The sequence below is a fragment of the Bacillus sp. EB600 genome, from assembly GCF_024494385.1.
Classification (GTDB): domain Bacteria; phylum Bacillota; class Bacilli; order Bacillales; family Cytobacillaceae; genus JAEVLT01.
In genome coordinates this window covers 1-57671 of record NZ_JAEVLT010000020.1, presented here as the reverse complement: position 1 = coordinate 57671, position 57671 = coordinate 1, and the positions used below count along the sequence as shown (strand labels likewise).

Below are 57671 nucleotides of genomic sequence, written 5' to 3'. Positions count from 1 at the left end.
AAATATAATCCTTTGCAAGCATTTCTTTTGCATCTATCATATATGCTTTAATTGCTCCAACATTTAAAGCTTTATTTTTGATTGCTTCAAGATCTTTTCCTTCACCAACATCCAATCCTAAAGCAATGACATCATAACCGTATTTTTCCTGAATCCATTTAACTGAAACAGATGTATCCAAACCACCTGAATATGCTAAGACTATTTTTTCTTTCGCCACTTGTATTCTCCTCACATTCCATTGCATTAAAATTCATTCGATAGAATTATTATACATTAACTCAGAAAAAATGCCACTGTTTTTTTAAAAAAATTCTTATTGATTATTGTATTTTATGAAAGCAATGCCTTTAAAACAGCTTTTTGGGCATGCAAACGATTCTCCGCTTCATCAAATACAACTGAATGAGGTCCATCAATGATCTCAGCTGTCACCTCTTCACCACGGTGTGCCGGCAGGCAATGCATAAAAATATAATCACTTTTTGCATAACTACAAAGCGCCTCATTCACTTGGTACGATTGAAATGCATTAATTCTTTCTTGTGCTTCTTCCTCGAAGCCCATGCTGGTCCAAACATCTGTTACAACCACGTCAGCATCCTTCATTGCTTCAATTGGATCTTCTAAAATTGATATCTTACTTCCCGTTACTTTTGCATCCTCGATTGCTTTAGCGACGATTTCTTGATTTGGTTGATATTTTTTTGGACTGGCTACACTAATATGCATACCAACTTTAGCTGCACCTTCGATTAGTGAGTGTGTTACATTATTATTTCCATCGCCAACATAGCAAAGCTTCAGGCCTTCTAACTTCCCTTTATGTTCCAATATCGTTAATAAATCAGCCATCACCTGTACAGGGTGATGAGGGTCAGTTAAACCGTTAATAATTGGTGCATCGGAATGGTAAGCAAATTCTTCGATTGACTCATGTGAAAAGGTTCTAATCATAAGTGCATCGAGATACCTTGATAAAACCTTAGCGGTATCAGAAATACTTTCCCCTCTTCCTAGTTGAATATCCCTAGGACTTAAAAATATTGCATGCCCTCCTAATTGGAGCATTCCGACTTCAAAAGAAACACGTGTACGAGTAGACGATTTTTCAAACAACATCCCTAATACTTTCCCGCTCAGAAATGGATGGGGTATGCCTTGTTTTTGTAATTTTTTTAATTCCTGTGCTTCTTCAAGCAAATATAATATCTCTCCTGGTTGAAAATCAGCAATTTTCAAAAAGTCCTTTCCTTTTAAACTTTCCTGTATTACTTCAATGTTATCAATCGTTTTTATTGTATTTACCATTTTATAGTGCCCCTCCTATAGGACTTCCTTCAATTTTGTGATATTCCCCTAAGGTAAAAACACTTGAGTCAAAAGAATTTTGATTTCTTAACCCAATGATGGTTTTTACGGTATCAAAATGGGTATAACATGGTACATTAAATTTCACTGATTGCTCGCGGATATAAAATCCAAACTTACTATCGTTGCGCCCTTCGCTTGGAATATTGATGACCGCTCTGACTTTTTGAGTTCGAAAAAAGTTATTTAATTGATCTGAATCCTTAATAATTTCTTCTACCATGATCCCATTCTCTTGAAGGAATTGGGCTGTACCTTCTGTTGCGGCAAGCTTGAATTTATTAAAAGCCAAGTCTTTAATAATAGGCAGGCTCTCTTCTTTAGCTCGGTCAGAGATGGAGCACAAAAGATAATCTTCATCATCTAGTTGTTCCTCCATTAACGGAAGGGCCTTTTTCAGTGCCTCATCAAGTGTGATACCTAATCCGAGAATTTCACCAGTTGATTTCATCTCTGGTCCAAGAACAGGGTCTACACCTTTTAATTTTCTTGAAGAAAATACAGGTGTTTTTACTGAGTAATAATGTGGTTCTGGCATTAATCCTTGGATCGAACAAATATCCTTTAACTTCTCCCCTAATTGAACTCTTATTGCCCATTCAATCATTGGAGTACCTGTCACTTTGCTAATAATTGGAACAGTTCTTGAAGAGCGAGGATTCACCTCTAGAACATAAACTGTATTTTCATAAATGACAAACTGTATATTCATTATGCCAACAATCGGCAATGATTTAGCAATTCTACCAGCGTAGTCAATTAATATTTCTTTCATTTCAATGGATAAAGATACAGGAGGAAACACAGTAATGCTATCCCCGGAGTGTACGCCGGCTCTTTCGATATGCTCAAATATACCTGGGACGACAATTTCATGGCCATCACTGATTACATCAATTTCACATTCAAGTCCAGGCATATAACGGTCTACAAGCAACGGCCACATTTGATCCTGGGAATTTTCAATTAATTGATGAATATATCGTTTTAATTCTTCCTCCGTATAAATCGTAAACATTGATTGACCGCCGATCACATAGGACGGGCGAACTAAAACCGGGTAACCAAGTTTAGCAGCTGCTGCTAACACTTCCTCCGAATGGTTCGCAATCTCACCATTAATATGAGGAATATCTAATTCTTCCAGCAACTGATAAAATTCTTTTCGATCTTCTAATTTATCAACATCAGCGACTGTTGTTCCTAAAATCTTGACTCCTTCTTCTTCCAATGCGCTCGCAATATTTATGGCTGTTTGTCCCCCAAATTGAATTAGGACTCCTTCAACCTTTTCTTTTTCGATTACATTCATAACATCTTCAACAGCTAACGGCTCAAAATAAAGTCGATCTGCCACTGAATAGTCTGTGCTCACCGTTTCTGGATTATTGTTAATAACGACTGCTTCATACCCTTTTTTCTTAATTGCTTTCGCTGCATGGACAGAACAGTAATCAAATTCAACCCCCTGACCAATTCGGATCGGCCCAGAGCCAATAACTAAGATTTTTCTTCCGTCTGTCGCTTCCACCTCATCAAACCCCAGCCAAGTGGAGTAATAGTAAGGAGTAATCGCATCAAATTCTGCGGAACATGTATCGACCATTTTATAACCAGGCTGCCAATTTAATTGCTTCCATTTACTCCTGATTTGTTTCTCAGGTACTAAATAAATTTTGGCTAACAGTTTATCAGAAATGTTGTGACGCTTTGCTATTTTAAGCAATGAAGTCGGTACATCATCCCATGTATAAGTGGATAATTCCTTTTCCAACTCGACGATTGAGCTAATTTTGTGTAAAAACCATGGATCGATCTGGGTTAGTTGCTGAATTTTTTCAAGCGGCACATCCCGCTTCATCGCCTCAGCAATAACGAATAAACGCTGATCATTCGCCTTTTCCAGCATTTCAAACAAAGTATCCGTATCCCATGATTGATGTACAGCATTTGTTAAGCTGTATACATTCAACTCCAGCGAACGAATGGCTTTATTTAGCGCACCTTCAAATGTCCGATCAATCGCCATTACTTCACCTGTTGCTTTCATCTGTGTTCCAAGAGATCGATCTGCCTCAGGAAACTTATCAAACGGAAAACGCGGCAGTTTTACCACAATATAATCAATCGCCGGCTCAAATGAAGCAAACGTATTGCCGGTAATCGGATTTACTATTTCATCTAAATGGTAGCCAATCGAACATTTTGCAGCCATCCGGGCAATTGGATATCCGGTAGCTTTAGAGGCTAATGCGGAGGAACGACTTACCCTTGGGTTTACTTCAATGATACAATACTCGTTTGAATAGGGGTTAAGTGCAAATTGGATGTTACAGCCTCCGATAATTTTTAATTCTCGAATGACTTTGATTGATGCATCACGAAGCATCTGATATTGAACATCTGTTAAGGTTTGTGATGGAGCAACAACAATGGAATCTCCGGTATGAACGCCTACGGGATCCATGTTCTCCATATTACAAACGATAATACATGTATCATTTGCATCTCGCATAACTTCATACTCAATTTCTTTCCAGCCTTTAATGCTTCTTTCCACCAGCACCTGGTGAATAGGGCTTGCAGATAAGCCTTTTTTTAGAACAGCCTCAAGCTCGGCATCGTTATGTGCAAAGCCTCCTCCGTCTCCTCCAAGCGTATAAGCAGGGCGAATGATGACGGGATAACCTATTTCCTTAACAAATTGTACACCTTTTTCATAGCTATGAATGATGCTCGAATCTGGTATAGGCTCACCAATTTTAAGCATTAAGTTGCGGAATCTTTCACGATCCTCACCGTTTTTAATAGATTCAACAGAAGTCCCTAATAACTCGACATTATATTTTTCCAAAATGTTCTGTTCATAAAGCTCAACAGCAAGATTCAAGCCTGTTTGCCCGCCAAGGGTTCCGATAATCCCATCGGGTTTTTCTTTCTTAATAATTTTCTCGATCGTATTTATAGTAAGCGGCTCCATATATACTTTATCTGCCACTGTTTCATCAGTCATAATAGTAGCCGGATTATTATTGATCAAAACAACCTCAATGCCTTCTTCCTTCAAGGCAATGCATGCCTGAGTTCCAGCATAATCAAATTCAGCTGCCTGCCCAATCACAATGGGACCTGATCCGATCACTAGTACTTTTTTTAAATTTTTACGTAATGGCATAACGTGTCTCTCCCAATGAAGTAATTTGGCTGACAAACTCTTTTAAGATATAAGCGGTATCGCTTGGTCCCGGATGTGCCTCTGGATGGAATTGCACAGTTTGAATCGGATACTTTATGTGTTTTAGCCCTTCAATCGAATGATCATTTACATTTCGGTAGGTTATCTCAAATTCGCTTGTATCAATACTATCGTCAACGACAACATACCCATGATTTTGGGCGGTAATTTTCACTTTACCGGTCATCAGTTCCTTAACCGGATGATTTGCGCCTCGATGTCCGTAAGCTAATTTTGTTGTTTTCGCACCAAATGCCAGCGCAATTAATTGGTGGCCCAGGCAAATTCCTAGTGTTGGATAATGTTTACTAATCTTTTTAATCTCAGGAAACCATTGTTTCAGCTCCATCGGATCACTAGGTCCGTTGGAAAGCAATACTCCGTCTGGTGATAAAGATTTTACTTTTTCAAATGGGGTATTATATGGCACAACCGTTACGGAGCAATTCTCCTCTAAAAGTGCATTCAAAATGGACTTTTTATAGCCAAAGTCCATTAATACCACGTGAGGGCCTGGATTAGTATAAGTAGTGACTTTTTTCGTTGATACCTTATTAACCCAAAACGGACTTTCTGGAAAAGCAGCAAAAGCTGTTTGTTCCATCGTTTGCTCGCTGATAATCCCCTTTACTGTACCTCGGTTGCGAATCGTTTTTACAAGTAACCGTGTATCTACTCCAGCCAGACCTGAAACGCCAGCTTGTGTTAGTTTTTCAGAAAACCTTTGAATGGATTGATAATGGCTTGGGGTTTCACATAAATCCCCGATAATGACTCCTGACAAAGCAGGATCAATACTCTCATCATCTTTTGTATTAATACCGTAACTGCCAATAATCGGATAACAAAAAGTGATAATTTGCCCAGCATATGAGGGATCTGTAATGATTTCTTGGTACCCGGTCATACTTGTATTAAAGACAACTTCTCCGAAAGAATCCTTACTAGCACCAATTAAAACCCCTTCAAATATTTCCCCGGTTTCCAAAGTAAGATATCCGTGTTTCACAATTTCACTGCCTTTCTCTATATACTTTGGAAAACATTTTCCAATATATCTGCAAACTCATCAATTTCTTCTTTTGTAGCTGTCAGCGGCGGCAAAATACGGACAACACTAGGCCCTGCAGTTAAAATAAGCAGTTGATTTGTGATTGCCTTTTGAACAATGTCTGCTGCGTTCACTTCAACAACCATTCCTTTTAAGAGTCCTTTACCGCGAACTTCTTTAATAAAGTCAAACTTTGTTTTCAAATTTTCCAACTTAGCATCTAAGTAAGCTGCGATCTCATTTACGTGGTTTAATAAATTGCTCGAAACAATATGAGTAACTGTCGCCACTCCTGCTGCAGTTACAAACGGATTTCCCCCAAATGTGCTTCCATGGCTTCCCGGATCAAATGCTTTAGCGACCCTTTCCTTCGCAATGATTGCCCCAATTGGCAAGCCTGAGCCGAGACCTTTGGCTAGACTTATAACATCTGGGTCAATGTCATATTGCTCATAGGAAAACAGTGTTCCTGTTCTTCCCATTCCCGTTTGAATTTCATCTACCATCAAGAGGATATCATTCTCTTTGCAAATAGTTTCAAGCTTTTTCACCCATTCTGGATCGGCTGGAATTACTCCACCCTCCCCTTGAATCAGTTCAAGCAGAACCGCTGCCGGTTTAAGTTCAGCAAGAAGATCTAAAGATGCAAAATCATTATAAGCAAGGTATTGAAATCCTGACACTAATGGATAAAAACCTTTTTGAATTTTTTCTTGACCCGTTGCCGACAATGTTGCCATTGTTCGTCCATGAAATGATTGCTTGAAGGTAACAACCAAGTATTGATCTGTACCCTTAACCTTTTGGGCATACCTTCTTGCAATTTTAATTGCCGCCTCATTGGCTTCCGCACCGCTGTTACAAAAAAACACTTGGTCACCACAGCTATTTGCAACCAGCAGTCCTGCTAGTTCTTCCTGATTTTGTATATGATAAAGGTTTGAACAATGCCACAAACTTTGCAGTTGCTCTTCAAGCTTTACTTTTACGACATCCGGTACATGCCCTAAATTACAGGTGGCGATTCCTGAGGTAAAATCTAAATATTTTTTCCCTTGATCATCCCACACATAGCTTCCTTTTCCTTTTACCAAAGTAATTGGGAAGCGGGCGTATGTTGCCATAAGTGGTGAAACTGTGGTGACTCCAGGATTATTTGTCATTACTAAACACCTCGTCTAAAACAATTTTTGTTCCCACATCTATACCATTTGTATAATCCAATAAACTATTTTCCTCAAATCCATTAACTATCCCAACCTCGGGTATATTATGAACAAGTCCATCGATTGCCGCTTTTACTTTTGGGATCATTCCGCCCCATATAGTTTGATTGTTAATCAATTCTTCAACCTCTGACTTTGAAACTTTCGCGAGCTTCGTCTTTTTACCGTCCTTTTCTACCATAATTCCCGGTATATCGCTGATAAAACAAAGATTAGCACCTAGTGCTTTTGCGATGGCCGATGCAGCAACATCACCGTTAATGTTATACCGCTGCCCGCCTTCGCCAATCCCTACTGGAGAAATAACCGGTATATAACCTTGATTTATAATTCCTTCAATCAGCAGATGGTTGACTTCGACAACCTCGCCAACATATCCTAATGTTTCGGAAGCCTCTGTCGGCCTTGCTTTTAGCAAACTGCCATCAACACCGCTTACTCCGAAAGCATTTCCACCTGCTTCCATAATCTTTCTGACGACTTGTTTATTGACTGCCCCGCTCAACACCATTTCAACAATATCTAATACTTGTTGACTTGTTACCCGAAGGCCATTTACAAACTTGGTTTCTACATTTAATTTTTGTAATAGTTCAGTAATAAGAGGGCCTCCGCCATGAACGATAATGGGGATCCATTCGCCTGATTGGTGTAGTGTAACAACATCTTTATAAAAAGTTTTCGGTAATTTTTCAAGGACACTGCCGCCCCATTTAATCACAATGTATTTCATCATTTCACCTCATGTACGGTACGATGCGTTAATTTTGATATAATCATAAGTTAAATCGCATCCCCATGCCGTTGCACTATGGTTACCTTGATTTAATTCCACCAAGATTTGAATGGTATCATGTTCTAAATATTCCTTAACTTCTGATTCAATAATTGGACAAGGCAGTCCAGATTCGAATACAAGAAATGATCCGATCGAAACCTTAATTGCATTCGGCTCAACCGGGACACCACTATATCCGATTGCTGAAATGATTCTTCCCCAGTTTGGGTCTGTTCCATAAATCGCTGTTTTCACTAAGTTGGAAGAGATAATTGCTTTACCAACAGCACGTGCATCGGCCAGGCTATTCCCACCGTTTACCTGCACTTCAATTAATTTCGTGGCCCCTTCGCCATCTTTAGCAATCTTTTTGGCAAGTTCCTCACATACCACTTTCAGTCCATTTACAAATACGTTCCAATCCGGATGACCTTTTGTTAACTGTTCATTACCTGCCATCCCATTGGCCATGACTAATACCATATCATTGGTACTTGTATCTCCATCAACGGTGATCATATTAAAGGTCTGGTTGGTAACGTCTTTAAGGGCAGTTACTAAATTTTCATATTCAATACTTGCATCAGTCGTAACAAAGCCCAGCATTGTTGCCATATTGGGATGAATCATCCCCGACCCCTTTGCAGCACCACCAATACTGATTGTTTTACCGTCTATTTTAATTTGCACACCAATATTTTTGGGTGCAGTGTCAGTTGTTAAAATGGCTTGTTTAAATTTGCTTTCAGCTTCATTTTCTTTTCCAAGAATCTGTTTGATTCCTGATTTAATTTTATCCATTGGCATTAGTTCGCCAATAACGCCTGTTGAAGTTACAGCAACATAATGCTCTTTTATACCAAGTTCATTTGCAAATTGCTTTTGCATTTCATAGGCATCTTTTATCCCCTGATCTCCGGTACATGAATTGGCGTTGCCGGAATTTACGATAATAGCCTTGATTTTCTTCTCCTTAGCAATACTCTCTTGCGTAACGAACAATGGAGCTGCTTGAAAGGTATTTGTTGTATATACTCCTGCTGTAGTTGCAGGTACATCAGAAACGATATAGCCAAGGTCAAGGTTGTTGTTCTTTTTTAAACCGCAACTCATTCCCCCTGCTTTAAAACCTTTAGGTAAGGTCACACTTTCTTGTTCAAGAATAACCATTTCGTTATTCGATATTGTCGGTATCAAATTATACAACCCCTTTAAAATTCATGGCAGAGTACTTATCTTCTTACACAGCTTATGGATAAACAGGAATATCTTTTAATCCCGTTTGAACTTCCCAGCCATTAAGTATATTTGCATTTTGAATCGCCTGACCGGCAGCACCCTTTACTAGGTTATCTATTACTGAAACAATTGTGAGTCGTCCTGTTCTTTTATCAACATACAAACCAATATCACAATAATTGCTGCCAAGTACCTCTTTTGTTGAAGGCTGGTTACCCTCAGGCCTGATTCGAACAAATGGATTATTTTGATAAAATCGCTTGTACTTTTCGATGATTTCAGCCGTTGAAATCACTTCATTTAAGTTCACGTACATTGTGCACATAATCCCTCTTGTCATCGGAACAAGATGTGTCGTAAAGGATACTGTAACCGGTCTTCCACTTTCATCTTGAAGAACTTGTTCGATTTCAGGAATATGTTGATGGCCACCTAACTTATAAGCTCTGATATTTTCATTTATTTCAGCATAATGGGATGTAATGGAAAGCCCCCGTCCTGCACCAGATACACCTGACTTTGCATCAATAATAATAGACTTGTAATCTGCTATATTCATTTTCACAACAGGTAAAAGTCCGAGTAATGTTGCTGTAGGATAACAACCAGGATTGGCAATTAGTGAAGCTTTTTTTATGTTTTCCTCGTAAATTTCACTTAACCCATAAACTGCCAGATTTAAATATTTCTCTTCAGCAGGTGACTTTTTATACCATTTTTCATATTCACTTGCCGAGCGGATCCGTAGGTCACCGGAAAGATCTATACATGTTAAGCCTGTTTCAAATAATGGAGGAATAAGTTCACTGCTTACTCCTGAAGGCGTAGCAAGAAAAACAATTTCATTATTTTCACTTATTTTATTTGCATCAAATAATTCCATTGGTTGTTCATTTATATTTGTAAGATGAGGATAAACGTCACTAAACCGGGTACCTGCCCGTGAGTTAGAAATAATGGTTCCAACTTCAAGAATTGGATGTTTTTGTATCAAACGAATCAGTTCAGCTGACCCGTATCCTGTGCCGCCAATAATAGCTGCTTTCATTTTTTTCATCTCCCTGTAGCCCTCTTGATGTATTATTATACTAATTTATCGATAATTATACAATGTTTTTAATACCTAATTTTCAATAAATGTGTAAAATGATTAAACCGCCTGCTTGTAACCATTTTCAAAAATTATCTTAACTTAGAAACATTTATTCAGAAGTCTGTGTTAAAAGTTATTATTGACTTTGTAACTATGTTGATTGGAGCGGAAATCAACATACAAGTTTAACACAGCTATTCAGAAAAAGCATGGACCAATCATAAACAAATCGGCAATCAATTAAAGGAGTAAAAATAATACAAAAAAACCCCCTGGAGTTAGGTACACTCCGGGAGATTTTCGGATCCAAAAAGGTGATTTTTCAATAAATATTATGCTCATCTGTTTGTTCGAATAATCCTCTAGTTTGAAACCAATTTCCGACCTGTGTGAGAATGGCAAACACGAAAAAGAAATTCATTGCCCAAATATTAATAAAAGGAGCCATCCCGCCTATTTCAATCGTTGACGCGCCCTTTAATTGCATAACAATGAGGGATTCTATATAAAAAAGAATAAAACTAACTACACTCGATATACCAATTCTCAGCATGTTAACCTCTCCTCCAGCCTTCAAAATGAATTTTTGACAATTTCATGAACTTCGTATAAATTTATTATAATTCATTTAAAAGCTAGAGAAAACTAAAAAGTCTTTATCTTTATATTAAATTTAGCTGAAAATTGGTATGATTAAATACGACATCTTGTTTCATTGATATATATGCATAGGAGTGAAAATATGAGTGTACATAAAGACATTACAACCCATGTTAATAAACAAAACAAAAGAATAACTGATTTTTTAACTCTCGATCGAAAAAGGGAGTTATATATTGAAGAGGCTGTTGAATTATGTAAGCAAGGGAAAGCTTTTTCAATTGATAAAATAAACGCAGTAACAAACACGATCAATGAATTGGCTAAGCAAGGGATTGTGCCTTCCCGGAAAAGTGTAACATCCGAAATGGTTAGAGAATACGTTAGAAAACTTCAATAAGAGAAATTTCCAGCTCCTCCTTTTAGGGGCTATTTTTTTTATTCATTTCCAGTTCCGGGCAGGATGTTCATTAATCAGGTTTAAAATCAAACATAAGTTTTGTCTTTAGTGAAATTTTGAATGAAGCACAAAAGTGGCACCTTATTGAGGCATAGTTAGAAAAGCACGTTCAGCACTAGAACGTCGCTGGACGCTTGTGCTTTTCAGTAATTAACCACATCCAAAGTAATCAACAGTTTATGATTTTATACCTAGATAGAAAAAATGTCACATATAAAGAAACAAATAAACGAATTTTTGCCATTTTCAAAAATAATGAGCAAATTCGTATAAAATTATGCTAGAATTAAATATAATAAACATTTTTTTAGTAGAAAAGGATTGGATACTACTGTGTACAGGATTGTTATTGAACGGGAAGATGATGTATACATGGCAAGTACGCTCGGGAAAAGAGTTGCTGATGATTTCGGCTTAAATAAAAGTCAGCAAACAAAATTAGTTGTATCCATAATGGAATTAACTCGTAACATTGTCTTTTACGCGAAAAAAGGGGAGCTTTTTATAAAACCTATTCCATCCTATGGAATAGAAATAACCGCAATTGACCAAGGCCCCGGCATCTTGAACCTTGATCAAATTTTAAATAATAGAATTCGTTCAAAAACTGGTTTAGGCTTGGGATTATCAGGAGTAAAACGCTTAATGGATGAGTTTGAAATTACGAGCACGGCCGATCTTGGTACAAGGATCAGGGCAGTTAAATGGTTAAATGAAGGGCAGGCTAGTCGCTTTGGTTAATTTACCTACCACTCAGAGTATCTCTTACGGTTTGATTGAAGTAAATCCTGATGGTTCGATTCAAAAGGTTAATAGTGAAGGGAAAAAGCTGTTACTTTCTGAAGAAAATGATACAAACTATCTTTTTCATCGTATTAAAAATAATGAAATTAAGACAAAACTCCATGAATGCTTTATGGGGAGATCTAATGACTTTATTGTAACCATTGACTCACAACCATACTTTTTCCTATTTCATCGAACATTCAAGGACCAAAAACTAGATAAAGTACATTTATATATGTTCAATATCGCCTATTTACAAAGCTCGCATGATCACAATAATTGGAATAATCACCTATTATCCTCAATTGGTGAAATGGCTGCCGGCATAGCGCACGAGGTTCGAAATCCATTGACCGCCGTAAAAGGATTTCTCCAATTGCTTGAGCAAACGTATAAACAAGAATATACGCAAATTGCCCAAAGTGAACTAGACCGTGCTATTCATATTTTAAATGATTTAATGAGTGTCTCAAAACCTGAATTTGTGCAGGAAAAACAAACAACCTTTAACTTGTGTTCGGAAGTTGAATCCATTTTGCTCTTATTTCAAAACCAACTCTATGATATAAATGTAATTAAAAAATTTATGAGCGAAAATCCGGTCATTTTAGGCAGAAGGGATCAAATAAAGAAAGCACTATTTAATTTAATTAAAAATGCAATCGAAGCGATGTCTCCAGGTGGAACCTTAATGATTGAACAGTTTGAGGATTTACAGGAAATTCGCATCAATATCTCTGATTCCGGCATTGGTATACCAAAAGACAAGCTGCGTTTGCTAGGCACACCATTCTTTACATTGAAACAGGACGGTAAAGGAATGGGTTTAGCACAAGTCTTTAACGCAATCCAGACAAACGACGGCAAAATACGTGTCACAAGTGAGGAAGGACAAGGAACTACCTTTTTTCTATCATTCCCCAAAGCACATTCCAACCAATTTATAGGAGGTCATTCAATGATCCAAGCAGTTGATTCAAAAGTTGAACTGGAAAATTTCTTGACAAATAATATCCATTTTTACACTGAAGAATGGATTGAATATTTGAATAAAAATAAAAGCTACATTACTTCTCTATTGAAAGAAAACGGTGAGATGGATAGCTTTAAAACAGTCGGTAATCCAATAATGAAGCTTGTTGCAGATAACATTAGTCAACTAAAAATGGAAGATATCATGGATTTTGCCCGGGAACGTGGTGTGAGGAGTGCTAAAACAGAGTTTCCTATCCATTTGGCATGGGAGCTGTTCCAATCATCAAGAGGGATCATTTGGAATGCCATAAAAGCGTTTTATATTGAATCTAACAACACTCTCTCGGTGGAGGAGTTCTTTACTTTAGAGCGTACTGTCAACGATATCATTGATTTTTATATTGATTCCTACACTGCTTATTTTGCTAACTACAAAGAGGAATTGTTAAAAAGTCATCGTGAAACGGTAGATGAACTATCCGTTCCGATCATTCCAATTGCCGAAAGGGTTTGTATCCTTCCAGTTGTCGGGAATGTTGATACGTATCGCGCCAAAAAAATCCGTGAAAAAACACTTCAACGCGTTAAAGAACTGAAGGCACAACAATTAATTATTGATATTTCAGGCGTACCTTTCGTTGATACAGCAGTTGTTAACCATTTATTTAAAATTGTTAAAGGGATTAAATTATTAGGCTGCTCGACAATTCTAACAGGAATTAGTCCGGAGATTGCTGACACAATGATTGAACTGGGAATTGAAATCGATAGTGAATTAAAAACACGGTCTGACCTTCAACAGGCATTACAAGATATTCAGCCCTATCTTAAGGAGAAATAGGAAATACATCAAACGTAAATAGGTTCAAAAAGCTCGCCTTCTCACATTAATGGGCGAGTTTTTTTGAGTTCCCACTTAGAAACCCATTTATGTTTTAATCCCATCATCGGAAGTAGCCACCATAATTATTATATAATTCAAATGGAAACACTTACAAAATCCTTATTTTATGGTATTATATTATAAAAATTAAGGTTCTTTTGATTATATAGATATAGTAAAAATCACTATAAAATAAACAAAAAATAAGCGGAGGGGGTGTAATAGTGGATGATGAACAACTAGTAACTTTCATAACCGTTTTTGAACTTAATAATTATTCGCGCACTGCAGAGTATTTGAATTTAACACAACCTGCTGTCACGGCACGAATTCAAAAGTTAGAAATAGAATTAGGTTGTAAATTATTTTATCGGGAAGGAAAAAAAATCCTCCTAACAGAGGAAGGAAAAGCCTTACTTCCATTTGCACGGAAAATACTTAGTTATATAAACGAAGCAAAACAAACGATTGATCTTTTTAAAGCTCCAACCTTAACAATAGGATTATCCCCTGCTATCTCTGTTTCGATTGTCTTACATGTTTTATCATTACTACGAGAAAATGATGAGCTCTCATTTGATTTAGTAGAAGCAGAGGATTCTGTTGAGGTTTCTAAAATGGTCGAAAAAGGAGTAATTGATATAGGACTAGTTAGAGACGTTATCCCGTTCACTAATCTAGAAACTAAATATATTTATCATGAAAATCTTACTTTTATTGTTGGAAAAGAACATCCATTGGCAGGAAAAGTTGAAGTTACAAAAGAGGATTTAATTAATCAAACGATGATTTGTTATCGACGTGAATCAGCTTTATGGAGAAAAATCGATGAAAAATTAGTGGGAGTAAAAAATCTAAAACGCATTGAAGTTGGCGGATTTGAAATGGTACTATCTATGATTAAAAATAACTGGGGTTTCAGTGTTGTTCCAGAACTAATTCTAGCCAATGACACGTCTAAACCGGATAAGGATCTATGTATGATCCCCTTTGCTGATTTTGACGACATCACATATAATGTTGCAGGAGTTTATAAAAAAGAAGCTCCAAAATTAGAAAAACTTCTTCTATTTATACATTACTTTGAAACTACATTAAAGAATTTAAAATCGATTTGAATATGTAAATTAATTACACTTACTACCTTCACTATTTCTACTTTTTTAAATACAAATAGTAACAAAAAAAAGAACCTTCCTTTTACTCATGAAGAGTCAAAAGGAAGGTTCTTTTTTACATATCACACTTTTTACTTAATAGTTTCTTTTATAAAACTTGATTTTGTTAACCCAAGAAACTCGATCGCATTTTCTCCAAGCATTTGTTTAACTTCTTCTTCAGAAAGGTTTTCCAACTGTTCAACTACTCTTCCAGCTGGAACTTCACGAAGCAAGAATGGATAGTCTGAACCAGTAATAATGTGTTCAGCGCCAAATTTTTCAAGCATATATTGGAGATTACGAGGATCGTAAACAAGTGTATCATAATAGAGTTTCTTAGCATAATGACTTGGTGGATTTTCCGTTGTACGTATATGAGGCCATACTTCCCAAGCTTGATCGATCCTTGGTAATAAATATGGAAGTGAACCCCCGCCATGGGAGAAACAGATTTTAAAATTCGGGTATTTATCAAGAATACCGCTGAAGATCAAACTTGCTGCAGCAAGCGCCGTCTCTGATGGCATCCCAATTGAATACATAAAGTTATGTTTCGGCATTCTTTCCACACCAATAGTAGCCCATGGGTGAACAAAAATAGGCACATCCATTTTAGCAGCTGCCTCTAAGAATTTTAAAATGTTGGGATCATCAAGGGTTTTACCGTTTGCATTGCTGCCGATTTCAATCCCTTTCAGCCCTAGTTCTTTCACAGCTCTTTCCATTTCAGCAATAGCTAAATCAGCATCTTGTAATGGCACAGTTCCTAAGCCGACAAAACGATCAGGATATTTTGCAACAACCGAAGCAATAAAATCATTTTGTGCTTTCGACAGTTCTAAACATTTTTCTGGATCAGCCCAATACGTAAACGTAACAGGAATTGGAGATAAGACTTGAACATCTACGCCTTCCTCATCCATTTGTGCAATCCGCTTTTCTGGATCCCAGGCATTATCCTCGACTTGTCGGAATGACTTGCCGTCCTTAAAGATTTCAGCTCCACAGCTGCAAGTATGCTTTAATGTAGGAAAACGATTATCACCATATTTTGCATCTAGATCAGGGAAATTGTCTGGAATAATATGCGCATGAAAGTCTACGCGAAAATGTTTTTCTTTTGACACAATGCCCGCCTCCTTTAAGTATGATTGTTTATTTTGCAGGGATTATTTATTAACTTTTTCGAGATCTTCCGTAATTAATTTACCAATTTTACCCCATCCAGGTTGTGGTCTTCCTCCCCATTCGTCAAGAGTTGCCATAGTTGGTTCTAAGCGGCGAGCTTCTCTTGGATTTTCTTCAGGGAATTCTTCCATGCCTTGGCTGTACTCAAGAGTTAAGCCGTCTGGATCAGCAAAATAAAGGAAAATACTTCCTGACGGGTGGTGTTTTCCTGGTCCAAAAAGAATTGGAACATTATTATCTTTTAATCGATTAACTTGAATACCGACATCATCGACTCTTTCAGCTTGATAAGCAATATGGTTCAATTTATTTTCTTTTCCTCTCGTCAAGGCAAAGTCATGGTGATATGGAGAAGGGAACGCTCTTAACCAAGCCCACCCAGTTTCCCGGCCTTGAATATCGGAAACTTTGAAGTTTAATGTATTAGTAAAGAAGTCGTATAACTCATCAAATTTATTTGTTTCATAAACGATATGCAGTAATCTTGTAATTCTTGCATCCTTCGGAACAAATGGTGTGCCCATTTCCATAATTTCAACATAGAATTCATACGTTACACCTAAATATGGGTCTTTAAATCGTAATGTTCTGCCTTGAGCTAAGCTTTGACACTCTTTTGCACTTAATTCAACAGGATTTAAACCTTGTTCTGTTAAATAATCAAATACGCCTTGGAATTGCTCTGTTTTTTCAAGTTCATAAGCAACTCTTTTCAAACCTGATTCTTCGCCTTGTTCAAGAATTAAATTGTGGTGGTCCCCACTGCAACGAAGGAATGCTATATTATCTTCCCGTTCAACAAATTCCATACCAACAATATTTTCATAAAAATCAACCGATTTATCAAGATCAGTTACACTTAACACAGTATAACCTAATTTCTTATAGCGAATCATTAGATTACCTCCCATTTTCAAAATACTTAAAACAACTCAAATCACTGACAGGTGTAAATTTTCTTATTCACACCTGTCAGTGATTTTGAGCGCTTCAAAAGCATTGTTTAGTTTATAAAATAATACTTACTTTTCCATGTGGACGAAGGCTGTCAAGTTTAAGAACGACCTTCTTATCTTGAATTTTTAATTCGCCATTTTCTTTCACTAATGTGTATTCGTTAACACCAACATAACAGTCAAGCGTTTCCCGTTTTGTACGATACGTTGCAAAATTACATTTGACCTTTACTTCATCCTCTTCATTGCTAACGATTCTTACATTGTTTACATTGTGAAGAGTTGTTGAGTGAGGATATTCAACATGAGCCTCTTTTTTCAATAATCGCAATGCACGCTGCTCTAAACGATCACGATCGTCATGAACCAAAAAGAGTGACTTTTTAAAATCTGCATCAGGATTTCCAATTGGCGGGATCTCATAGGTTCCTTTGCTTGAGAATAATGCTGCCCACTCCTTCATTTTCCAATCGTCTAGAAGTTCAGCCTCATGATATAAAAAATCTTCAATTTCTTGACGTGTTATATTCATGCCTTTACCCTCCCAGCTTCTTCTTGTTTAGCTTCTGCAAATGTAATCCGGTCATTCCATTCACGCCAGAAAGCCCGCATTTGTGCTTCATCAGTTGCTGTAGGAACTTCTCTGTTCATACCTCTTGAAATATCATTCCATCCAACTTCCTGACTATTTTGGAAACCTTCTTGACATAGTTCAAGAGCCTCATTGTCATCAGGAGTAGCAAAACCGCCTGGGCCTAAGAATTCTAGGAAGCTGTCGTTACGAACTTGTCTGAAGTTCTCATTTTCCTCTGCTGCTGCCAAGGCATATCCAGTAACTTCAATGTAGCCAGGTGCAGTTGGATAGAATGTTCTGATTGTAATCGCCATAATGTCATTAATAACAAGGTTAGGGAAGATCCAGATGTTACGGTTCTTTTTAGCAATTCGGTGTGCTCTTTCCTCACCAAACTTTGCTTCTAATCTTTCGATGTTTGCATCGATAATACCTTTTGCTTCTTCTCCATAGCCTTCGATCCATTTTCCTACTGGTCTTGGCCAAGCAGAATAATATTCCATAACAGCATGGCCATTGCCTAAGTCAACACCAACGCCCTTAAGACTATCTTTTTCCATTACGCCTCCGCGAGTAGCAACGATATCAAAATAAGTCTTATGTGTTGGTACACCGTGATAAAGGTCAACACTGTTTTCGCCTAATAGCTTCCAGTTAGCGCGTACACTGTATTCTTGTGGATCCATTAAAACTTCCATACCTGCTTCTGGATTTTCACTTGCAGCTGCTTGGTCAGCAACTAAATCAAGATATTCTTTAGCATTTCCCAGATAATCTTCTAGAGAAATAGCATTATCATCAAAATTAACAAATACGAAACCACGGTAGCTTTCAAGACGCTTTACTGTGGATAGGTTTTTAGAACCATCACAGTTATGGTCTTCAGCGAAACCTGATTTATCAGGCATTCCCACTAGTTCCCCTTGATTATTAAAGCTCCATGCATGATAGAAGCAACGGAATACCTTGGAGTTTCCTCTTCCTTCACGGCAAACTAAAGCACCACGGTGTGGACAGCTGTTATAAAAAGCTCTTATTACGCCATCACTGCCGCGAGTAAATAAAAGGTTACGTCCGCCAACTTTTCTTCTATGAAAATCTCCATTGTTCTTTAGTTCTGATTCATGCCCGATATATAACCAGCATTTGCTAAAAATAGCTTCTCGTTCTAATTCATAAATTTTTGGATCAACAAAAGCTTTGCGATTCACTTTAAATGAACATTTCTCTTGATCTTCTAGAACATATTTGCTCATGATTTTCCTCCTTGGTAGTGTTTTTATTAGCTCACTTAACTATCTGCGTAATCTCTTACTGATAGAAGTAACTTTGATATTGCATCTTGCTTACATCCTCATTTGTGTAACCGTATACAAATCAAAACCAAAAATTAGTTTGTTAAAACATTTTGTTACACGCAAACTCAGACTTATTTTAAGCCTTCATTCTAGGGTGCGAAGTTAACAAGATCATGTAAGCCTATTCATATCTTAGAATATTTAATTATAAAAATATTCCCTTAATTGATTTAATTATAATTCTTATTCCCGGAAAATTCTAATTGAAATAATCTTCCTTTTATCATCTAAATTCAAGATTTTATTTATACTATTAACACTATGGCAAACTGTTAAATAGCCTTACAAGATTTAGTATACATTGTAGAAGTTAATATAAAAACAATTTCATTAATGTAACTGTGTTCCCAATTATTTACAATTAAAATTTTTCTTGTAAAAATATTAAAAAACTTTTAACTGTAAGAATTCCAATTCCCATCGGATTGGGATTCTTTACTTTTGCTTTATCTAAACATACCTTTTAATTTAATTTTCTGAAGTAACCAAAGTATACCTAAGATAATAAATATTCTTTTAAAGCCGCTTCATTAAGTATTTGGATATTTCGGTAGGCTAATGAAATCCATCCTAGTTTTTCAAACCTTTTTAATTCTTTTGTTGTGGTAACCCTGGCAATACCAATCAATTCAGCTAAATCCTGATGTGTATAATCAATAGAATAATCTATATCTGATTCCTTGTTTTTGAAATAGGTTCCAAGTTGGACTAATATATGGGCTACTTTTTTATCTGCTGATAAAAAAGCCATACTATATACCTGAATGGAGAAAAGACGTATTTTTTGGGCCATCAAATCCAGGAGTTCGGCAATTAAGCTTGGATTCTCTGTTAAGAACGGCAGCAGGCTCTGTAAATCGACCGCAAGCAGTTCTACATCTGTAAGCGCGCTTGCAGATGTTACTCTTGGCGTTCGGCTAAAATAAGATGCTTCCCCAAAAATATTATTAACTCCTAAAATCTTTACGGTTAATTCATTCCCATTTACCGAAGTAAAAAACTGACGCACCCTTCCTGATTTAAGCAGGTAAAATGTATGTACACTATCATCCTGTAAATAGATGATTTCGTTTTTTTTGTAATGTTGTAAGGTACCGATTTTTTCGATAACACTATATAAATTCGATTCTTTTGATACGATTTCCCGTATATTAACTTGATTCATTCTCCCCATCTCCTTATTAAAATTGTAACCTAGATTACAATCTTTCCGAAAGATATATGTTATTATAAAAAATAGTAAATACTTAAATAGCAAGTTGTTTCTTTACTTACTGGAGTATGGAGTCAAGTTATGAAAAAATAAATAATACGAATTGGGGTATGGAAATGAAGAATATCACAGTACTTGGAGCAGGTATTATGGGGCATGGTGCCGCTCAATTATTTGCTCAAGCAGGTTACAATGTACGTATTCAAGCCAGACGCGAGTCATCACTGCAAACAGCAAGTGAACTGATTACAAACAGCTTAAAGATTATGGTTGAAAAAGAAATGCTGACTCAAGACAAAATGGATCAGACATTAGCTAATATCAAATATACAACAGAATTGCGTGAAGCTATCCAAGATACTGATTTCATTCTTGAATCGATTCCTGAAAATCTTGAGTTAAAATTGGATACTTATGAAATTATTGAAAGCGTCGTCTCTGAGAAGACGATTATTTCTTCTAATACTTCCACTTTTCCATTAAAAGAATTAACCCAAAGAGCGAAGCATCCTGAAAGATTTGTGATTACACACTTCTTTAATCCGCCACAACTTGTGCCAATTGTCGAAATTGCTAAATTTGAAAAGACAGATGAAAACATAGTTCAAGTAACTTATGACTTAATGAAAGAAATCGGAAAATCTCCAGTAATTCTTAAAAAAGAGATTACAGGCTTTATCGTTAACCGTGTTCAAGTAGCTTTTCTGCGTGAATGCTTCAACTTAATTGAATTGGGTGTCTGTACTGCCGAAGATATCGATATCGCTGTGAGAGGAAGCATGGGCTTTAAATGGGCATTCTGCGGTCCACTGGAAAGCCAGGATTTAGCCGGTCTGCAAACAACAGCAGCTATGGTGCACAACATTGAACAAGATCTATCCAACACAAGAGAATTACCTTCATTCTTAAAAGAAATGGTCGAAAATGAGCAGCTTGGTATCCGTTCCAATAAAGGCTTCTACGAATATGATGATAATGGAGCAAAAGCAATCCATACGCGAGATGATAATTTCCTTGACCTTCTAAAGTTACAGCAGCAAAAAGCAAATAAGGGAAAAAACGTTTCATCTTCTAAATAAGAAGCTGAACTTGGAGATTCTAGTTAGATAAATATTTCTGCTTTGAAATATAGAATAAGCCTTTTAATTAATTTAAAAAATAGCAATCCCAATCCTCTTACTGGATTGGGATTTTTCATATTTGTGGCGTTAAACAAAATCCATAGGAATTATTTTGTTTAAATTTTTTATGTATTCTAATCCTTTAACAACTTTACTCATTAAAAATTTTTTAAGAATTAGTAATGCTATAATTTTTATGATTGACTATTGTTGTAAGTGGTTCGTCTTTTTCTTTATTGTATCCGTACTTAACAATAACAGAGTTATCTCTTACAACTGTAACAATTCCATTATAGCTTTTCCCTTCACGCTTAAATAAAATATTGTCCCCGATTTGAGCAGTTGCCATTTTATCACCTCGAACTTATTATTTTTCAGCAAAGATAAAAAGATGCATGAACAATAAATTAAGTGAAGGATACCCCACTTAATAATATTTTTCTAGACTGGACTCTTCTTATTTTGACAGATGAAAGTAGTTTTACTCTTTCCATAATATCATTATACAGCTTCTGTTCATTATTCCTTATGTTTTTCCCTTTTAAAGACCAAATAGGAATAAATCAGTATCAGTGCAATTTTTAACTCTTCTTTCAATCTTTCTACAACTATTTTGTAAACTGGAACAAAAGGATTGAGTCCTGTATAGTACAGAATTCAATCCTTTTAGATATTTTTTTATTTTAAGCTATTTGCCGTTAGGCAACGACTACTGTAGTTTTGAAAGGAGTATCTTCGCTGGGGGTACCGAGGTATACCGTGTACTCCCCAGGCTTCACCACGAATTCGCTTACGCAATAGTCCCACACACTCATCGGATAATTCGTGGTTGATATATGTATCAACAATTTTACGAATATCTTTTTCGGTTAATTCACGTAAGCATCAGCTATATTGTTCCCAATTTATACCTGTCTCCTATCATAGGCGCAATCCACTGGCACCAGCCGAGACTTGTCGAATTTCACCGAAAAATTCATCTTAAATCTGTCTTTCTAAACAACAATAGCCCATTCGCAGGAATGGGCATAATTTCTTTTACCTTACTATAAGTTGCGACACACATTCAACGTGTGCCGTCTGCGGGAACATATCCACTGGCTGTATATACTTTACATCAAATTTCTTACTCAAAGCTTGAAGGTCTTTAGCCAAGGTTGAGGGGTTGCATGAAACATAGATAAGTTTTTTGGGTTCCACCTCAAGGATAGTTTGGATAAGTTGATGATCGAGGCCTGTTCGCGGCGGATCCACCACGATGACATCTGGCTTCCACCCTTTTTTTACCCATTTAGGCAGTATTTCTTCAGCTTTACCTGGAACATATTTTGTATTGCTAAAGCCATGGCGTTTCGCATTTTTCTTTGCGTCCGCAATCGACTCGGGTATGACATCCATGCCGCGAATTTCACCTGCTTGATCTGCCAGCCACAACCCAATCGTACCAACACCGCAATAGGCATCGACTACTTTTTCATCTCCTGTCAGCCCCGCCGCCTTTTTTACCTCATTATAAAGTACCACTGTTTGGAGTGGATTCAGCTGAAAGAAAGTCCGGGCAGATAATTCGAATGAAAGATCTCCAAGGGTTTCTTGGATAAATTCCTTCCCAGCTAACGCTTTAGTCTCCTCACCAAAAATGAGTGATGTTTTTTGACCATTTATATTCTGTACAATTGATTTAACATTCGGCAATTGTTTTTGAATTTCTTCTACTAAAATTTCAGTTTTTGGCAATTCTTTTTGTGAGGTAATGATAACTACCTGAAGCTCACCGGTTTGTACTCCAACACGTGTAACAATAGTCCGGACAATTCCCTGTTTTGTTTTTTCATTATAAATAGGAATATTTAAATCCTCTAAAATTCGTTTAACCTTTACAGTGACTTCTGTCGTCTGAGAATGCTGAACCGCGCAATTATCAATATCAATGAGCTCGTGGGAGTTTATCCCATATAAACCAGCGAGCACTTTACCGTTTTTTTCGGCAACCTGAAAGCTGCTTTTATTACGATAGCCCCACGGTTCATCCATCCCAATCGTGGCGCGGATGTCAAGCTGATCAACCTTCAGTTTTGTATGCCGCTCCAGGGATTGGATAACAATATCGCGTTTTTCCTTCAGCTGCTGGTCATAGCGTAAATGTTGGAGCTGACAACCGCCGCAAATATCATAAACAGGACAAAGCGGCTTTACACGATAGGGGGATTGAATGCGAATCTTTTTTATTTTTGCCTCAGCATATTTCGGTTGTACCTTTGTTGCCTCAACGACTACTTCTTCGCCCGGCAAGGCTCCGGGAACAAACACCACCTGCTTTTTAAAATAGCCTACCCCTTCCCCATTAATTCCCAGCCGTTTGATCGTGAGCGGAAAGGTTTGGTTAGGTTTGATTGTAACAGTTTGTTCATTTCTCATTTTATTCACTCCAAATTATTCAATGCTTCTCCATAAATACAAAGAAGCATAGCTCAAATACGGTTCCCAACCCTGTTTGTATTGCTCCATTTCTTCCAAAGTTGGTTTTTGCTCGAGCTTGTACAATTTTTTTAATGCATTTTGAATGCCAATATCCGCTGTTGGAAAAAGGTTTTGCCGGCCAAGCCCAAAAAGCAGGAGATTCTGAATCGTCCAATTTCCGACACCGCGAAGCTTAATTAATTTAGTAAAGACTTCTTCATTATTATCTTGTTTGAATGATTCTATATCTAGTTCTCCTTCAACAACTGCCTTCGCAATCCCAATCACGTATTCCGCTTTCCTTCCACTAAATTGGAGTTCACGTAGCTGGTCAACCGTAAGGACGGCAACAGTTTGAGGACTTGGATAAAACCAAGCTCCATCCTTCTCAAAGCCAAAGGTTTTAACAAACCGTTCTGTCAGCGTATAGGCAAACCTCAAATTCAATTGTTGGTGAATCACGCACTTGATTAAGCAACCAAACAGATCAAAATCCAGTACAAGCGGTGTCCCAATGTGTTCTTTGAAAAGTTCATTGAGGCTGGTTTTTTGAAAATGTTCATGAATTTGCTTTAGAGGAACATTCCATTGAAAAATTTCGGACACTCGATCGATCAAAGCATCTTTTACATTTTGTTGTCCTCCCGTTAAAATAAAAACAGGATCTTCAATTGTTCCTACAGCCATAACATCAATTACATTAGGATCCTGTTCCAGAAAGACTGGTACCTTTATCGATCGGTTCTTTTTATCAATATTGCTCAGCGGGTCCAGCGACTGCCTTTCGAGCACTATATCAAAGTTATACGGCCCTTCAATTTCGATTTTTTCCTGCCACACGTTCGATTCCATCCTTTTCGTATTTCCCGTATTATAGCATGTTTTTCATTATACAGGAAAAGCCGAATTCCATAAGGATCCGGCTTTAAAAAATGTTATTTTTTCCTTGGGAAGTCATCAAGGCTTTTAAACTTATAGCCCTTCTTTTTCAAGTCTTTAATGACTTTGTCTAATGCATCGGCATTATCCTTTGATACTGTGTGTAAAAGAATGACTGCGCCGGGGTGGATTTGCCTCATAATATTGTCATAGGAATATTTCCATCCCTTTTGTTGGTTAATATTCCAATCGACAAACGCAAGCGACCACATTACATGGGTGTAGCCGTCCTTTTTTGCTACTTCCATTGTTCTTTCACTAAATATTCCCCTTGGCGGACGCACATATTTCATTTCCTTTTGACCAGTCAATTCCTTTGTCTTCACTCTGACCTTATCTAATTCTTTTCTTATCTTGTCATCACTGATTGTTGTTAAATCAGGGTGAAACCAAGAGTGATTACCGATAATGTGACCTTCTTTCACCATCTGCTTAACAATCTTTGGCTGAGACTCTAAATAATGACCTGTTACGAAAAAAGTTGCTGGGACTTTTTCTTTTTTTAACACTTTAAGAATTTTTGGTGTATAACCATTTTCATAGCCGTTATCAAAGGTAAGATATAATGTCTTCGATTTTGCATCGCCTTTATAAAAACCGCCATATTTTTTTAGCACCCCATCAAGCTCTGCTCCTGCTTCTGCCTGCTGCTCATTGATCCCCTTTTTAAAGCCCCAATGAATGGGCTGATTGGATACTGCAGCCAAAGTAATAGTAGGTGCTAATACCATTACACAAAAAATGACAAGATATTTTAAATACCTCATTTTCATGTTCCCCCCGCTTTTGGTTTATCTTAGTGTTTGTTTTATGAAGGAAAACATGATTGGAATAGATATCCTTTTTTAAGTTCTGGGGTCTTGAAAATAGATACGATCTCTGGTTACTCCCTCATAAGTAAGACCTAGACTGGAAAACACATTGGTAGCAGATCTTGATGATGGGATATGAAGGAATTCACGCAATTCGGAATTTGTAATTGAAGGCTTGTAGATCAAAAAGTAATCATTAATTGCTGGAAAATGTGCTTCTCTTGAACGGAAATGACACGCCGGGCATTCCCAGATGCCTCGTTTATATTCCATTGCAATGAATTTACATGCAGGACATTTGACACCTGTTATAATATCATTTTTATCAAAACCATATGTTTGTAAAATTTCAATTCTTTTTGGAATATGTTTCGTTAAGATTAGCCTTTTTATTTTACCAATCGTTTTTGGGTCAACAGTTTCCTTTTTATAAAATTGCTCAAATTCAACAATTTTCTTTAGAAGATCAGCTGCTTTACAAACTCTTTTTTCAGCCTCCGTGTATCCTGGACTTATATTTATGGTGGTGGAGGTATTGCTAAAACAAACGAAATGTTCAGATGGAGTGAAAGGAAGTTGGTATTTCTCAAACCAATACTTTAGGAGAATTTTATGGCGGTTAACTTGTACTAGGGGATTCTCGTAAACCTTTGTTTCATCGTTTACTTCTTGAGTTAATTGGTTTCTATCTAGCAGTAGGGTTCCCGCGTAATTTTTTCCTTCGATGATAAATGATGTTTTTGGAGATAGAAGGTAAGCGTCAATTTCGAAAAAGGACTGTTCAATGGGAAGCCTGATATTATGAAAAATATGGTAGTTTTTCGCTGGAAGTAAACTCAGAAAATAATTAATGGCTTTTTCTCCGTTGTAACCAGCCTTTAATTTTTCTTTTCTCCTCTGAACTTCTGACCACTTGGGATGATCTTCAGGTAATCTCCCCAAAAGTGCTTCATGCTGCTGAAAAACTAATGATTTAGTTAGGTTTTTTTCAAACAAATCTAGCCCTCCTTTATTCGTATAGTAAGAATTTCTGGAAAGTTATTGTTATTCCTTTAGTAAATATTGAATGTTTTGTGCACTTTTATTAATCCATATGATCCCGGTTGGGTTCTATATGTTATCGTTGGAATTCTACATACTTCCGGTACGATTCTACATTTCCATGTGGTATTCTACATGTTTTGGTCCAGATTCTACATACTTTTGCCCTGATTCTACATATTTTCAGTTGTATTCTACATACTTCCGGTGCGATTCTACATTTCCATGTGGTATTCTACATGTTTTGGTCCGGATTCTACATACTTTTGCCCTGATTCTACATATTTTTAGATGGATTCTACATACTTCCGGTGCGATTCTACATTTCCATATGGTATTCTACATGTTTTGGTCCGGATTCTACATACTTTTGCCCTGACTCTACATATTTTCAGTTGTATTCTACATACTTCCAGTGCGATTCTACATTTCCATGTGGTATTCTAAATGTTTTGGTCCAGATTCTACATACTTTTGCCCTGATTCTACATATTTTCAGTTGTATTCTACATACTTCCGGTGCGATTCTACATTTCCATGTGGTATTCTACATGTTTTGGTCCGGATTCTACATACTTTTGCCCTGATTCTACATATTTTCAGATGTATTCTACATACTTTTGACTCGATTCTACATATTTTCAGTGTATTCTACATACTTCCGGTGCGATTCTACACTTCCATGTGGTATTCTACATGTTTTGGTCCAGATTCTACATACTTTTGACTCGATTCTACATATTTTCATTTGGATTCTACATTTCGAGCGGATTCTTCAATTAGATCTTCCCCCCTACTACCACGCCATGAACAACTCTCCACACACAAAATAGGCAGGTCCATTCGCGGACCCGCCCATTTCCTTTTCCAAAACTATTCTTAGTTAAAAACTGTTTCTTTGAACTGCGCTAATTTTTCCAATGAAGATTTATCAACATCTGCATGAAGACTATTACCGTGTGAGTCCATTGTAACAACAGCAGTGAAGCCTTCTACAGTAAGATGCCACATTGATTCAGGGATTCCAAATTGGGTAAGATCTACACCATCAACAGATTTAATACATTCTGCATAATATTGAGCAGCCCCGCCAATAGCATTTAGATATACTCCACCATGCTCTTCAAGAGCTGCCAATGTTTTAGGTCCCATACCGCCTTTACCAATAACAGCACGAATACCGAATTTTTTCATGATATCTCCCTGGTATGGTTCCTCACGAATACTTGTTGTTGGGCCGGCAGCTTTAACATGCCAAACTCCATCTTCATCCTTTAACATAACTGGACCACAATGATAAATAATTTGACCGTTTAAATCGATTGGAGCATCGTGGGACATTAAATAGTGATGAATAGCATCACGGCCTGTATGCATGACTCCGTTAATTTGAACAACGTCCCCCACCTTTAACTGACGGACCTGCTCTTCAGAAACTGGCGCTTGAAGAGTGATTACTCCCTCAGATGAAGCTGCTGTTTCCTTTTCTGCTTCAGTTTGAGTGAAATCAACGGTTTCTCCTTCTTGATACATCCATTCCTGAATATCACCCGTTTCAGGATTAACAGCTACGCCCAAGCGGCGGAATGCCCAGCAATTATAGGCAACGGATACATAGAAGCTGGCTGGAATCCGATTCATAACACCGATTTTACAGCCTAGAAGCGTTGCTTCTCCGCCAAATCCCATTGTTCCAATCCCAAGCTTGTTGGCATTTTCCATAATATAGTCTTCAAGCTTGCGAAGATCTTCATTTGGATTTACATCTTCCACAGAACGGAATAGCTGTTCTTTTGCTAAATCGTATCCAGAAGAACGGTCTCCTCCAATACCGACTCCAATAAATCCGGCACTGCAGCCTTGTCCTTGTGCTTGGTAAACTGAATGTAGAACACATTTGCGGATTCCGTCAAGATCACGGCCAGCACGACCAAGTCCTTCTAGCTCGCATGGCAGGCTGTATTGAATGTTTTTATTTTCGCAGCCGCCACCTTTTAAAATAAGCTTTACTTGAATGTAGTCTTTTTCCCATTGTTCAAATTTGATTACTGGAGTTCCGCCGCCAAGATTATTTCCACTGTTTTTACCTGTTAAGGAATCAACGGAGTTTGGCCGTAATTTTCCTTCTTTTGTAGCAAGAACAATGGCATTATAAATAGCTTCTTTTAATTGTAACTGATTAATTCCAACAGGTGTCTTTATTTTAAAGGTTGGCAGACCTGTATCTTGGCAAATAGGCGATACAGCATCGTCAGCCATTTTAATATTATTTGTGATGGTTGCAAGACTTAATGCTGCTCTTGTACCCGCATTTTCTTTTTCCTTTGCTGCCTTGACAGCACGACGTACATCTTTTGGAAGTTTTGTTGATGTTTCAACAACTAGCTTATACATGCTTTCTTCAAATTTTGCTAAATTCATTCTTGTACCCTCTCCCTTTGATGACTCATTTACTTCAATTCAATTTAGAACTTTATTTTTAATATTACAACTATTTTCGCTACAATTATACTCCAATCGACTTGGGATTAAAAGAAGAAGCTCGAAACCGGTTACATGTTAGCTATTTTTCTATAAAAAAAAGCCTGTTACGTTAAACAGACTCTTCACATTCCCGGTTTTGAAATTCCCGGCATTTCGATTCTAATTCATCTAGGATGGCAATTAAACGGTCTACATCTTGCAGATCGGCATCTTCCGGATCAATTGCATCAAGGACTTCAAGAAACATATTTAAACGCTGCTTTAAAAAAGTAACTTGTGTATTTTTATCATTAATTAGACTTCCCAAACATCTCGCTCCTTTCTATTCCGATTACATCCTATCGAACTATTGCACCATTCGCAATCACTTCTTGAAAAAATTTTATCAAAAAATCGAAAAAGGACTCCTATCAGTTCTAGGAGTCCCCGTTATTATCTGGGTTTTTCAGAGGCTACAAATCCGAAGGAAACATAGTCTTGCACTGGAATCCATGCCCCAATCCCTTGTGAGGTAACATTTTTAATAACAATAAATTTTTTATTTCCTTTTAACATTAAATAAACTTCTCCATATGTAACCTTGCCTTTTTCGTTTACAGCTGAAGCATGAGCATATAAATAACCTAAGCGATTGGCCGGGATATTATAAACTTGATCGTTTTTCGTTCCGCCTCCAATCACAGTTTCAAAAGCAAGCGGTAATTTCGTCTTCTCTGTTGCCTTTAACAGCATCATTTTTTTTACGTCTTCAGCGTTTGGAATCTTCGCGGTTAAGCCACCTCTAATAATTTTTTGTGATTCTTGAACGTAATGAATTTGATAAGGTGAATTTCCACCACGGTTATCAAAATAATTAGTATTAATTTTTTGAAACTCCCAATTGGGGGAAGTTTCAGAGGACTTATAGTTTAATGGCCATTGGCCTAGATAGACAACTGCTCGATAACCAATTGCAAAAGGTGTGCTATTAATACTTGATTCATTTAACATTCTAATTAGATCGGGGTTTTCAATCTTAATTCTAGAGGACTCTAGGAGCCTTTTTGTTAAATCACTTGGCTGCAATAACGGCAAGTCTTGGGTCGGATTTGGATACGTATTTTCTTTCGTAATATTTTTTACTGATGCTGGCACCTGATAGTTGACTTTTTCGGTTGGACTTTTGCCAGCGAATACAGACGGTAATAACGTGAACATGAAGAAAAGCAGCATTAGGACAGTGGAATACTTTTTCACCGTGATTTCTCCCTTCAAAGATGGCATTCTAATTCATCTGCTACTAGTTTTTTCGGAGACCCGATATATTATCCATTTAAAAAAATTTTCACTGAAATACTGTAAAATTTGCAGTCAAAATATTTACATTATTTTAACTTTACTTTATAATAAGGGTATCCAATCACGAAGGAGGGTAGTAATCAATTCGCTGTATTTTTCTACTTTAAGGAGGTTGGGATTTCCGTCTTATATGATATTATTCAACACTCGTGTTTTTCGTTTTTCAAATTAAACATGAAGGTTGGTGGTTGATGGTCCCAAAACGAAAGCGGTTGATTTTTCCCTAATTTAAAAATTAAAAAATACTTATAGATTCAAGCGTTGAATCAATTAATTAAAAAATAGTTCTAATAAAGAAAAGACTCTGCAGCCAATTTAGCTCAGAGTCTTTTCTTACTTATAATAATGGCTATCTTATAACAAAAAGAACCCTAATCCCATAATGAAATATGCAGCTATTAATGTTAAACCTTCAAACCAGTTGGTTTCACCATCATTGGAAATAACAACCATCAGCAATACGGAAGAGGCCATGGCAATTAATTCGGGCCAACTAAAGATTAACGGCATATGCGTTTTAAAGAATAGTGAAGCAATAACCAGCACAGGTGCAACAAACATTGCAACTTGAAGAGTGGACCCAATAGCTATTTCAACAGCGACATCCATTTTATTTTTAACAGCCATTAAAACCGCTGACGCATGTTCCGCCGCATTTCCGACAATTGCAACAATGATGACCCCGATAAATAGCTCTGTCCAGCCAAATGATGTTGCGACATACTCAAATGTATGAACCAAGTGTTCGGAAATATAAGCAACAATTAGCGTTGCAATAAACAAAACCGCAATTGCTTTCCCTTTCCCCCATTCAGGCTCTTCCTCCTGATGGCCTTCTGTTTCTTTATCATGCTGATAAACCCCTCGGTGGGTAACCAGCTTGAAAAACAAAGCTGCCAGGTAAAGGACGATAAGAACAATGGAAATACCTAGACTCAAGGTTACCGTTTCTGTTTTGTCTAAACTCATGGAAAAAACTTCAGGAATTAAAAAAGCAATGACAACTGCGAACATTAGCAATCCAGAATTATGGCGCGCGTCATAAACATTAAATTCCTGACGTTTATACTTTAAACCACCTATAAAAAATGATAATCCCGCAACAAGCAGTAAGTTTCCAAGAACTGAGCCAGTTAAAGAAGCCAAAACAATTCCTATAAGACCCGCTTTTAAAGAGAAAATAGAGATAATTAATTCGACTGCATTTCCAAAGGTAGCATTTAACAACCCACCTACACGCGGTCCAGCTACAATAGCCAGACTTTCAGTTGCTCTCCCCATAAAACTCGCTAGCGAAATGATGCTTAGACAGTAAATAATAAATAAGATCATGCTGGACCAATGCATCAGTGTCCCAATAACAGACAGCGGTACGCCAATAACCATTACTACTCCAAATATTTTATTTAACAATGTCTTCCCTCCATCTTTTATATTTTTTAGAAAAAATCAGCTTTTCATTCACACCTAACACGATATCTTTAAATGTCCATTCCTTTCCAATCATTCCTATATTTTCCCTTAAATAGAGGTAAAAACGCAAGGCTTTCCTATTAATAACAGCTAAGGAACAATTTCATTATTGCTAAAAGGATATTTGTCGAGCAAATCCTTTCTCAAAATTTATAAAATTGTGATAAACTGAACTCAAACTCGTAATAATTTTGGTTAGCTTTTCCCGCTGTCATCTATTGATGACAGCTTTCGTGCTTTTTAAGGGTGATGATTTTGATTATTTTTCTCAATAAAGAAAAAAGGAAGTGTTAAAATGAGCTCCGAAGCTCAACTTGTTCAAAAAGAAAAAACTGAACAACTAAGTTCTTTTGAAAAATCAAAACCCCATGCCGAATTAATCGCAGCTATCGTCAGCGGTGTTTTGATTGTAACAGGGTGGCTCTTAGAAAAAGAAAACTTTAACGAGATTTCGGTAGTTTCTTATTTATTAGCCTTTATCATTGGCGGCTTCGCCAAAGCAAAAGAAGGTATAGAGGCTACGATTGAAAAAAAGGATTTAAATGTTGAATTGCTGATGATCCTTGCAGCAACTGGCTCAGCTATTATCGGTTACTGGACAGAAGGAGCGGTCCTAATCTTTATTTTTTCCCTCAGCGGCGCATTAGAAACTTACACCATGAACAAAAGCCGCAAAGAGATTTCATCTCTGATGGATTTGCAGCCTGAAGAAGCACTTCTGATAAATAAGGGACTGGAAAAAAAAATCCCAGTATCCGAGCTGCAGATTGGGGACCTGGTCCTTGTTAAGCCTGGAGAAAGGGTGCCATCTGATGGAAAGATCATTAAAGGACAAACAAATATTGATGAAGCGGCAATTACTGGAGAATCCATTCCCGTTTCAAAAACAATTGAAGATGAGGTTTTTGCGGGAACTGTTAACATGTCTGGTACCATTACAATTCAACTTACGAAAGAAAACAGTGAAACGCTATTCCAAAAAATAATAGAGCTTGTGCAATCTGCTCAAAGTGAAAAATCACCTTCTCAGCTGTTCATCGAACAGTTTGAAGGAAAGTACGTAAAAACTGTTTTAATTGTCGTGCTTGTAATGATGTTCCTTCCGCACTATTTACTTGGCTGGGATTGGAACGAAACATTTTACCGGGCAATGATTTTGTTAGTTGTTGCCTCCCCGTGTGCCTTAGCAGCCTCAATCATGCCTGCTACCTTATCCGCCATTTCAAAGGGTGCTCGGCATGGCATTTTATTCAAAGGTGGCGTTCACTTAGAAAATTTGGGGAATTTAGCTGCGATCGCCTTTGATAAAACAGGTACATTGACCAAAGGGAAACCAGAAGTGACCGAGGTGATTGTTAAAGCTGGGCTTAATAAAGAAAACCTAATCTGGAAAGCAGCATCCATTGAAAATTACTCTACACATCCATTAGCTCAAGCAATTGTAAATTATGAGAAAAGTGCAGTTGGAAAAACTTTGTACACACCAGAAGAATTAGAGGATGTCCCCGGATGGGGAGTAACCGCTAAGATGGGTGGAGATCAATGGAAAATAGGAAAAGCTGATTTTATCGGAATCCAGACAGAAACTTTTGCAAATGGGAAACCAGAGGAATACGCTGCTAAAGGAAACACACTTGTTTTTGTGCAAATCAATGAAGAATTAGTCGCAATGTTTGCCTTAAAGGATATTGTTCGGGAAGAAGCGAAGCTTGCGATTGACGAACTCCGAAAAGCGGGAGTCTTCACGATTATGCTAACTGGGGACAGTAATAATACAGCAAAAGCAATTGCTGCTGAGAGTCACGTTGACCAATATATTGCTGAATGCCTGCCGGAAGGAAAAGTAGAACATCTCAAAGAATTGAAGAATAAATATAAGACGGTTGCCATGGTAGGTGACGGGATAAACGATGCACCAGCATTAGCAACTGCAAATGTCGGAATTGCAATGGGGGGAGGAACAGATGTTGCGCTTGAAACGGCGGACGTTGTGCTAATAAAAAACGATTTACCGCTGATTGCAGAAGCGATTAAACTTTCCCAACGCATGAACCGAATTATTAAACAAAACATTATCTTTTCCATTTTAGTGATCATGACGTTAATTTCTTCAAATTTCTTTCAAATACTCGATTTGCCGTATGGGGTAATTGGACATGAAGGAAGTACACTCCTTGTTATTTTAAACGGTTTAAGGCTTTTGAAATAACTAATTTATGAGAGGACCGGAAAATCCCGGTCCTTTTGTGCTTCTGCTTTTCTTATTATCTAGCTCCAGCGTCCAGCGCCTAGTGGCCTTCGCCCATTTCCTTACGATAAGTCAACATCGAATTGTTTACGCTCTTCGCGTTTCCTTAATCTCAGTCGATGTGCTCCAGTCTTGTCGTGCGCTATACGGTAGCTTCCACTTTTAATTTAATGATATCCATTTGAGCCATTTGCAGATCCGGAAGTTTTGTTTCCTTTACTGCCTTTTCCTTTTTGTTTTGTGCCACCGTCTTTTTTAGTATGTTTCGTCAGAATGAAAACCTCCCTTTCGATGATGGGGATGTACTCCCAATTATAGTTTCAACAAAAGAGTGAATTTCATAAAGGAAACTATAGGGAGAATTAACAGTTAGTTTTCTTCTTTTCACTATAAAAAGCATTAATTTCTCCGCCAAGTATAATAATAAAAGCCGTTATATAAAGCCACAGCATTAATACAATGATGGCACCGATACTTCCATAGGTGACCGAAAAGTTACTGAAATTTTGGACATAAAAAGAAAGGGCAACTGAGGATAAAATCCAACCAACCGTTGAAAAGGCAGCCCCTGCAAAAGCACTTCGGCAGCGCAATTTTACATTGGGAGCGATCCAATATAATACCGTAAAAATAAAAAATAAAACAATGGCACTTATACACCAGCGCAAGGTGTCCCAAGCAGCGAGAAACTGGGCCTTAAATCCAAATATTGAAAATAAGAAAATGCCTATTTCTTTTCCAAATACCGGTAATACAAGTGCTATTACAAAGACAAAGATCATCGCCAAGGTAAGTAAAATACCCATAGCGCCGGAAACTAGAAAGGATCTGGTTTCTTTTACATTATAAGCCTTATTGAAGGCCTTAACGATTGCAGTAATTCCATTTGAGGAAGACCAAATCGTACCAATTATACTGAATGAAAGCAAACCACCATTTCGATTGTTCATGACATCATAAAGGTTTGTTTGAATCAAGTCTAAAGCCGCTTCCGGAGCAAATCCACTTATCATTCCCAGTAAATCCTCGTAGGGGATTGGTAAGTAAGGAAGGAGCGTAAACAGAAAGATTAAAAGTGGAAACATCGAGAGGAGGAAATAGTAGGCCATTTGGGCCGACAACCCCGGTAAGTCATCCTCATCGATCCGATGCCACAACTTCTTTATCAAGGAATGATTAAGATCTCCTCGCTTCTCCACTATTTCACCTCTTTCTATTTAAAAGGCTTTCTTCATTGTCGGTGAGGTCTATATCTTCCTCAACTTTCGTAAAGGTATCCTTCGTTTCCTTCAGCATTTTTGTTACCCTTGGGGTCGTTTCCCTTAATTCTTCAACTTTACTCGTAATAAAAGCAAGATCTTCTCCAACTTCCTCTACAGTTGTTTTCCATTTTTGTGCCGTCTCTTTAACCTGGTTGGTTATTTTCTCTGGATTCTTTACTATATTTGTAACACTTTTACAGCCTTTGAGGCAGCTTTCCTTCATGGTTAGCCTGGTTTCCCTGTCCAATAAACTTAAGAAGCCTCCTGCCAATGCTCCCCAAAGCATTCCTTTCCAAAACTTATTCGAATTTGACATTGTGAACTCTCCTTACTCAATATGTATAATTACATTGTTTTCTATGCTTAATCCTACCCGCTTTCACATTTATACAAACGTTTTTCATTGACTTTTGAAATAGAACATGGAAAGATGAGACTAAATGTAGCGAAAGGGTGGGACTAGGTGAATTTATCTCAGAAGTCTACGGAAAATGTTGAATATATGATTGAAAAAATAAAAGAAAAATTAAAGGTTTTAAACTTTGGAGCAATCAAGCCAACACATTTTGATGAGGAAATGTATGAAGAACTCAAAGAAATTTATGAAATGGTAGTGAAGAAAAATTCCTTTAGCCCTAGTGAAATGCAGGCAATTGTTGAAGAACTCGGAAACCTGCGAAAGCGCTAGACAGTTATCTAAGTTAAAATTTTATACTTTCCTATTTTTTTAGAAAAAGGCTGACCAAAAGTCAGCCTTTTTCGTTACTTACTCTTCTTCCTGCTCTGTTAAAATAATTGGACCATCGCTTGTAATGGCTAGAGTGTGTTCATATTGAGCGGAATTTTTGCCGTCAATTGTACGAGCTGTCCATCCATTTCCTTCCATTTTTGTTTGATATCTTCCTATATTTACCATTGGCTCGATTGTAAACACCATTCCTTCTTTAATCCTTGGTCCTTTACCTGGTAATCCATAATGTGGAACATCTGGCTTTTCATGCATAACAGCACCGATTCCATGCCCAATAAAATCACGAACGACAGATAAGCCTTCGCTCTCAACGTATTGTTGAATCGCATGTCCGATATCCCCAATTCGATTTCCAACAACCGCCTGTTCGATCCCTTTATAGAGGGCTTCTTTTGTTACAGCTAATAAATGTTTGTTTTCTTCAGAAATAGTGCCAACCGGATAGCTCCAAGCAGAGTCTGCTAATGCACCATTGTATCTAACAACCATATCGATGGTAACAATATCTCCCTCTTTTAATGGTTCTTTCCGAGGAAAACCATGGCAGATCTCATCATTTATGCTGGCACAAGTGGCATATTCAAACCCTTGATAGCCTTTTTGCTCAGGTGTAGCATTATGCTTTTTCAAAAATTCTTCAACAAATTGATCAATTTCCCAGGTTGTAATACCCGGCTTAATCAACTTAGCTATTTCCTTGTGACATGATGCAAGAACTTCGCCTGCTTTTTTCATCGCTTCTATTTCTCGTTTTGATTTTAGTACAATCATTTTTTTCCCTGCCTCTTTTTTATTTGCCTCTCAATTTATATTACGAACAAATAGAATAATTATCTCATTGATTGGTCTGCTCTTTTATATTATCGCTATCCTTCAATTTTTTCAAAGTAGGGGCATTAATACTTTGTAAAAAAATAACTTCATTTTCTCAGTATCGTTTTTAGTAGTCCTTCTTTGTAAAATAACATGCTATTGTAATAAAAAATTCATACTATTGTAACATAAAAAAGTTCTTAATATGGAACCTTTTTATTTTATTTGTTAGAATATACTTATATTAGAGTGTAAGGTGTGTGAACAGCAATGATTGGTGATCGCGTAAAAAAACTTCGTACGGAAAAAAAAATGTCCTTATCGGAACTTGCTGATCAAGCTGGTGTAGCTAAATCTTATTTAAGCTCCTTAGAGAGAAATCTTCAGCGTAATCCTTCCATTCAGTTTCTAGAAAAGATTGCCTCTGTCTTAAATGTTCCGGTTGACCATTTAATCCATGATCAAATCAATACTAGTGAATTAGATAGCGATTGGATGATTATTGTGAAAGAAGCTATGAACTCAGGTATTTCGAAAGAACAATTCAGGGACTTTCTCGAATTTAATAAGTGGCGTATGAACCAAAATAAAGAATGAGATGGCGAAGCATCTCATTCTTTATTTTTTGTAATTTTTTCCAACAATCTTCCAAGTTCTCACAATATATATTATAAATTTTACCATTTTTTATAGTTTTCATTGAATAATGTCGAATTATAAAGTGTATTGTAGAAATCTTTATCTACAAAATGTTTAGAATTGACAAAATACTACACCCTAATAGAAAAGAACTAATTATAATAAACGTATAACTATTCCTAAGTATTTAAGTCCCAAAACAAGTTAGTACATAGTCATGCTTAGGTGGTAATGTTTAACAGATAAAGGCAAACCTTCTGAAAAGTCGGGACGCAAAACCACGGGTCTAAAGCAGAGAATTATTTTGCCATGATAGCCGAGTTGCCTTGAATACTATTGGTATTTTAGGGGTGAGACTAGTTGTTAGAAGCAAATACAATCAGTAAAGATATGGATGCAGAATGGTTAGAACTCATCCTAGAGGCAAAAAAAATTGGGATTACGATTGAAGAAGTTCGTGAATTTCTTGATCAAAATGCCTGAGGAACTTGGCTGACTCAATGGATAGCGCCTCAAATAAGGATTCGCGGTTTTTTTTTTAGTAGCGTTCAGAGTTCTCTAACCGGCTTCAACATCAGTTACTACCTCGAATCAATAAACATGACTATTAAAAAAAATGAAATTTTAAAGAAAAGAAGTGTCCTGGGTGCAAGGGACGCTTCTTTTCTTTTTACTGTAGAATCAGTTGTCCAATTGTGATTAGATTTTTTAATATGACAGAATTTTTTGTATTTTCTATCAATTATAGCGTATAATAGTATTACACCTTGAAAATATTAAAAATACAGAAAGCGGAGGAAACTTATTTATGACGATTATGCATATTTTAAACTTCTCCATTCCGGTTGCTTTTATCGCAATTGCGGGTTTTCTACTCGATCGTGCATGTAAACCAAGAAAGACTACCCAAGAAAAAAACGAAGAGCAAAACTGAACTTGAACATCCCAAGATAACGAATCGGATGGGGAGTCCCTAGTATAAAAAAATGAGGAGTAGTTGAAACAGCTTATCTGTTGCACCATCCTCATAAAATTAGTAAGAGATTATTATTGTTCTACCCTTGGTGTGATTAATATTTCAACTCTGCGGTTTTTGGCTCTTCCTTCTGGTGTATCATTTCCAGCAATAGGCTGATATTCCCCAAATCCTTTTGCACTAAACCACTTTGGATCTAAACTATTATATTGCAAAACAATACTCATAAAGTTGACAGCACGCATCACACTTAATTCCCAATTTGAAGTGTATTTTGAATTCCTTATCGGAACATTATCTGTGTGTCCACTAATAATTACATTTCTTGGCGGATCCATCACGAGTAATGCTGCTATTTCCCGAGCAAGCTGTATATCTTGACTCCTCACCTCTGCACTGCCTGAGTCAAATAAAACATTATCCCCGATTGTCACTAATAGACCTTCCGATGTTAAGGATGTCTGCAGTTTATCCGTAAGATTGGCATTTTGAATATAATTGTTTACTTTCGTTTGGATTGCATACAACTCTTCCTGATCCTTCTTCATTGCCTCTTCTTTTTCTTGAATTTTCTTAGCTGCTTCTGCGTCTGCTTGTTGACTTTGAGTTATTATTGGCTTTTTGCCTGGAACTTTTCCATTACTTGGTGGAACAGCTGATTCGAAATTCAGCACACCAGTCCCGCCTGTAAACATTTCATTAAAGGCCTTGGAGAGAATGTTAAATTTTTGAGCATCTACAGAACTCATCGCAAATAAAATGACAAATAAGGCTAATAATAACGTTAAAATGTCAGAGTAAGGAACCAGCCATGATTCATCCATGTGCTCCTCATCGCGCTTTTTTTTCTTACGCCTACTCATCCTTCTTCACAACTCTCTCTTCAAGGAACTTCTTCCGGTCTCCCGCTGGTAAATACGACGCTAGCTTTTGTTCAATGATCCTTGGGGCTTCTCCTTCAAGGATCGATAAGATTCCCTCAATCATCATTTGCCTAAGTCTAATTTCCTGCTTTGACTTTCGTTTAAGTTTGTTGGCAAACGGGTGCCAAAGCACATAACCAGTAAAAATCCCCAGCAGGGTGGCGACGAAGGCAGCTGAAATAGCCCTCCCGAGCTCATCTGTGTTATTCATATTACCCAAGGCGGCAATCAATCCAAGTACAGCCCCTAACACTCCTAGTGTTGGCGCATATGTCCCAGCTTGGGAAAATATAGCGGCACCAGATAAATGCCGTTCTTCCATGGCATCAATTTCTTCTGTCAGTACATCCCTTATGTAATCGGCACTCTGTCCGTCAACAGCAAGTGATAACCCATTTCGTAAAAAAGCATCATCTACTTCGCTCGTTTTTGCTTCTAATGCTAGTAAACCTTCTTTTCTGGCAAGCTGTGCCCATTCTGAGAACATTTTAATTAATTCAGCTGAATTGATAAGCTTTTGTTCTGTAAAGATAATTTTGAAAAGCTTTGGAACCCGCTTAATCTCATTTGTTGGAAAAGCAATCGTAACTGCTGCAATCGTTCCGAAAATAATGATTAAAATCGCTGCCGGATTTGCCAGTGCAGAAAGTTGTACTCCTTTTAAAACCATTCCGAAGCCAATGGCTAAAACGGCAACGATTATTCCTATAATTGATGTTTTGTCCATCTCTATCACCCATCTCGTTGGATCTACTAATCTTCTATTACTCTAAGTTTGACAATTTTTCATGACAAATAAGCTTACTCTTTATTTCGACAGAATTCTATTATTCTTTATAGTCTATGGAAATTTTCGATAGAGTTAAGTAGATAAATATTGGTGAATCAGGTAATAGAAAGCTCCGGTTGTAAGGATGTCCTTCATTTTTGAAATCTGCTTGTTAATTTTTGCCCATACTTTTTAAACATGGTGGAATTAGTTTGAATTCCTCTTTTTGAGAGTAAACGATTAAACCGGAGAAGCTTTTCATTTAACTGTTTTTGAAGACTTTCTTTTTCATGATCGTCATTGCACTTTTTGATTAAATCTTCGATTGTCATTAATTCCTTTCTAAAAGCCTTTTCCTCCTCTGTGTAGCCTGCATTTTTCATAATTCTGTATGCCATTCGCAATTCTTCCGGAACACCTGACATATCTTCAAAGTTCAATGGTTTCCCCATCCCAGGGAGATTGTCAAATTCACCATCTTTATAGGCTTGTTTAATCTTCTCTTCGGCAAGAATATGAAATAAATCCATGTTTCGCTCCCCTTTTTTTCTTCTATTATAACCTGCCATGCAAAAAGAAAAAGGGAATTTCAGGCTCCCTTTTTCTTCCTTATATCTTGCCAATGTTATTTGGATCACGAATAATCCCCGATTCACCAGGTTTCCAATTGGCGGGTACACCTTCACCTGTTTTTTGGGAATAGTGAAGCCCTTTTAATAACCGGATATGCTCATCAAGATTACGGCCAACTTCTCGTGGATAAATAAATTTTGCGCGAATGATTTGATTGGGATCGATAAAGAAGGATGCTCTAAAAGATGCTCCAGATTTTTCATCTAAGACTCGATAAGCCTTCGAAATCTCTTGATTTCGATCACTTACTAATGGATAGCGGACATTTTTTAGTGAAGGAGATGTTTCCAAAAAAACTTTGTGAGAAAAGACACTATCGGTGCTTATGGCAAGAGCTTGGGTATTTAATCCAGCTAACTCACTATGAACAGCGGCGACCGCCGCCAGCTCGGTTGGTCAAACAAACGTGAAATCACTTGGGTAAAAAAAAAGCAGCACCCACTTCCCGAGATAATCATTTAAATTCACTTTTATGATTTTTCCGTCTTGAACTGCAGATGTTGTGAATATTGGAGCTTGATCATCACGGGTTGCGTAGTAAAAATCCGGGCCTGCTGCTATATTACTTGCATGTATTTCACTAGACATATTTAACCCTCCCCTGCTGCTTATTTATTCTACTATATTCAGATGTTTTCTAAAGTTGAAAAGCTCGTTATAATTTGCAAAGATTTGGAGATGCTACACAAGAAAAGCGGAAGCGCCTGTTTAGCGGCGTATGGGCAGGGCCCGCTCGACTGAGATAAAGGAAACACGGAGCTTAAGTCGATTCGATGTTGACTTATCGTAGGGAGGATTGGGTTGCCCACTAGTCGCTGGGTGCTGGCCGACTAAGAGCGCCGCCGTCCTGGCGGCAACGTCGGCACTAGCACTTCCTGTGCGTCGAAGCTGGACAATTCTCAAAATCAAGATTGATTCTTATTATTCCAAGAAAGGAGTGTTTATTATGGGTCGTGGTGAAAATTTCAACCATAAAAAGAAGAATCATCCTGGTAATTTTCCAAGTGACAGCTTAACGGAAAGACATACAACGGAAGCACAGGAAGATGAGGAATTGATTGTCACTCAAGAAGCTTTCAAGAATAGAGTTAAAAAGGATTAATCAAGGGCGTGGTATTCACGCCTGTTTTTTTGAAGGGAATTTATCCCTTTCGCATTTATAGTGGAGATATTGTCTTTAGCCCCTCTGACATTTTTTCAATATCCATCGAAAAAACACGATCTTTTTTTAGCGAAGGAACGAGTTTTCTCCCTTTTTCATAAAGGGATTTTGTTTTCCTTGCCATTTTTTCGACACCTAAAAACTCGACCGCCTGCATCGCGCAAATTAATTCAATCGCAATGACCCTTCTTGCATTTTGAATGATTTGGTAGGCATGTCTTGCCGCGATTGTTCCCATACTGACATGATCTTCCTGATTGGCAGAGGAGGGAATTGAATCAACACTTGCCGGATGTGCTAACGTCTTATTTTCGGAAACAAGGGCGGCTGCCACATATTGCATAATCATTGCTCCAGACTGCAAGCCTGGTTCTGGACTTAAAAAGGGCGGTAGATCATTCAATTGTGGATTAACTAATCTTTCAATTCTCCGTTCTGAGATATTCGCCAATTCAGCAACTGCAATTTTCATAAAGTCCATCGCTAAAGCAATCGGCTGTCCGTGAAAATTTCCACCAGAAATGACCTTTTGACCATCAGCAAAAATTAATGGATTGTCAGTTGCTGCATTCATTTCAATTTCCAGTGTTTCTTTTATATAGTAAAGTGCCTGCCAGGATGCCCCGTGTACCTGTGGTATACATCTTAATGAGTAAGCATCCTGCACCCTTAATTCCCCTTGGACTGTCGTTAGCTTGCTGTCAAACAAGTAATTCCGGATTCTTTCCGCCGTTTTCATTTGTTGTTTGTAGCCCCGAGCGAGATGTACTTCTTCCGAAAATGCATCCATGATTCCATTCAGGCCTTCAATCGTCATTGCTGCAATCCATTCACTCATATATGCAAGCTGCTCTGCCTCTAAATACGCAACGGTACCCATTGCTGTCATTGCCTGTGTTCCATTGATTAAGGCAAGCCCTTCCTTTGCCTCGAGTGTTATTGGTATAATACCCTCTTTCTTGAAGGCCTCGATAGTGTTCATTCGGATACCTTTATAAAAAACCTCACCCTCTCCAACCAATACTAAAGCAAGATGTGAGAGTGGTGCCAAATCCCCGCTTGCGCCCAGTGAACCCTGCTGGGGAACTATTGGAATAATTTCTTTATTTAAAAGTTCCATCAGCCTTTCGATAATTACAGGTCTTACCCCTGAATACCCCTTTACTAGTGCATTGGAGCGCAAAAGCAGCATTGCCTTACTAACAAGTTCAGAAAACGGCTCACCCACTCCACATGCGTGTGACCGGATCAAGTTTAATTGTAAATCCCTGACATGACCCTGATCGATTCGGACATCGCTAAATTTTCCAAACCCTGTATTGATCCCATAAACAACTTTTTGATCAGCTACAATCTTTTCAACAGCCCTCCTGCTCTTTTTAACTAACTCCATATTTAGTGCAGATATAGTGACAGTGTCTTTAGAAAATAACACTCTTTTTACTTCATCCAATGTTAGACTGCTCCCCGTTAATACCACCATGTTTCTCACCTCTACCATATTAGTTAGGTAAAGAAAAAAGCTGGAATCTAATCTTTATCGATTTGGACTCCAACCTTTTTTTATCCTCATTAAACTGTTTGAACAGTTCATATTGATCATTCCATTCAGAGACATTGTTTAATTTATTATATGTTTAAAACTTCAAAAAGCTTAACATTTTTTTACTTGAGCCGTTGAAACATCAATAAGTTCTGTACATAATTAAAAAATATGCACACTTATGTGCATATTTTTATATAGTGTGAATTTTTTCATGCTACTTTAGGTTTAACTTCTTTAAAGCATCAGCCAAAGCAGTATTTATTGGCTCTTCTTTCTTTTGCTGCTGTTTTAAATAATTTTGTACATCGCTTTTGGATACTTTTCCGCGAGAATCTTTTTTGCGACGTGCTTCAAAAGCAGATAGCTTTTCACGATATCCACATTTACATGCAAAAATTTGACCATCACCTTCACCACGTAGTTCAAGCTTTTTGTGACATTGTGGGCAGCGAGCGTTTGTAACGCGTGAGACATTTTTGCGGTGACCACATTCACGATCCTGACACACGAGCATTTTTCCTTTTTTACCGTTTACTTCAAGCATTGGTTTCCCGCAATCCGGACATGTTTTTGTGGAAATATTGTCGTGCTTATATTTTTTATTGCTTGCTTTAATTTCAGTAACGATTTCTTTTGTATGCTGCTTCATCTCATTTATGAATGTTTCTTTTTTCAATTTACCTTTAGCAATCAGCTCCAGCTTTTGTTCCCACTCTGCAGTTGTTGCAGGTGATTTCAATTCTTCTGGAACTAAATCAAGCAGTTGGCGGCCTTTTGATGTAATATGAATGTCTTTTCCACGTTTTTCTATTAAGAACGAATTAAATAGCTTTTCGATAATATCAGCACGTGTTGCAACTGTACCCAAACCACCAGTTGATTTTAAAGTGTCTGCAAGTTGCTTATTTTGGCTTTCCATATACTTCACCGGGTTTTCCATTGCCGATAATAATGTAGCCTCTGTAAAACGCGCCGGTGGTTTTGTTTGACCAGAAGTTTGGGCGATTAATGTAACAGGTAATGAATCGCCTTTTTCGATTCGGGGTAAAATCTGTTCTTTTAAATCGTCCGCTGCATCATCATCTTCATAGTGATTTTCATAAACCTCTTTCCAGCCGGAGTTCAGAATTGTTTTTCCACGCGCAACGAAATTTTCATCACCAATTTTTGCACGCAGCGTTAATTGTTCGTACTCAAATGCCGGGAATAATACAGCTAGGAAACGCTTTATAACTAGATCATATATTTTGTGTTCTTTATCTGTAAAGGCTGAGAAGTTCACATAACCTTCAGTTGGAATAATGGCATGGTGATCGCTTACTTTGCTATCATCTACAAATGATTTAGAAGCCTTTATTGGTTTTTTCAGGATTTTGTTAACTAAAGGACGGTATTCTCCGATAGAACATGCTTTAAGACGCTCTGAAAGCGTTGGAACGATATCTGATGTGATAAAGCGTGAGTCTGTACGTGGATACGTTAAAACTTTATGCTGTTCGTAAAGCTTTTGCATAATATTCAGCGTCTCTTTGGCAGAGTAGCCGAATATTTTATTGGCATCACGTTGTAATTCTGTTAAGTCATAAAGACCCGGAGAGAATGACTTCTTCTGCTTTTTCTCAACTTCCGTGACAATAGCATTTTTCCTGCCAAGTTTTTTCACAATCGCATCAATCTTTTCCTTATCAAAGCTGCGTCCATTTCCCTTAGCATCCTGCCAGGTCAGTTTTAATTTATCAGCAGTTTGTGCTTCGATGCCATAGAAGGCTTGCGATTTGAAATTCTTAATCTCATCTTCACGTGCTGCAACAATTGCCACAACCGGAGTTTGCACACGCCCGCAGTTTAATTGCGCATTAAATTTTGTCGTTAGTGCCCTGGTAGCATTAAGACCGATATACCAGTCAGCTTCAGAACGAGCTACAGCAGAATGATAGAGGTTTTCATAATCTTTACCACTTTTTAATTTTTGAAAGCCTTCTTTAATTGCTTTGTCAGTAACGGAGGAAATCCAAAGTCTTTTAATTGGTTTATTCACCTTAGCTTTAGCAATAATCCAACGTGCTACTAGTTCTCCTTCACGGGCACTATCCGTAGCAATTACAATTTCCCCCACATCAGAACGATGCAATTGACTTTTTACGGCATTATACTGTTTGCTCGTTTGCTTTATGACCACAAGCTTTAACTCGTTAGGCATCATTGGTAAATCCTCTATTTTCCATGCTTTATACTTATCATCATACGCTTCAGGATCAGCAAGTGTAACTAAATGCCCTAATGCCCATGTAACTATATATTTATCTCCTTCTAAAAAGCCATTACCTTTTTTATTACAATTTAATACCCGAGCAATATCGCGGGCAACTGAAGGTTTTTCAGCTAATACAACACTTTTTTTCATTTTTAACAAACATCCTTTCAAACAACCGTTGAACCTTAAATATAACATATAATAACTTAAATTGCAGAATAGCTAATCGTTTGCATATTTAAGATTCACTATATAATTGTAAGATTTTTTACTATACTAAATATAATTACCTCGCACCCACCTTTTTTTAATTGGTTGCTCATGAGCAGATTTTGATTTGGAACAGATAAAAATGAGGGAAAAAAATGAGGCTTAAGGATTGGGATCGGAACTTAAAGGTCCGTTTGTTTGGGGAATCGATCATGAACATCTCCTATTGGATGTTTTTTCCTTTCCTCACTATTTATTTTGCAGATGAATTTGGGAAAAATAAAGCCGGATTTTTATTGATTTTCTCACAAGTATTTTCCGTCTTAGCTAATTTGATGGGCGGATACTGTGCCGATCGTTTTGGAAGAAAACGAATGCTCGTTCTCTCCTCGATTGGTCAAGGTCTTGCCTTTTTAACCTTTGCCATTGCTGGTTCTCCATGGTTTCGGTCCCCGTGGCTTGGGTTTGTTGCATTTTCAATTGCTGGCGTGTTTGGGTCCCTTTATTGGCCGGCAAGTCAGGCAATGGTAGCAGATGTGGTTGCTGAAAAGAACCGCAGTGAAGTATTTGCTGTCTTTTATACCTCGATTAACATCGCGGTCGTAGTTGGACCACTGATAGGTGCGATTTTCTTTGAAGATTACCGTTTTCAGCTTTTATTTGCAGCAGGAATTATCTGCCTTTTATTGGGTCTAACTCTTGCAAAATGGACAAGGGAAACTAAACCTGTTCGAAATACTATTTCCACCGATCATGCCGGAAAGTGGTATTACTTTTTACAAAATCAGCTAAAGGATTATTCACTGATCAGCAAGGATAAGACCTTCCTTCTCTATATCCTTGCTGGTATATTAGTAGGTCAAACGTTTGTCCAGTTGGATTTATTACTACCTGTCTATATTAAGGATGTACTCAAAAGCGAAACGCTCTTTTCAACTGTTACCGTTAAAGGAGCGCAGGTATTCGGGATTGTTTTGGCAGAAAACGGCTTACTAGTTGCATTGCTTACCGTTTGGGTGACAAAATGGATGGAACAGTTTTATGAGCGGAATGTATTCATGCTTTCCTCTATCATCTATGCTGTATCAGTTGTTTTCTTTAGCCTGACACATTCCTTCTGGGGGTTTGTTTTGGCAATGGCAATATACACATTTGGAGAATTAACGAGTACAGGGATCCAGCAAGGCTTTGTTTCTAAGCTGGCACCTGAGCATATGAGAGGTCAGTATTTTGCAGCATCAAGCCTGCGCTGGACCTTCAGCCGGATGATAGCCCCCATCTTCATCCCAATGACCGCTTGGATTGGCTATGGATGGACATTCTTTATCCTTGCCCTGCTTGCCATTCTAAGTGCCGGGTTATATTGGGTTATGTTTTATCTTTTTGAAAAAAGAAAGTTTAGCTTATCATCCGTTTAGCACGCCAACAGGCGTGCTATTTTCATCTACAATCCCAGTTAGTTTATTTTTCCAAGAAAAGAGGATAAAATATACAGTAGGATTTAGACAAAGGAGGCTACACAAATGAAAGATTTTCAAAAAAACCTAGAGAAGTATGCAGAGCTAGCCGTTAAAGTAGGGGTGAATGTCCAAAAGGGACAAGTATTAGTTGTTAATGCTACCCTTGACGCTGCTGATTTAGCTCGTCTTGTTGTAAAACAAGCCTATGAGGTTGGCGCAAAGAACGTTGTTGTAAACTGGAATGACGATATTGTTTCAAGAACAAAGTATGAGTTGGCCCCTGATGTGGCCTTTAGTGAATATCCTGAGTGGCGGGCACGGGAAACAGAGGAGCTGGCAGCAAAGGGAGCGGCCTTTATGTCAATTATTTCCTCAAGTCCTGATTTATTAAAGGGAGTGAATTCAGAACGGATCGCTACCTATCAAAAAGCCGCTGGCAAGGCGCTGGCCAAATATCGTAAAATGATTCAATCAGATAAAGTCAGCTGGACCGTTATTGCGTCTGCTTCACCTGCATGGGCTGCAAAGGTTTTTCCAGAGGAACCTGTTGAAAACCAGGTCACCAAGCTTTGGGAAGCAATTTTTAAAGCAACCCGGGTTGATACAGAAAACCCTGTTGAAGCTTGGAAAAAACACGATGAGAACCTCCATGAAAAGGTTAACTATCTAAATGAAAAGCATTATACGAAGCTTCACTATAAAGCCCCTGGAACCGATTTAACGATTGAACTTCCAAAGAATCATCTCTGGGTCGGTGCCGGCAGCATTAATGAAAATGGCAAGGAATTCATGGCCAACATGCCGACGGAGGAAGTGTTCACTGTTCCATTCAAAACGGGTGTCAACGGAACCGTTTCAAGTACAAAACCTCTCAGCTATGGCGGCAATATTATCGACCGCTTTAGTGTAACGTTTGAAAATGGGAAAATTGTTGATGTAAAGGCGGAGGAAGGCGAAGAAATTTTAAGGCATCTTGTTGAAACAGATGAAGGCTCACATTACCTTGGCGAGGTTGCCCTCGTTCCTTATAACTCACCAATATCGCAATCCAATGTGCTTTTCTTCAATACTTTATTTGATGAAAATGCGTCCAACCACTTGGCGATTGGCAGTGCCTATGCTTTCTGTATTGAAGGCGGGAAAAAGATGTCTTCAGAGGAATTAAAAGAAAACGGACTAAATGAAAGCATTACCCATGTTGATTTCATGATTGGTTCCGCAGAAATGGATATTGACGGAATTACTGCAGATGGAAAAACAGAAGCCATATTCAGGGACGGTAATTGGGCGTTTTAAAAAACTCAAAAGTGAATGAACCATATTTATAAGAAAAAAAGATAGATAATGCTGATATAATCTGTTTTATCTATCTTTTTTTAGACATAAACTCTCACTTTATATGTCATACAACCTGTTTATGAAAATTTAGAAATTGTTTTGTATAATCCATGAAATCACTAAGATGCTTCTAATAGTATGAAAGTGCTAGACTTTTTCATGACCACCTTTAATTAATATATTGCTGGATGCCCTTCTTTGGTTCCATCCCCATTCCGTGGCATTCTCGAACAATATAAAGAGGCCGGTCTTTTGTTTCGTCATAAATGCGTCCAATATACTCCCCGATAATTCCTAACATCAAGAGAACAACCCCACTGAAGAGAAGTTGTATAATGATAATAGATGCCCCGCCTGTAACTGTCCTATGAGTAAAAAGCTTTAAATACAGCACGAAAAACATATAAAGAAAACCAACAATTGAGAAAAGTCCTCCGGCATAGCTTGAAAGTTTTAATGGCTTATAAGAGAATGATGTCATCCCATCTATCGATAGCTTTAACATCTTTTTTAACGGATATTTTGTCTCTCCAGCTAAACGTTCGTCGCGCACATACTCGATCGCCGTTTGTCGGTACCCGACCCAACTGACCAATCCCCGCACAAACCGATTTTTTTCATGAATTTTTTTCATCTCATCGCACACCTTACGATCAATCAAGCGAAATCTCCGGTATCAACCGGAATATCGAAAAGTCTGAAAAAGAGTGCAATATTCGATAGAAAATAGTGGCTGTGGCTTTTTTGAAAACTGTTTCCCCTTTCCGTTCGATTCGTTTTGCGTATACGACATCGTATCCTTCCTTCCATTTGTTAATCATCTCTATAATCAATTCCGGAGGATCCTGCAAATCTGCATCGATAACGACAACCGCCTCTCCCGCTGCATAATCCATTCCTGCCGTAATCGCAATCTGGTGACCAAAGTTTCGCGAAAAATCAATCAGTTTTACTGATTGATCTTTGTCGCTATACATTTTTAAAATATTCGCTGTTTCATCACGGCTGCCGTCATTTATAAATAGGAGTTCATAACGTTCTCCCACAGAATCCATAACTGTTTTTAATCGTCGATACGTTTCGCGAATGACAGCTTCTTCATTATATACGGGAACCACTATAGAATAGCGTACATGAGTATCCATCCTTATGTTCCTCCTTCTTAATATTGTCTTCGCATTACACAAAACAAGGGAAAACCGAAAGGCTTTTTCTGGTTTTATTACCCTTTACATTTTTTCTTTTCCTTCCTCACTTTTTTCAGTTTCCCATAAGTTTCTGCGGAAACTTTTTTTCTCTAAAAAAACAAAATAATTTTCTAATCGGGCACATTCACAACCATGGTATCTTTATTTCAAGACTTAAAGGACGTATTATTTTTTCACATATTCATAAAGCATCATTGAGGAATTCCTAAATCCCATCAAACTCGGGTCTTGGCTTGATTTAGATTGTGAGTCCTGCCACTTGTCAGCGGGTACGACTAGACAGTTGGTCTTAATCCAGTTGATGACTGCTGATTGTTGATTACCAAAAGCCCTTTCTTGAAGAAGGAAATAGTGGATTTGACCGTCATTGACCAGCTTTTGCAGCTTCTCAACCGTAAGTGCAGGATCATTGCCCATAAATCCTCCCAATGCCATAACAGGCAGACCAGTATCAAGAATGATAGGCGCAGCCGTCGTGGCGTTTAAGGTAGCCACCAAGTAGGAGCCCTCTCGATAATTCGACTTTAAAAAGTTTTCAAGTTTAGGATTAGATGCCATCATCCCATCGCGTCCATGCTGGGTTTTCAGCTCCGGACCCGCAAACGGCTTGGTTACCGAACCTCCATATTCGATTGGCGTTATGGCCCATGCTGTTGGAGCTACTACTAAAGCCAGCACCCCAGCCATTATGGCAATAATAGATATACCTTTCTTTCCTGGAGCATTTAATTTTTGGACAAAAAGTAAACAAATCAATGCAAGTAATGCAAGAACTCCGATTGCAATGGAAAGCGGGGCCCTTAATGTAGGATATTTCCATACTATTGAAATTTCAAATATCACGGTGCATACCAATGCAAAAGGTAAAAACCATGTTTCTTTTTTTTCTTTTGCACGCCATTGATTCCACATCTGTTTAAAACCAGCACCGGCCAAGGCAGCAATACCCGGAGCCAACATGACCATGTAATAACTGCTGAACCTTTTTGCAATACTGAAGAAGATGAACATAGTCAAAACCCACACTGTCCAAAGAATGGCCGTTTGGTGCTTGCGATCGAGAGGAACTCGAAAACGCATACCCCACAGTAGTGCCACTATACTAATGAAGACGCCCGGCAATAGCCAGCTGAGCTGTCCATCCAATTCCGGCGTTGTAAACAGTCTGAGTAGGCCCGTATTTCCCGATTGTCCATATCCTGAAAAATGGTTCCCTGCATTTCGTGACATATCTCTTATGAACTTAGCATTCCGGATGGTCATATGTTGTCCTATCGATAATTGACCATTAAAACCTGCATTTCGGCGAGCTCGACTTGTGTCGTTCAAGCCATTTGTCTGCTGACCTTGTTGTGACCCCATGTGGAAATTTCCTTGTTGACCTCGCTGCTGACCAACGAGCCGGTTGATACCGTTATACCCAATCGCCAACGTCACCATAGAATTGTCTTGTGTACTTCCAACATATGGGCGCTGGTCTGATGGAATAGAATCAACGATAACCGACCAAGATAAGGAAACAACCGCAAGAACAATTGTCGCTACCAATAAGTGAACCAGCTTTTTAGTCCAAGTTAATTTTGGAGAAATAAAATAAAAAAGATAAAAAGCTGGCAGTACGAGGAATGCCTCCATCATCTTAATGTTAAATCCGACTCCTACTAGAAAGAATGCAAGCACCAACCATTTTATATGACTTTGCTCTACTGCTTTACTAATAGCCCAAGTAGCAATCAGTGTAACGAACATGAGCATACTATCAACTTCATTCGTCCGGTCTGCCGCCACAACAATAGGGGTCAGTGCTAAAAATAGTGCTGCTATCAGCCCGGCTCCACGTCCAAACACACGGCCCACAAGATGGTACAGTAAAGCGACAGCTAACACACCGGCCAAAGCTTGGGGCAGAAATAAGCTCCATCCTTTAAACCCGAAGATATACGCACTTAATGTTTGAAACCAAAAACCAACTGGCGGTTTATCAATTGTTATAAACCCTTTAGGATCAAATGAATTAAAGAAAAAGTTGTGCCAATTATCCAGCATGCTTTTTACTGCAGCAGAATAATAAGTATTTCCATACCCCTCTTGTCCTAACTTATAAAAATTAAGAATGATGGATAACAATAGAATTGCTGCCAGCCCTAGATAATGCCACTTGAATTTGGATTTTACTTGACTCATCGAATCTCTTCCCCACCCCTTTATTTGTTTACCAATAGTCTAAAGTTACGAAAGGAATATTGATAAAATAAGAACAATATTTGAATGAAATATGAACGATAAATAAACTTTTTAGATCAGTTTCCTTTTATTTCTGTTACTTTTCTTCAATCATTTCAGTTTTTTCAACATAGTTTATATGAAAATTACTAAAATAGAATTCTACAAAGTTTATAGGAAGTGGCAAAGAGGCCAAAAGAAAGGAAAGAGTGAATACAATCAAAGGATATATTCAATCCGGCTTCTGGATTTTTGAACTGGTTTAATCAATCAAAGTGTAACCATTCTTACTTATGCAGGATTACGGATATCTGAAGCTCTTAACCTTAAAATGAGCGATTTTAAGGTTATCTCTCGTCCCATTATTGGCTTTACTATTCCCAGAACACTTTATTTAATGCAATGGTTTATGAATAAACAATCTGACAAAATATTTAGTAAACAAATTATTTTTTCGATATAACTCCATGCTTGTCCGTTTCGAAGAGGACAAGCTTTACATAAAATGTACTATCCCATTAAAAAGGGGGTGTTATATATGAGTTATGGCGGTAGTGGAATGGGCAGCAGTTTTGCTTTGATTGTTGTTCTCTTCATCCTATTAATTATTGTTGGTACAAGTTTTATGAGCGGTGGATACTAATCTTTTTTAGAGTGTAGAAACCTATCCAAAACAAACCCAATGACCCCAAACCAACCTCTCTTCTTATTGAAGCGTCAGACGACGCTTCTTCTTTCTGATCCATTTTGAGTCAACAATTTTTGAAATACGCAATAAATATTTCTTGAGAATAATTTTACTGCATATTATTAATGAATTAAAAAGGGAGAGTTTCTTTGCTTCCAACATTTATTAGAATTGTGTTAATAGTTATTTCCTGATCTTCTGCTCTTTTTCTCATCAAAAAATCTTTTATGAGATATTCAAACGTAGCCATTTTTGCAAATAAAGAATAATCTTTAATGTGTTAATCAATAATATTTCCTGTGTTCTAGTTTCCTTCAAAGGAGTAAATTATGAATGTACAAAAAACGATAAGGAGTGTAGTCATGGGAATATTAAGTGGTAATCCTCAGAATGAACCTATGCATTATGGTGAGGTTTTTGGAACTTGGACTCACCTTTTTACAAACAAGGGTTTAATTGCCGGTTATCAGTCCTTTCTTAATCACACTGGTGATCAAAACTTAAAAAAACTAATTGAAGAAGCCATTGATGGTTTGAAAAATGAAAATCAACAACTTCTTGAATTGCTTAAAACAAATGGTATTGGCTTGCCACCAACCCCACCAGATCGTCCATACGCAAAGATAGAGGACATACCTGTCGGAGCAAGATTTACTGATCCAGAAATTAGCGCATCTGTTTCCAAGGACGTTGCTGCTGGATTAGTAGCCTGCAGCCAATTAATGGGTCAATGCATCCGAGAAGATATCGCTATGATGTACGGACAGTTCCATTTGGCAAAGGCACAATTTGGTTTAAAAATGTTAAGGTTAAACAAGGAAAAGGGATGGCTAATTCCTCCACCTCTACACATTAATAAAGCTGAAAATTGTTAATAAACCTAGTACCTCTTAAAAGAGGTACTTTTTTTAATACACAATGTGGGTCAAATGCGACATAAAGGGGGCATTTCCCTTTGTTCTCCTTCCGAATTGGAAACATCCACTTTGTTAATGGTTTATAGAATTGAATTATTACTCATTCAATTCTTCAAAGATGATTTTTAAATTGTGATTCTGACCTTTTCTGTTTTTACTCAGACGATATTTAAGATTATGTGATCGGTCGGGGGTACTGTTTAAGAGTAGAAATAAAATGCTGTGCATTCCAGATAGCTGGAAAGTAAAATTTTTCATTTGAACGCGTTTCATTCAATATAACTTCTATCATTGCTTTTCCCTCATTCCAATTACGAAGTGGGATTCTAATAAGAAAAAATTTTGTTCCCATGCTTTCTTTGATGAGCGTCGCCTTTATACATAGAATTAGTGCGATTGGTCCTAGATAAGGGTATGTTGACCCGAATAAAATAGCTAATTCCCAAGAAATGGCTGATCCAATGACTATTTTAAGAATTAGATTTATTTTTTCTAACATTGTTAGTTTAATTTCATTCACATTTTTACCCCCTGATAAAAACATCAGTGATTAGTTTGTTTTTTTCCACCACTATTAAAAGACTTCACTGGAACTCGAATAACTATTAATTCCAATAAGGTTCATAGATCTTAATAAAAATTTAAGAAATTATTAATAGGTTTAAAATAAATAATTAAGAACATAACATTATAATTGTTTTGACATTTATGCCAAATTAAGTTGTGGGAAACTACTGTAAAGAAAGGAAATTATGTATGTAGAGAACCAAAATAAATTAAAAATTTTACTTAACAAGGTACCAGAAGTTACTATTTTCTTCTGGATAATCAAGGTTTTATGTGCAACTGTCGGTGAAACGTTTGCCGATTTCCTGAATTTCAACCTTGGATTTGGGTTAACTAACACGACCACCATTATGGGAGCAGCGTTTTGCATTGTATTGTTTTTTCAATTCAAAGCATCTAAATATGTTCCAGGCATTTATTGGGTAATGGTTGTTCTTATAAGCGTATTTGGTACATTGATAACCGATAACTTTACAGATGGCATGGGGGTTCCTTTAGAACTTAGTACAGCAGTTTTCTCCGTGCTGTTAGGATTGACATTTCTCTTTTGGTATCTTAGTGAAAAAACACTCTCGGTCCCACTCGATTTTTACAATAAAAAGAGAAGTTTTCTATTGGCTTACTATTCTTTTTACCTTTGCACTTGGAACGGCAGTCGGCGATTTATATTCCGAACAACTCGGTTTTGGCTATCTTAAAACAGGAATAACAGTGATTATTATCATCGCTTGTATATTCTTGGCATGGAAAATGAAATTAGATGGAGTATTAGCGTTTTGGATTGCGTATATTTTAACTCGTCCACTCGGAGCATCATTAGGAGATTAATAAAATGCTATACGATGTAAATTCCAATAACTTCACTTCTGCGAAAAAAGGTGCGGACAATTTGGAACATCAATGGGACACATCGGAATCTAAACTTAGGAAAATGGATGGCACTACATGGACGAAAATTGATGGAACGATTGACGTTGTATTAGCAGCAGTTCGTTCATCAAACCCTAATGTCAGCAAGTGCAAATCTTCACTTAAAAATTCACTTAGTGTCCTAAACGGAGCAAATACATAAAAATCTTAGGAATCGCAAATAGCGGTTCCCTTTTAGAATTTACATGCAAACTATTTAATTTTTATTTTAGGAGTAAAAAATTACTAGATTATGAGGATTTGTGCAACTACACTAGGTGAAACAGCTGATGATCTGTAATCAACAGGGAAGAATCTGCAGCTGTTTTAAGCCTTTGTCATTAAAGATTATTGGAAGAAGGTCTAAATATGAATAAATCATTATCGACCACCATGAATCAGGCAAATGAAATGTTTGCTAAGGTTCCGGAAATTACACTCTACTTTTGGATTACTAAGCTGCTGACTACTGGAATGGGTGAAGTGGCATCCGATTATTTATTCGAGAATCTAAATCCGCTTATTTCAGCACCGCTAAGTGTTCTCATATTTGTAGCCGCAATGATATTACAGTTCAAAGTACGCCGATATATACCAAAGGTCTACTGGTTAGTTGTCGTTATGGTTAGTATATTCGGCACAATGGCCGCAGATGTGGTTCGTGTCGGACTGGGCATTCCCTACATCGTTTCAGCCATCTTCTTTATGGTGGCACTCGCTGTCGTTCTCATCACTTGGTATTCCAAAGAAAAAACTCTTTCCGTACACAGCATCTTCACCCGTCGCCGTGAGACCTTTTACTGGCTCACCGTACTGGTAACATTCGCACTCGGTACCGCCGCTGGGGATATGACCGCATCAAGCATGCACTTGGGCTACTTCTCTTCAGGTTTATTATTTACTGTCTTGCTCGTTATTCCAGCTTTGGGTTACCGATTATTTGGTCTCAATGAAATTGTTGCATTCTGGTTCGCCTATATCATGACGCGTCCAGTAGGTGCCTCGTTCTCGGATTGGTTAGCAGCGTCCCATAGCCACGGTGGTCTGGGGATAGACAAAGGTATGGTTAGCCTTGTTTTACTTATCTTTATTATTCTCCTAGTCGTCTTTCGGGGAGGTTCACCCGCAAAATGTGTGGAATTTAAGGATGAAAAGGAAAGAGCATCTTAGTAAATATATGTTGATACATCTAAAGCCATAGCAGAAAAACTAATGTAAAAGGAACTTCCGGCATAACAATGCTACAAATACTAAGGGGCTGTCTAATAAGTTCCTAAAATAAAATGCAGAAAGAAAAATTTCTTTCTGCATTTTGCATTTACAGTATTTGTTCTTTAAAGTACCCCTAAGAAACATACCTTCGAATTAACTAAAAATGAGGGTTTGTGGTGTGGAAAATATCCTAGCGGTTGTTTTTAGCGAATTTTGATGGGTACCCATATAAAGTATAACGGGAATCCTTCAGAGATAGCTTTGTTGACTGGGACACGTATTATATGGAATCCTTAATTCCTATCCTGCCAGTTAGCTTAAGTACATTCCTTCACAACACTCTCCATATTTTAACATAAATATCCTATTTTATTGTTAAGTGTTATTAGCAAAAGGGCGCTTATCTAATGTATCAGCTCAAAAAGGTTGGAAGAATGCACTTTTTATGATTGATTACATGTAGTCATAGATACACTTATTATGGGCTTGACTTGAGCACCCTTTGGTATAATTGATCCTGAAGGCTTGTAGTGATAACGGGCCTATCTATCACACCTACCGCGCTTTCACTTGCTGTCTTGACGTTTAGTCTGGTAAAAGTACACTTCCACACAAAACGTCGAAGAAAAAAGTGGTTTTTTGCCCGTTTGTATAGCAAGTGAAAGGACAAGTCTTTATTATTAAATTGGAAATTTTATACATATTAGATGTTTTTATGTAAATGGATAGGGGTCTTATGAAAGATTTTTTGGATTGATATGCTTATTGGGGGCAATATGGTGGTAGCACTTATTTTTTACCGTAACATTTACGCGCATTAGAGGATTCGAACCTCTAACCGATCGGTTAACAGCCGATTGCTCTACCACTGAGCTACTGCGGAAGAATTAGAATATTTAATGATGATGGGCCTAAATGGACTTGAACCATCGACCTCACACTTATCAGGCGTGCGCTCTAACCAGCTGAGCTATAGGTCCATTGGAGCGGGTGATGGGGGAATCGAACCCGCGACCTCCTGCGTGACAGGCAGACATTCTAACCAGCCGAACTACCGAACCAAATTGCGGGGGCAGGATTTGAACCTGCGACCTTCGGGTTATGAGCCCGACGAGCTACCGAACTGCTCCACCCCGCGATAATAATATA

Annotated in this window: 51 protein-coding genes, 3 tRNA genes, 2 pseudogenes and 1 riboswitch (1 of these 57 running past the window's edge); of the genes and pseudogenes, 18 read left to right on the top strand and 38 right to left on the bottom strand. The window is 37.6% G+C overall.

What is annotated here, in order from left to right:
• From JN080_RS18430 to JN080_RS18390, 9 genes are all read right to left on the bottom strand, one after another.
• Window positions 1-220: the 5' end (the start) of an argininosuccinate synthase gene (locus JN080_RS18430; RefSeq protein ID WP_256237450.1), read on the bottom strand. The gene continues 995 nt to the left of window position 1, outside the view; 220 of the gene's 1215 nt are visible here — the first part of the coding sequence; the start codon lies at window positions 218-220; the stop codon falls past the left edge of the window.
• A gap of 113 nt (window positions 221-333) precedes the next feature.
• Window positions 334-1311 (bottom strand): ornithine carbamoyltransferase, encoded by a 978-nt coding sequence (argF, locus tag JN080_RS18425; RefSeq protein ID WP_256237449.1) that lies wholly within the window; start codon window positions 1309-1311, stop codon window positions 334-336.
• Between the two features lies 1 nt (window position 1312).
• The gene (gene carB, locus JN080_RS18420) at window positions 1313-4546 is read right to left on the bottom strand and encodes a carbamoyl-phosphate synthase (glutamine-hydrolyzing) large subunit (protein ID WP_256237448.1); all 3234 of its coding nucleotides are present in this window, start codon (window positions 4544-4546) and stop codon (window positions 1313-1315) included.
• Window positions 4533-5615: a carbamoyl phosphate synthase small subunit gene (locus JN080_RS18415; protein ID WP_256237447.1), complete on the bottom strand. Its 1083-nt coding sequence runs from the start codon at window positions 5613-5615 to the stop codon at window positions 4533-4535. Before JN080_RS18415 ends, carB begins: the two co-directional genes overlap by 14 nt.
• A gap of 17 nt (window positions 5616-5632) precedes the next feature.
• Window positions 5633-6820 (bottom strand): acetylornithine transaminase, encoded by a 1188-nt coding sequence (locus tag JN080_RS18410; protein WP_256237446.1) that lies wholly within the window; start codon window positions 6818-6820, stop codon window positions 5633-5635.
• Entirely contained in the window at window positions 6810-7616 is an 807-nt protein-coding gene (gene argB / locus JN080_RS18405) for an acetylglutamate kinase (protein ID WP_256237445.1), read from the bottom strand. Before argB ends, JN080_RS18410 begins: the two co-directional genes overlap by 11 nt.
• Window positions 7617-7625: 9 nt before the next feature.
• Window positions 7626-8855, bottom strand: coding sequence for a bifunctional ornithine acetyltransferase/N-acetylglutamate synthase (gene argJ, locus JN080_RS18400; RefSeq protein WP_375141699.1), 1230 nt, complete (start codon window positions 8853-8855; stop codon window positions 7626-7628).
• 55 nt (window positions 8856-8910) lie between these two features.
• Complete coding sequence (gene argC / locus JN080_RS18395; RefSeq protein ID WP_256237444.1) at window positions 8911-9948, bottom strand: N-acetyl-gamma-glutamyl-phosphate reductase; 1038 nt, start codon at window positions 9946-9948, stop codon at window positions 8911-8913.
• A 367-nt stretch (window positions 9949-10315) separates the two neighbouring features.
• The gene (locus JN080_RS18390) at window positions 10316-10546 is read right to left on the bottom strand and encodes a hypothetical protein (protein WP_256237443.1); all 231 of its coding nucleotides are present in this window, start codon (window positions 10544-10546) and stop codon (window positions 10316-10318) included.
• Between the two features lie 189 nt (window positions 10547-10735).
• Between JN080_RS18390 and JN080_RS18385 the strand changes: the two genes are divergently transcribed.
• The 4 genes from JN080_RS18385 to JN080_RS18370 all read left to right on the top strand — a co-directional run bounded on the left by JN080_RS18385 (window position 10736) and on the right by JN080_RS18370 (window position 14815).
• Window positions 10736-10993, top strand: coding sequence for a YpbS family protein (locus JN080_RS18385; protein WP_256237442.1), 258 nt, complete (start codon window positions 10736-10738; stop codon window positions 10991-10993).
• 381 nt (window positions 10994-11374) lie between these two features.
• Window positions 11375-11794, top strand: a complete 420-nt coding sequence (locus tag JN080_RS18380) for an ATP-binding protein (protein WP_256237441.1) — start codon at window positions 11375-11377, stop codon at window positions 11792-11794.
• On the top strand, window positions 11787-13655 hold the full coding sequence (locus tag JN080_RS18375; protein WP_256237440.1) for an ATP-binding protein: 1869 nt from the start codon (window positions 11787-11789) through the stop codon (window positions 13653-13655). Before JN080_RS18380 ends, JN080_RS18375 begins: the two co-directional genes overlap by 8 nt.
• Before the next feature lie 266 nt (window positions 13656-13921).
• Window positions 13922-14815: a LysR family transcriptional regulator gene (locus tag JN080_RS18370; RefSeq protein WP_256237439.1), complete on the top strand. Its 894-nt coding sequence runs from the start codon at window positions 13922-13924 to the stop codon at window positions 14813-14815.
• Window positions 14816-14946: 131 nt separating this feature from the next.
• Here JN080_RS18370 and JN080_RS18365 read toward each other — a convergent pair whose 3' ends face one another.
• The 5 genes from JN080_RS18365 to JN080_RS18345 form a co-directional block, all read right to left on the bottom strand.
• Complete coding sequence (locus JN080_RS18365; protein ID WP_256237438.1) at window positions 14947-15984, bottom strand: amidohydrolase family protein; 1038 nt, start codon at window positions 15982-15984, stop codon at window positions 14947-14949.
• A 42-nt stretch (window positions 15985-16026) separates the two neighbouring features.
• Window positions 16027-16941, bottom strand: a complete 915-nt coding sequence (locus tag JN080_RS18360) for a VOC family protein (RefSeq protein WP_256237437.1) — start codon at window positions 16939-16941, stop codon at window positions 16027-16029.
• A 112-nt stretch (window positions 16942-17053) separates the two neighbouring features.
• Window positions 17054-17533 carry an aromatic-ring-hydroxylating dioxygenase subunit beta gene (locus JN080_RS18355; RefSeq protein WP_256237436.1) on the bottom strand — a complete coding sequence of 160 codons (480 nt, stop codon included), beginning with the start codon at window positions 17531-17533 and terminating at the stop codon, window positions 17054-17056.
• On the bottom strand, window positions 17530-18831 hold the full coding sequence (locus JN080_RS18350; RefSeq protein ID WP_256237435.1) for an aromatic ring-hydroxylating oxygenase subunit alpha: 1302 nt from the start codon (window positions 18829-18831) through the stop codon (window positions 17530-17532). The genes JN080_RS18355 and JN080_RS18350 overlap by 4 nt, the downstream gene beginning before the upstream one ends.
• Before the next feature lie 598 nt (window positions 18832-19429).
• On the bottom strand, window positions 19430-20098 hold the full coding sequence (locus JN080_RS18345; protein WP_256237434.1) for a Crp/Fnr family transcriptional regulator: 669 nt from the start codon (window positions 20096-20098) through the stop codon (window positions 19430-19432).
• Between the two features lie 164 nt (window positions 20099-20262).
• Between JN080_RS18345 and JN080_RS18340 the strand changes: the two genes are divergently transcribed.
• Window positions 20263-21225: a 3-hydroxyacyl-CoA dehydrogenase family protein gene (locus JN080_RS18340; protein ID WP_256237433.1), complete on the top strand. Its 963-nt coding sequence runs from the start codon at window positions 20263-20265 to the stop codon at window positions 21223-21225.
• A gap of 211 nt (window positions 21226-21436) precedes the next feature.
• Here JN080_RS18340 and JN080_RS18335 read toward each other — a convergent pair whose 3' ends face one another.
• The 9 genes from JN080_RS18335 to cax form a co-directional block, all read right to left on the bottom strand.
• On the bottom strand, window positions 21437-21616 hold the full coding sequence (locus JN080_RS18335) for a DUF2187 family protein (protein ID WP_256237432.1): 180 nt from the start codon (window positions 21614-21616) through the stop codon (window positions 21437-21439).
• 689 nt (window positions 21617-22305) lie between these two features.
• Entirely contained in the window at window positions 22306-23685 is a 1380-nt protein-coding gene (gene rlmD / locus JN080_RS18330; RefSeq protein WP_256237431.1) for a 23S rRNA (uracil(1939)-C(5))-methyltransferase RlmD, read from the bottom strand.
• 15 nt (window positions 23686-23700) lie between these two features.
• Window positions 23701-24567 (bottom strand): DNA-3-methyladenine glycosylase family protein, encoded by an 867-nt coding sequence (locus JN080_RS18325; RefSeq protein ID WP_256237430.1) that lies wholly within the window; start codon window positions 24565-24567, stop codon window positions 23701-23703.
• Between the two features lie 95 nt (window positions 24568-24662).
• The gene (gene pdaA / locus JN080_RS18320; protein WP_256237480.1) at window positions 24663-25397 is read right to left on the bottom strand and encodes a delta-lactam-biosynthetic de-N-acetylase; all 735 of its coding nucleotides are present in this window, start codon (window positions 25395-25397) and stop codon (window positions 24663-24665) included.
• 114 nt (window positions 25398-25511) lie between these two features.
• Window positions 25512-26474: a nuclease-related domain-containing protein gene (locus JN080_RS18315; RefSeq protein ID WP_256237429.1), complete on the bottom strand. Its 963-nt coding sequence runs from the start codon at window positions 26472-26474 to the stop codon at window positions 25512-25514.
• A 924-nt stretch (window positions 26475-27398) separates the two neighbouring features.
• Complete coding sequence (locus tag JN080_RS18310; RefSeq protein ID WP_256237428.1) at window positions 27399-28940, bottom strand: fumarate hydratase; 1542 nt, start codon at window positions 28938-28940, stop codon at window positions 27399-27401.
• A 172-nt stretch (window positions 28941-29112) separates the two neighbouring features.
• Window positions 29113-29310, bottom strand: a complete 198-nt coding sequence (locus JN080_RS18305; protein ID WP_256237427.1) for an SE1561 family protein — start codon at window positions 29308-29310, stop codon at window positions 29113-29115.
• A gap of 125 nt (window positions 29311-29435) precedes the next feature.
• Window positions 29436-30215 (bottom strand): YfkD famly protein, encoded by a 780-nt coding sequence (locus tag JN080_RS18300; protein WP_375141698.1) that lies wholly within the window; start codon window positions 30213-30215, stop codon window positions 29436-29438.
• A 480-nt stretch (window positions 30216-30695) separates the two neighbouring features.
• Entirely contained in the window at window positions 30696-31754 is a 1059-nt protein-coding gene (gene cax, locus JN080_RS18295; RefSeq protein ID WP_256237425.1) for a calcium/proton exchanger, read from the bottom strand.
• A 355-nt stretch (window positions 31755-32109) separates the two neighbouring features.
• On the opposite strand from cax, the gene JN080_RS18290 reads away from it, so the two are divergent.
• On the top strand, window positions 32110-34023 hold the full coding sequence (locus tag JN080_RS18290) for a heavy metal translocating P-type ATPase (protein WP_256237424.1): 1914 nt from the start codon (window positions 32110-32112) through the stop codon (window positions 34021-34023).
• Window positions 34024-34424: 401 nt separating this feature from the next.
• Here JN080_RS18290 and JN080_RS18285 read toward each other — a convergent pair whose 3' ends face one another.
• Both JN080_RS18285 and JN080_RS18280 read right to left on the bottom strand, forming a co-directional pair.
• Window positions 34425-35261 carry a YihY/virulence factor BrkB family protein gene (locus tag JN080_RS18285; RefSeq protein WP_256237423.1) on the bottom strand — a complete coding sequence of 279 codons (837 nt, stop codon included), beginning with the start codon at window positions 35259-35261 and terminating at the stop codon, window positions 34425-34427.
• Window positions 35262-35265: 4 nt separating this feature from the next.
• On the bottom strand, window positions 35266-35640 hold the full coding sequence (locus JN080_RS18280; RefSeq protein ID WP_256237422.1) for a YtxH domain-containing protein: 375 nt from the start codon (window positions 35638-35640) through the stop codon (window positions 35266-35268).
• A 147-nt stretch (window positions 35641-35787) separates the two neighbouring features.
• Between JN080_RS18280 and JN080_RS18275 the strand changes: the two genes are divergently transcribed.
• Window positions 35788-36012 (top strand): DUF1128 domain-containing protein, encoded by a 225-nt coding sequence (locus tag JN080_RS18275; RefSeq protein WP_256237421.1) that lies wholly within the window; start codon window positions 35788-35790, stop codon window positions 36010-36012.
• A gap of 78 nt (window positions 36013-36090) precedes the next feature.
• On the opposite strand, the gene map is transcribed toward JN080_RS18275, so the two are convergent.
• Window positions 36091-36846, bottom strand: a complete 756-nt coding sequence (gene map / locus JN080_RS18270) for a type I methionyl aminopeptidase (protein WP_256237420.1) — start codon at window positions 36844-36846, stop codon at window positions 36091-36093.
• Between the two features lie 312 nt (window positions 36847-37158).
• Between map and JN080_RS18265 the strand changes: the two genes are divergently transcribed.
• From JN080_RS18265 to JN080_RS18255, 3 genes are all read left to right on the top strand, one after another.
• The gene (locus JN080_RS18265; RefSeq protein WP_256237419.1) at window positions 37159-37485 is read left to right on the top strand and encodes a helix-turn-helix domain-containing protein; all 327 of its coding nucleotides are present in this window, start codon (window positions 37159-37161) and stop codon (window positions 37483-37485) included.
• Window positions 37486-37764: 279 nt separating this feature from the next.
• A riboswitch (cyclic di-GMP riboswitch) is annotated at window positions 37765-37856 on the top strand.
• Between the two features lie 31 nt (window positions 37857-37887).
• Window positions 37888-38010, top strand: coding sequence for an anti-repressor SinI family protein (locus tag JN080_RS18260; RefSeq protein ID WP_309144693.1), 123 nt, complete (start codon window positions 37888-37890; stop codon window positions 38008-38010).
• 325 nt (window positions 38011-38335) lie between these two features.
• Entirely contained in the window at window positions 38336-38461 is a 126-nt protein-coding gene (locus JN080_RS18255) for a hypothetical protein (RefSeq protein ID WP_256237418.1), read from the top strand.
• Window positions 38462-38574: 113 nt separating this feature from the next.
• Here the strand turns inward: JN080_RS18255 and motB are convergent, their stop codons facing one another.
• The 4 genes from motB to JN080_RS18235 form a co-directional block, all read right to left on the bottom strand.
• Window positions 38575-39366, bottom strand: coding sequence for a flagellar motor protein MotB (gene motB, locus JN080_RS18250; protein WP_256237417.1), 792 nt, complete (start codon window positions 39364-39366; stop codon window positions 38575-38577).
• Window positions 39359-40153 carry a flagellar motor stator protein MotA gene (motA, locus tag JN080_RS18245; protein WP_256237416.1) on the bottom strand — a complete coding sequence of 265 codons (795 nt, stop codon included), beginning with the start codon at window positions 40151-40153 and terminating at the stop codon, window positions 39359-39361. Before motA ends, motB begins: the two co-directional genes overlap by 8 nt.
• A 194-nt stretch (window positions 40154-40347) precedes the next feature.
• Window positions 40348-40725 carry a DnaJ family domain-containing protein gene (locus tag JN080_RS18240; RefSeq protein ID WP_256237415.1) on the bottom strand — a complete coding sequence of 126 codons (378 nt, stop codon included), beginning with the start codon at window positions 40723-40725 and terminating at the stop codon, window positions 40348-40350.
• 79 nt (window positions 40726-40804) lie between these two features.
• Window positions 40805-41416 (bottom strand): peroxiredoxin, encoded by a 612-nt coding sequence (locus tag JN080_RS18235; RefSeq protein WP_256237414.1) that lies wholly within the window; start codon window positions 41414-41416, stop codon window positions 40805-40807.
• Window positions 41417-41774: 358 nt separating this feature from the next.
• On the opposite strand from JN080_RS18235, the gene JN080_RS18230 reads away from it, so the two are divergent.
• Window positions 41775-41930 carry a hypothetical protein gene (locus tag JN080_RS18230; protein WP_256237413.1) on the top strand — a complete coding sequence of 52 codons (156 nt, stop codon included), beginning with the start codon at window positions 41775-41777 and terminating at the stop codon, window positions 41928-41930.
• Window positions 41931-41985: 55 nt separating this feature from the next.
• Here JN080_RS18230 and hutH read toward each other — a convergent pair whose 3' ends face one another.
• Window positions 41986-43473, bottom strand: coding sequence for a histidine ammonia-lyase (gene hutH, locus JN080_RS18225; RefSeq protein ID WP_256237412.1), 1488 nt, complete (start codon window positions 43471-43473; stop codon window positions 41986-41988).
• A 277-nt stretch (window positions 43474-43750) separates the two neighbouring features.
• Window positions 43751-45940: a DNA topoisomerase III gene (locus tag JN080_RS18220; protein WP_256237411.1), complete on the bottom strand. Its 2190-nt coding sequence runs from the start codon at window positions 45938-45940 to the stop codon at window positions 43751-43753.
• 215 nt (window positions 45941-46155) lie between these two features.
• Between JN080_RS18220 and JN080_RS18215 the strand changes: the two genes are divergently transcribed.
• Complete coding sequence (locus JN080_RS18215) at window positions 46156-47418, top strand: MDR family MFS transporter (RefSeq protein WP_256237410.1); 1263 nt, start codon at window positions 46156-46158, stop codon at window positions 47416-47418.
• Window positions 47419-47523: 105 nt separating this feature from the next.
• On the top strand, window positions 47524-48756 hold the full coding sequence (locus tag JN080_RS18210; protein ID WP_256237409.1) for an aminopeptidase: 1233 nt from the start codon (window positions 47524-47526) through the stop codon (window positions 48754-48756).
• 211 nt (window positions 48757-48967) lie between these two features.
• On the opposite strand, the pseudogene JN080_RS18205 reads toward JN080_RS18210, so the two are convergent.
• Window positions 48968-49943 (bottom strand): annotated as a pseudogene (locus tag JN080_RS18205) (glycosyltransferase family 2 protein).
• 228 nt (window positions 49944-50171) lie between these two features.
• The gene (locus tag JN080_RS18200) at window positions 50172-52190 is read right to left on the bottom strand and encodes a glycosyltransferase family 39 protein (RefSeq protein WP_256237408.1); all 2019 of its coding nucleotides are present in this window, start codon (window positions 52188-52190) and stop codon (window positions 50172-50174) included.
• A gap of 544 nt (window positions 52191-52734) precedes the next feature.
• Between JN080_RS18200 and JN080_RS18195 the strand changes: the two genes are divergently transcribed.
• Both JN080_RS18195 and JN080_RS18190 read left to right on the top strand, forming a co-directional pair.
• The gene (locus JN080_RS18195) at window positions 52735-52872 is read left to right on the top strand and encodes a YjcZ family sporulation protein (protein ID WP_375141691.1); all 138 of its coding nucleotides are present in this window, start codon (window positions 52735-52737) and stop codon (window positions 52870-52872) included.
• Window positions 52873-53279: 407 nt separating this feature from the next.
• Entirely contained in the window at window positions 53280-53792 is a 513-nt protein-coding gene (locus tag JN080_RS18190; RefSeq protein WP_375141697.1) for a DUF3231 family protein, read from the top strand.
• Window positions 53793-54009: 217 nt separating this feature from the next.
• On the opposite strand, the gene JN080_RS18185 is transcribed toward JN080_RS18190, so the two are convergent.
• Complete coding sequence (locus JN080_RS18185) at window positions 54010-54354, bottom strand: hypothetical protein (protein WP_256237405.1); 345 nt, start codon at window positions 54352-54354, stop codon at window positions 54010-54012.
• 232 nt (window positions 54355-54586) lie between these two features.
• Here JN080_RS18185 and JN080_RS18180 point away from each other — a divergent pair.
• The 3 genes and pseudogenes from JN080_RS18180 to JN080_RS18170 form a co-directional block, all read left to right on the top strand.
• Window positions 54587-55226: pseudogene (locus tag JN080_RS18180) on the top strand (COG4705 family protein); the annotation flags it as partial.
• A gap of 7 nt (window positions 55227-55233) precedes the next feature.
• Window positions 55234-55473, top strand: coding sequence for a hypothetical protein (locus tag JN080_RS18175; RefSeq protein ID WP_256237404.1), 240 nt, complete (start codon window positions 55234-55236; stop codon window positions 55471-55473).
• A gap of 206 nt (window positions 55474-55679) precedes the next feature.
• Window positions 55680-56480, top strand: a complete 801-nt coding sequence (locus JN080_RS18170; protein WP_256237403.1) for a COG4705 family protein — start codon at window positions 55680-55682, stop codon at window positions 56478-56480.
• An 856-nt stretch (window positions 56481-57336) separates the two neighbouring features.
• Here JN080_RS18170 and JN080_RS18165 read toward each other — a convergent pair.
• The 3 genes from JN080_RS18165 to JN080_RS18155 all read right to left on the bottom strand — a co-directional run bounded on the left by JN080_RS18165 (window position 57337) and on the right by JN080_RS18155 (window position 57660).
• Window positions 57337-57397 (bottom strand) — tRNA-Asn (locus JN080_RS18165).
• A gap of 31 nt (window positions 57398-57428) precedes the next feature.
• Window positions 57429-57502: transfer RNA gene (locus JN080_RS18160), tRNA-Ile, on the bottom strand.
• Between the two features lie 84 nt (window positions 57503-57586).
• Window positions 57587-57660, bottom strand: a tRNA-Met gene (locus JN080_RS18155).
• Window positions 57661-57671 lie beyond the last annotated feature (11 nt).

Excerpts from the sequence above, each read along its gene's own strand:
- JN080_RS18210 (WP_256237409.1), top strand. The coding sequence starts at position 47,524 with ATGAAAGATTTTCAAAAAAACCTAGAGAAGTATGCAGAGCTAGCCGTT.
- JN080_RS18410 (WP_256237446.1), bottom strand. The coding sequence starts at position 6,820 with ATGACAAATAATCCTGGAGTCACCACAGTTTCACCACTTATGGCAACA.
- motA (WP_256237416.1), bottom strand. The coding sequence starts at position 40,153 with ATGGACAAAACATCAATTATAGGAATAATCGTTGCCGTTTTAGCCATT.
- JN080_RS18350 (WP_256237435.1), bottom strand. The coding sequence starts at position 18,831 with ATGAGCAAATATGTTCTAGAAGATCAAGAGAAATGTTCATTTAAAGTG.
- JN080_RS18200 (WP_256237408.1), bottom strand. The coding sequence starts at position 52,190 with ATGAGTCAAGTAAAATCCAAATTCAAGTGGCATTATCTAGGGCTGGCA.
- hutH (WP_256237412.1), bottom strand. The coding sequence starts at position 43,473 with ATGGTGGTATTAACGGGGAGCAGTCTAACATTGGATGAAGTAAAAAGA.
- JN080_RS18310 (WP_256237428.1), bottom strand. The coding sequence starts at position 28,940 with ATGAATTTAGCAAAATTTGAAGAAAGCATGTATAAGCTAGTTGTTGAA.
- JN080_RS18190 (WP_375141697.1), top strand. The coding sequence starts at position 53,280 with ATGGGAATATTAAGTGGTAATCCTCAGAATGAACCTATGCATTATGGT.
- JN080_RS18385 (WP_256237442.1), top strand. The coding sequence starts at position 10,736 with ATGAGTGTACATAAAGACATTACAACCCATGTTAATAAACAAAACAAA.
- rlmD (WP_256237431.1), bottom strand. The coding sequence starts at position 23,685 with ATGAGAAATGAACAAACTGTTACAATCAAACCTAACCAAACCTTTCCG.
- argB (WP_256237445.1), bottom strand. The coding sequence starts at position 7,616 with ATGAAATACATTGTGATTAAATGGGGCGGCAGTGTCCTTGAAAAATTA.
- JN080_RS18255 (WP_256237418.1), top strand. The coding sequence starts at position 38,336 with ATGACGATTATGCATATTTTAAACTTCTCCATTCCGGTTGCTTTTATC.
- JN080_RS18355 (WP_256237436.1), bottom strand. The coding sequence starts at position 17,533 with ATGAATATAACACGTCAAGAAATTGAAGATTTTTTATATCATGAGGCT.
- JN080_RS18335 (WP_256237432.1), bottom strand. The coding sequence starts at position 21,616 with ATGGCAACTGCTCAAATCGGGGACAATATTTTATTTAAGCGTGAAGGG.
- JN080_RS18195 (WP_375141691.1), top strand. The coding sequence starts at position 52,735 with ATGTACTATCCCATTAAAAAGGGGGTGTTATATATGAGTTATGGCGGT.
- JN080_RS18175 (WP_256237404.1), top strand. The coding sequence starts at position 55,234 with ATGCTATACGATGTAAATTCCAATAACTTCACTTCTGCGAAAAAAGGT.
- JN080_RS18220 (WP_256237411.1), bottom strand. The coding sequence starts at position 45,940 with ATGAAAAAAAGTGTTGTATTAGCTGAAAAACCTTCAGTTGCCCGCGAT.
- map (WP_256237420.1), bottom strand. The coding sequence starts at position 36,846 with ATGATTGTACTAAAATCAAAACGAGAAATAGAAGCGATGAAAAAAGCA.
- JN080_RS18240 (WP_256237415.1), bottom strand. The coding sequence starts at position 40,725 with ATGGATTTATTTCATATTCTTGCCGAAGAGAAGATTAAACAAGCCTAT.
- JN080_RS18345 (WP_256237434.1), bottom strand. The coding sequence starts at position 20,098 with ATGAATCAAGTTAATATACGGGAAATCGTATCAAAAGAATCGAATTTA.
- JN080_RS18290 (WP_256237424.1), top strand. The coding sequence starts at position 32,110 with ATGAGCTCCGAAGCTCAACTTGTTCAAAAAGAAAAAACTGAACAACTA.
- JN080_RS18230 (WP_256237413.1), top strand. The coding sequence starts at position 41,775 with ATGGGTCGTGGTGAAAATTTCAACCATAAAAAGAAGAATCATCCTGGT.
- JN080_RS18360 (WP_256237437.1), bottom strand. The coding sequence starts at position 16,941 with ATGATTCGCTATAAGAAATTAGGTTATACTGTGTTAAGTGTAACTGAT.
- carB (WP_256237448.1), bottom strand. The coding sequence starts at position 4,546 with ATGCCATTACGTAAAAATTTAAAAAAAGTACTAGTGATCGGATCAGGT.
- JN080_RS18280 (WP_256237422.1), bottom strand. The coding sequence starts at position 35,640 with ATGTCAAATTCGAATAAGTTTTGGAAAGGAATGCTTTGGGGAGCATTG.
- JN080_RS18300 (WP_375141698.1), bottom strand. The coding sequence starts at position 30,215 with ATGCTGCTTTTCTTCATGTTCACGTTATTACCGTCTGTATTCGCTGGC.
- JN080_RS18265 (WP_256237419.1), top strand. The coding sequence starts at position 37,159 with ATGATTGGTGATCGCGTAAAAAAACTTCGTACGGAAAAAAAAATGTCC.
- JN080_RS18215 (WP_256237410.1), top strand. The coding sequence starts at position 46,156 with ATGAGGCTTAAGGATTGGGATCGGAACTTAAAGGTCCGTTTGTTTGGG.
- argF (WP_256237449.1), bottom strand. The coding sequence starts at position 1,311 with ATGGTAAATACAATAAAAACGATTGATAACATTGAAGTAATACAGGAA.
- JN080_RS18340 (WP_256237433.1), top strand. The coding sequence starts at position 20,263 with ATGAAGAATATCACAGTACTTGGAGCAGGTATTATGGGGCATGGTGCC.
- motB (WP_256237417.1), bottom strand. The coding sequence starts at position 39,366 with ATGAGTAGGCGTAAGAAAAAAAAGCGCGATGAGGAGCACATGGATGAA.
- JN080_RS18390 (WP_256237443.1), bottom strand. The coding sequence starts at position 10,546 with ATGCTGAGAATTGGTATATCGAGTGTAGTTAGTTTTATTCTTTTTTAT.
- argC (WP_256237444.1), bottom strand. The coding sequence starts at position 9,948 with ATGAAAGCAGCTATTATTGGCGGCACAGGATACGGGTCAGCTGAACTG.
- JN080_RS18170 (WP_256237403.1), top strand. The coding sequence starts at position 55,680 with ATGAATAAATCATTATCGACCACCATGAATCAGGCAAATGAAATGTTT.
- pdaA (WP_256237480.1), bottom strand. The coding sequence starts at position 25,397 with ATGGTATTAGCACCTACTATTACTTTGGCTGCAGTATCCAATCAGCCC.